The sequence below is a fragment of the Mesorhizobium sp. WSM4846 genome (assembly GCF_055811415.1).
Window position 1 is genome coordinate 1 of sequence record NZ_JBVVPZ010000008.1, and the last position, 55210, is coordinate 55210.

Genomic DNA, 55210 nt, shown 5'->3' on the forward strand with positions numbered 1-55210 from the left:
GGCGCGCCGCCCTCGTTGGTGAGGCGTATATAGTCGGCGCCCATCCAAAGTGTCAACAACGATTTCAATCTTTTTTGCGGAGAACTATTACGCTTTTGGTGTCTCAGTTCAGGGGCGCGCTAGGCCATGTCTTAGGTGCGATTTGTTACCTTATGTCTCCGCGCGGGACCCGGCGGAGGAACCGTCTCCCGTCCTTTCATCCTATATGGGAACAAAACGGGAAGCTTCAAGGGTCATGTCCGGTCTGCAAGGCGGTATTCACGGCAAATGGGACCGGAGCCCGATGGTTCCGGCAGATATCTATGGCGGCGCGGCCAAACGCCTGGAACCATTCGGCCCGGCTGTTAGTTCCATCAGCGAAGAACGAGACCGCCGAGCGAGCGTCGCAGCGCGACAGGCCTGACGCCCTCAACACGTTCTCCAGACCAATATAGCTCGACGACCACCGGCGCCGGTCCCGTTCTGCGCGAACAGGGAGATTCACCATGAAAGTCGCTGAGATAATGACCCCCAACGTTCATCTCGCCAGTCCTGACGAGTCGTTGCAGAAAATCGCGAGACGCATGGCGGTTGACGATGTCGGGTTCCTGCCCGTCGGAGAAAACGACCGACTCGTCGGGACGATCACCGACCGTGACATCGTCGTGCGTGCGGTCGCCGAAGGCAAGGACGGTAATGCGACGGTGCGCGACGCGATGACCAAGGATGTCAAATACTGCTTCGAGGACGAAGATATCGAGCACGTCGCCCAGAATATGGGTGACATCCAGGTCTGTCCTCAATCGCGACAAGCGCCTGGTGGGCGTCGTCTCGCTCGCCGACGCCGCGCTGAAGGAAGACGGAATAGCGATGTCTGGCGTCGTCGTACCCGGCGGCGCACACGCGAGGTAAGCGCTCTGCCCGGCTGCGTGGTCAAACTGAGTTCAGCGGCGCATTAGCGCTGTCGCGTCTCAAAGCGACGGCTCGACCGAGCCGTAAATCAGGCCTTCCTGTCATAATGCCGGGGACGTCGATGACGCTCCCGGCTGCTCCAGTATCTTTGCACGTTTCCCGCTTGCGCTCTTGGCCGTGGCTCAGAGCTACGTTTGGGCGATGTCAGTTCGGTGCCACCGCGGTATCGCCCGGCACCACACCCTTGGCAGCCTGTTCGATGACGTCGGCTACGGCCTGTGGCTGGGTAAGCAATACCACATGGCTGCCTTTGACCTCGGTGGTGACCGCCCCGATACGATCGGTGGTGCTCCGAAGCAGTTCGGGCGCAATAGCGCCGTCCTCAGTCGCGACAACGTACCAGCTTGGCTTGGTCTTCCACGCCGCCGTCGTCACCTTGGCCTCAAGCGCCTTCATAGCGATCGGCACTTGGGAGTCGCGCAGGAATGCGGCATCGGCATCCTTGGTATCCCCAGCAAAGCCGGCCTTAAACGTCTCAATCTTCAGGAACGCGAAGCCATCGGGCTGCACGTCAGGCTGAAAGTTCGGCGGCGGAGGAATTTCGGCATATTGGTCCAGCGTGGATTGACCGACATCTGGAGCGAAGGCAGCGACATAGACGAGGCCCGCAACATTGGCAGCGTTGCCGGCTTCTGTAATTACCGTGCCACCGTAGGAATGACCGACGAGAATGGCTGGCCCATCCTGCCGGGCGAGCACGCGACGCGTTGCGGCGACATCGTCTTCGAACGACGTGAGCGGATTCTGGACGATCGAGACTTTGTAGCCACGACTTGTTAGTTGGTCGTAGACGCCTCGCCATCCAGCTCCGTCGGCAAAGGCGCCGTGGACGAGAACGACGTTGCGGAGCGGCGCGCTTTGTGCGTCGGCAGCAGTTACCGAAAGCGTCAGCGCACCGACGGCGATCGCTAGGGATTTGATCATGGCAGTTCTCCAGTTGGTTTTGCTGTTGATAGGACAATCATGATCTACCCTGACGGACCTGACTTGATTACCGAGCGGATTCGGACATCAATGTCTCAAAATGAGAGACAATCCGAACTTGCTGGAGGACTCATATGCTGCGCGACTTCAGCGATACAGTCGCTTTCGTAAAGGTGGTGCAGGAAGGGAGCTTCACAGCGGCAGCGCACGTGCTCAAGGTGCCGAAGACACGGGTCAGCCGGAAGGTGCAGGAGCTGGAATCCAGACTGCGGACACAACTGCTGAATCGGACAACCCGCAGCCTGAAGCTGACTGAAGCGGGAGCGGTATATTTCCAGCACTGCGAACGAGTGGTGAAGAATCTGGAGGATGCGGAGAACGCAGTGGCGGAGTTGCAGCAACATCCGCGCGGATGGCTTCGGATTGCCGCCTCGTACTGGCTGGCAACTCGCGTCCTCGCTCCGCTGCTCACCGAGTTTCGCCGCTTCTATCCAGAGGTGTTCCCGCAATTGCTTCTTGGGCACGAGGTCGTCGACCTTGTCGCCAAGGACATAGACATCGCTTTCCGGCTCCAGGAAGGCACCCTGCCCGTTTCCACGCTCACGGCTCGGCGGCTCGGCGCATTGCCGATGGGTATCTATGGGGCCCCGACCTACCTGGAACGTGCGGGGACGCCACAGCATCCATCGGAGCTGACGGAACATGCCTGTCTGTTCGACAGAGTTCTATTTCAATCGTCCGGCAGTAGAATGGCCCCTACCGAGCGGCGGCGAGCGGTCCCAGTTCAAAGTACGAGCAGTGGCCGTTGCCAGCGATCCAGAGGCTCTTCACGGGTTCCTGCTGGAGGGAGTTGGTCTGTTCATGACCAACCATGTGCGCGTCAAGTCGGACGTTGCCGCTGGGAGACTGGTTCGTGTCCTACCCGAGTGGGCAGGGCCCGAACCAACCCTCTATGCGATCCGGCCTGGAGGCGGCGTTCAGCCCCCCAAAGTTAAAGCATTTTTGGACTTTCTCATTCCGCGGCTCGATTTGAAGAGGATTGACAGCAAAGCGAGTCACATCTGAAGTCGATCCTGCCTACCACGCGCTTCTTCCACCGCAACGATTGTTTCAAACTGACCACTACCCCATTGGCTCAGCCGGCTGAGCCAGTTTGACTCAAGCGTAGGCCCTATCAACGTTACACCGATTTAATGTGCAAGCGAGCGGGAGAATTGCCATAAAGCTTTGATATCGACGGGCCATCCCCTGTGTCGGAGGGTACTGTCGCGTCTACTTCAGCTTGGGAAGCGTAGACGGGATCTTGCCAACCGGAGTGCCGATGGCCGCCTGGAAACAGATCGTTTTTTCACTTGTGATCCTCGTCGCGGCCGCGGCCGCCTGGGTTCGCTTTTTTCCAGGCGCGCCGGATGTGCTGGCGCGCTGGGGCATCGAATGGGCTGATGCCACGACGCCTCCGACAGCGACGAGCGCCGTCGACAACGCCGGGCAAGCGGGCCGCCGCAGCGACGCCGGCCAACTGGCGACTATCGTCGCATTGCCGGCGGCCACGGCCGTCATCAATGATCGCCTGCGGGCAATCGGCACCGGCCGAGCCTACGCCTCGGTGACGGTCAATCCCTACAGTTCAGGCCGCCTGGTCGAATTTCTGGTCGAGTCCGGCGCCCATGTCGAAAAAGGACAGATCATTGCCACCCTCGATTCCGACACCGAGGTGATCGCACAGGACCGCGCAAAGGTTGCCTTGCAAGACGCGCAGGCCAAGCTCGACCGGGTCAAATCGTTGCGGGCTTCCAACGCTGCGACGGCGGTCTCTGTTGCCGATGCCGAGGTGGTGCTGGCCAATGCCAAGCTGGCGCTTCGCGATGCGGAACTGGCCTTGCAGCGCCGCTCGATCGTCGCGCCGATCGCCGGCGTCGTCGGCATCCTGCCGATATCAGCCGGCAACTATGTGACCAGCCAGTCGGCGGTCGCCACCCTTGACGACCGCTCCAGCATACTGGTCGAATTCTGGGTGCCGGAGCGCTTCGCCGCCCTCGTCAAAGTCGGCGCGCAATTGTCGGCGACGCCAATCGCCAACCCAAACAAAGCCTATACCGGCACGGTCTCCGCCATCGACAACCACATCGATGAAGCCAGTCGTACCCTTCTGGTCAAGGCAAAGATCGCCAATCCGGCCGATTCGCTGCGTGCCGGCATGTCCTTCCAGATCACCATGAAGTTCCCCGGCGACAGCTATCCTGCGGTCAGTCCGCTGGCGATACAATGGGGTTCGGACGGCGCCTATATCTGGACCATCGTGGACGGCAAGGCCAAGCGGGTTGCGGTGCGCATCATCCAGCGCAACACTGAGACCGTGCTGATCGATGCCCCGATCGTCAGCGGCGACATGGTGGTCACCGAGGGCACCCAGAGTGTCAGCGAAGGCGGCGAGGTCCGCATCGCCGGCGAACAACTGCGCGCCGCGGACGCCGACGGCTGATGACCGCAACCAACAACGCGGCCAGCGACACAGGATTCACCGCGCTGTTCATCCGCAGGCCGGTGATGGCCTTCGTGCTGAACACATTGATCGCGGTTGCCGGCCTTGCCGCCTTCTACGGCGTCGAGATCCGCGAACTGCCGGATGTCGACCGCCCCGTCATCACCGTTAACACGACCTTTGAAGGCGCCGCATCCGAAACCGTCGACCGCGAACTGACCGACGTGATCGAGGGCGCGGTCGGCCGCGTCTCCGGCGTAAAGTCGATCTCGTCCACCTCGTCCTTCGGCACGAGCCGCGTCACCATCGAATTCAACGACGGCGTCGACCTCGACGTCGCCGCCTCCGATGTGCGCGATGGCGTCGGCCGTGTCGCCAACCAGATGCCGGACACCGCGGATCCGCCCCGCATCGTCAAGGCCGATGCCAATTCCGAGCCCGTGATGCGGCTGGCCGTCACCTCCGACACCATGTCGGTGCAGGACATGACGGTGGTGGTCCAGGACCAGATCGAGGACGAGCTTGCCGCCGTCCCCGGTGTTGCCGACGTCCAGGTCTCCGGCGACCGCGACAAGATCTTCCGCATCGACGTCAACCAGCACAAGCTGGCCAGCCAGGGCTTCACCGTTGCCGACCTGAGGACAGCGCTGGCTTCGGTCGCTTTCGATTCGCCGGCCGGTTCGATCACCACGACCAACCAGGACCTGATCGTGCGTCCGACGGCGGACGTGACCACGCCGGAGGAGTTCGAAAACATCATCATCGGCGGCACGACCCGCATCCGCGACGTCGCCACCGTCACGCTCGGCCCCGACATCGGCCAGACCACATTGCGTTCGAACGGCAAGACCGGCATCGGTCTCGGCATCATCCGCCAGGCGGAATCGAACACGCTGGATATTTCGACCGGCGTCAGGGCCGCGGTCGCCGCGCTGCAGGCGGATCTACCTCAGGGCATGTCGATCAAGGTCACCAGCGACGATGCGGTCTTCGTCAACGGCGCGGTGCATGAGGTCGAGATCGCACTCGGCCTGTCCGTCTCAATCGTGCTGATCGTCATCTACGTGTTTCTCCTCGACTGGCGCGCGACGCTCATTCCGGGGCTTGCGATGCCGGTCGCCATGATCGGGACGATCGCCGCCATCTATCTCGCCGGCTTCTCGGTCAACATATTGACGCTGCTCGCCCTGGTGCTGGCGACGGGCCTGGTTGTCGATGACGCCATCGTCGTTCTGGAAAACATCGTGCGACGACGCAACGAAGGCATGGGGCCACGCGCCGCGGCCGTGCTTGGCGCCCAGGAAGTGTTCTTCGCCGTCATCGCCACGACGCTGACGCTGGTCGCCGTGTTCGTGCCGATCTCCTTCCTGCCCGGCCAGACCGGCGGCCTGTTTCGCGAATTCGGCTTCGTTCTCGCAATATCGGTGCTTCTGTCCGCCGTCGTGGCGCTGACCCTTTGTCCGATGCTTGCCTCGCGCATGCTGTCGGTCGCGCCGCTTCATCACGAAGGCGGCAGCGGCATCGGCGCCCGCATCGGCGGCGCGCTGAACAGGCTCTACCGGCGCTGCCTGCGCACCTGCCTCGATGCGCCGTGGATCGTGCTCCTGGTCGCGCTGCTGTTTGCAGCCACCGCCTTCACGCTGTTCGGCACGATTCGCCAGGAACTGACGCCGACCGAGGATCGTGCCGTCGTGCTCATGCGCGTCGACGCGCCGCAAGGCGTCAGCCTCGACTACACGACGCAGCAGATGCAGAAGATCGAAAAACTGATCGAGCCGCTGCGCGATTCCGGCGAAATCCGCAATACGTTCGAGAGCGCCGGCCGGAACGGCGCCTACAATGCCGGCTTCATGGTGATGACGCTGGCGCCATGGGACGAGCGCGACCGCAGCCAGCAGCAGATCATGGCCGACATCAGCCGGCTCACCCGGCAGGTGCCGAGCGTGCGCGTCTTTCCGGTGCAGCCCAACAGCCTCGGCATCCGCGGCGCCGGCAACGGCCTGCAGTTCGCGCTGGTCGGCAACAACCGCGCGGCGCTCGGCAACGCTGCGGTGAAGATCATCGCGGAAATGCAGAAGGACCCCGGCTTCCAGTCGCCGCGGCTCTCCGTCGACCCGACGCAGCCCCAGCTTTCCGTCGCCATCGACCGCGAGCGCGCCTCCGACCTCGGCATCGACATCACCAGGCTGGCCGATTCCTTCCAGGCCATGCTCGACGGCAATGATGTCGTCGACGTCTATATCGCCGATCGCAGCTACGGCGTGAAGCTCGTCTCGACGACCAGCCCGATCAACGATCCGACCGATTTGGAGAACATCTTCCTGAAGACGGCCGACGGCCGCTTCGTGCCGATGTCGACCATCGCCACTTTGACCGAGCGCGCCGTACCGCCCTCGCTGACCCGCGAGCAGCAGCAGCCGTCGGTGGCGATCACCTCCAACCTCAGCGGGGATTTTGCGCTCGGCCAGGCACTCACCCGCGCCGAGGCAATCGCCACGCCGCTTCTGCCGCCGGGCAGCCGCATCGTGCCGTTGGCGGAGGCGGCGACGCTGGGCGAAACAAACAGCGCCATGATCACCATCTTCGGTTTCTCGCTGGTCATCATCCTTTTGGTGCTCGCCGCCCAGTTCGAGAGCTTCGTCAGCGCGGTCATCATCATGGCGACGGTGCCGCTCGGCCTCGCCTGCGCGATCTTTGCCCTTTTGCTCAGCGGCACCAGCCTCAACGCCTACAGCCAGATCGGCCTGGTGCTCCTGGTAGGCGTGATGGCCAAGAACGGCATCCTGATCGTCGAGTTCGCCAACCAGTTGCGCGACCGCGGGCTCGGCGTGCGCGAGGCGATCGAGCAGGCCTCCACCATCCGGCTGCGGCCGGTGATGATGACGATGATCTGCACCGTGCTCGGCGGCGTGCCGCTGGTGCTGGCGAGCGGCGCCGGCGCCGAGGCGCGCATCGCGCTTGGCTGGGTGATCGTCGGCGGTCTGGGCCTGGCCACCGTCTCGACGCTGTTCCTGACACCGGTCGCCTATCTCCTGCTCGGCCGCTTCGTCACGCCGAAGGTGGAAGAGGCATCGCGGCTGAAACGCGAGCTCGAACAAGCCGCCTACACCAATGTCGAGCCGGCCGAGTAGGCAGGACAATCGCTTCAGCTTTTAGTCCACCGCTCATTCCGAGCGTTTGCGCTGCCCCTCACCTGCCTGCCGGCATCCTCTCCCCGTATAGGGATGGGGAGAGGGACGCTCTCGTCACCGGTTTCGCCAATCACCGGCGTCGCAAGAAGGGCGCCGGCGTTGCGGTCAACTCCTTCTCCCCGTCACTATACGGGGAGGAGTGCCCGGCGGGGCGACGAGGCAGCGCCGACTTCAACAAGTTGATCTCCAATACAAATTGGGCACTATCATTTGCCTGAAGAGATTTGCGGCCCTGACCATGGCAGCCTTTTGCTGGGCGAGGCACGGGCGCGCGGAGGAATTGCAATGAGCTATCTGGACGAGCTGTTTTCGGTGGCCGGCAAGACCGCGCTGGTGACCGGGGCTGCGACCGGCATCGGCCGCATGGCGGCGACCGCTTTGGTCAGAGCCGGCGCCACCGTGATGATCGCCTCGCGCAAGGGCGAGGACTGCGTCAGGGTCGCCGGCGAATTGAACGGCCTCGGCGGCGCCGGCCGGGCCGAAGGCTTTGCCGGCGATGTCTCCAGCGAGGCTGGCATCGCGGCGCTGGTCGACGAGGTCAAGGCGCGGACCGAGCGGCTGAACATCCTGGTCAACAATGCCGGCGTCTCCTGGGGCGCGCCGCTGGAAAGTTTTCCCTACCATGCCTGGGCCAGGGTGCTCGGCGTCAACGTCACTGCGGTCTTCCACCTGACGCGCGAGCTTCTGCCGCTGCTCGACGCGGCCGCCAGCGATGCCGATCCGGCCCGGGTGATCAATCTGGGTTCGGTGATGGGCACGCAGCCGCTGGCCGACGACGCCTACTCTTACACTGCCTCGAAGGCTGCTGTTCACCATCTGACGCGCACCCTGGCGATCGAGTTCGCCGCCCGCCGCATCACCGTCAACGCCTTCGCCCCCGGCCCCTTCCAGAGCCGGATGACCGCCTTCGCCACCGCGACCGAGGACCAGGCCAAGCATATCGGCGGCCATGTTCCGATCGGCCGCATCGGCGCGCCGGATGACATTGCCGGCGCAACGCTCTATTTGTGCAGCCGTGCCGGCAGCTATGTCACCGGCGCCATCCTGCCGATCGATGGCGGGCAGTCGGTGCAGCATGGGCTGACACTGTTCAAGGAATGAAGCCGCTCGCGCTCCGAACGGTTGAAATGGAGGACATCAGCGTGGAACCGATCAGTCTCGATGTGCTTCTGGCCAGCGTCGGCAAGGAGGTCGGCGTGTCGCCGTGGCGGGTGGTCTCGCAGCGCATGATCGACCAGTTCGCCGACGCCACCGACGACCACCAGTTCATCCATTGCGACCCGGAGCGCGCCAAGTGCGAGACGCCGTTCGGCGGCACCATCGCGCATGGTTTTCTGTCGCTTTCGCTTTTATCGGCGATGACCTTCGAGACCATGCCGCCGCTCGAAAACAGCAAGATGGGCGTCAACCATGGTTTTGATTCGCTGCGCTTCCTGGCGCCGGTGAAGACCGGCGCGCGCATCCGCACCCGTTTCGTGCTGGCCGACGTCAAGGTCAGGCCGTCGGGCTGGGTGCAGACCGCGCATGACGTGACGATCGAGATCGAGGGCTCGAAAAAGCCGGCGCTGACCGCGCGCTGGCTGACGCTGACATTGATCGAGCGCCAGCCAGAAGCGGCCTGAACGGCTCAACGAACCTCGCCAGAGATGATCTTCATGTGCCGGCCGACCTGCAGGGCAATGTAGACGACCAGAGAGCAACCGATCGGGAACACGATCTCGTTGAGGCCGGTTGTGATCGCCCGCGGCAATTCAAGGGCAACGCCGTTCGCCGCGGCCGTCTCAAGCGTCAGCACCGTGATTCCGCCGCCGAACACCGCGCCTATCGCGGTGCCTGCCAGCCCAAAATGGAGCGGACGGGGCCTTTCCTTCGACGCCAGCGAGGCCAGGATCCAGCCGAGCAGGCCATATTCGATCGCCCGCAGCACGCCCAGCGTGGTGAGCGAGAGGCTGGCCGGTTTTGTGGCCGCATCAAGAGCAGTTACCATGACCTTTTGCGACCCCTTGGCGATGGCCATCGCCAGTGGTGCCGAGATTGCAGCGATCAGGCCGCCGAGCGAGGCTCGTACCTTGGCGATCGCCGTGCCGAGGCTGAGACCGGCGCAGACGAAGAACGCCCACGTCACGCCTTGCGCCAATTCGATCAGGATCAGGGTGGTAGCCGGGTGGGAACCCGCTGCAAGCCTGCCAGCCAGAGTAAGCGCCTCCATGGCGAATCCGAGCGCGATCGCCAACCATGCAACCATGACCACCCGCCTGAGGGCCAGCATGGCATCGTGAGAAAGTGGATCTGCGTTTGGCGCAACGGAAGAAAGCTCGGTCATGGTCATCTCGGGCCTAGCAACAAAATCTCTTGGCCGGGCCGCAGCTAACCTCTGGTTGTAACAGTCCGATGCCGCGTCGTTTCTGCCCGGGTAACACGTGTGATCGATGTTTGGGCGAAAATGGCTGAGAAGGGCGCCGATTTTTGACCGCGCCTTGTCCGATTCCGTACAGCGTATATAATTTAGCCAGCCACAAACAGAAGGCAGGCGAAAATTGCCGCTTAGCGTCCAGACACGCCGCGAGAAACAAAAGGCCGAACTGCGCTCCGAACTTGTCGACGCCGCGCACAAGCTCGTCCAGGAAGAAGGCTATGAAGGCCTCACCATCCGGAAGCTGGCCAAGCGTGTCGGCTATGCGCCGATGTCGGTTTATTCCTATTTTGCCGACAAGCAGGACATCTTGTTCGCGTTGGCCGAGGACGCGTTCAAGACTCTGGCAAAGCGTATCGAGGATCACCCGGCCGACGATCCGATCGAGGCGCTGCAAGTGGTGATGACCGAATATGCGGCCTTCGGCCTTGGCAACCCCAACGAGTATCGCACGATATTCATGACCGAGAAGGTCAAGCCCCCGGAAGGCAGGACCTTCGCCGAGATGCAGGAGGGCAACCCGTTGATGAAAGTGCTGATCAAGAGGGTTGAAGCCTGCGTGGCCGCCGGCAAGCTGAAGGGCGATTCGCGCGCCATCGCCACCATGCTGTGGGCGGTCGGCCACGGCACGATCTCGCTGCTGATCACCTTTCCCTTCTATCCGTTCGGCGACCAGCAGGCGTTCGTGAAGCGGATGTGCGAGTTCACGCTTGCCGCGCTGGCCACGCAGGACGTGCCGCCGCTGACCGAGACGCCGGTCAACTGCTGAAGGGTTTTTGTTCAGTTTCGGATAGCTGACAGGCAAGCGAAACAGGGCGAAGGCCTGGGGAATCAGTCTATGCGTGTAGGACCCTGGTGGCTGGGATCGCCACCCGGCGGGCTAGCGCCACGCTCGCCGTCAAAAATTTCGTACATGTACAATTTCCGACTGGAACTTCATACTCGCCGGTCGTATATGTACGCTATGTCGTACATGTACAAATCCAGAATCCAGCCCGGAGACAGACAATGAAAAAGACAATCATCACCCTCGCGGCACTGCTTGCTTTCTCGGGCGCTGCCTTCGCCGACCAGAGTCAGCCCGGCAAACACGCGCCGGCCGCGGCCTGCGCCGACACCGGCATCAAGCTCGATTGCGGCGCGACCGGATCGGTCGAGAAGGCAGGCGCGGCCACCCACAAGGGCTCAACGGAAAGCAAGCACCCGCGGCTCGGCATCGACATCGACCCGTGGATCGTACCCAGCACGTTCTGACGTTCGAAAAGGGCGACAGGAAATCCTGACCGCCCCGCACTCGTAGCCGGCGACGCCGTGCTCGCGGGGCCTGATGGATGTTATTTCCTGCGCTTCTTCATTCCGGCCACGATCTTGGCCTTGCCAGGTCTTGCAGGAGCGCCGGGAATCGAAGTCCCGGTGATCGACACCGGATCGCTGGCCGGAAACGTGTCCTCGAGCCCTTCCTCGAGTTCCTCTTCAATGTTTGGTTCTTTGTGCTGCTCGTGTTCGAACGAGCGCACCGCCGGCGTCTTCTGGACCGGTGGATTCTGCGCGGATTTCGACGGCATCGACTTTCTCCCCGACTTGCTCCGGCAAACGGTCGAGCCCTGCCAACATTCCTAAGGCGCTGCGTCGCCGGCCGCCTCCGACAGGAAAGCAAAGACATAATCGGAAAAAGAGCGCCAGCATTCAACCCGGAACGCGTCGGCTGCGATGCGCAACAGCACGATCTCGGCCTTGCCCAAGATGGTGCGCGAGGCCGCTCCGACCGGAAAGACGTCCAGCGACAGATCCTGCGGACAGCCTGAATTGATCGTCGCCGCCGCCGCTGGGCCGACGACCGAGATGGCGACGTTGCGATGCGAGATGCCGACCGCTGAATGCAGCATTGTAAGCTCTGCGCAGTCGGCGAGCGGGTCTTTTCCCACCTCGTCGATGACCAGCCATTCGTCCGGCCCAAGCCACAATGCCGTGCGCCCGGCCTTTGCCGTCGAGGTTTTGGGCTTCCGCGGCAGCTCCACGCCAAGCGCCTTCGAAAGCGCCGCGACCGAGGCGTCCGGCGCGCGCAGCGAAATACGCTGCGCCGGCGGCAACACAGCAAGCGTAACGCCGGTTACGGAAAGCTCCTGACCGGCGAGAGCCGGCCGGCGTTCGACCGACGGCGCAGCGGCGGATTCCTTCGCGGCAGCCTTAGCCATTGAGGCGCTCCCCCTTGTCGTCAAAGAACACCATGCCGGTGACCTCCACCTCGATCGTCGCATTGGGCATCGGCACGTAGAGCGTCTCGCCCATCCGGTCGCGGCCGCCGGCAACCAGGGCCAGCGCAATCGAGCGGCCGCAATTTTCCGACCAGTAGCTCGAGGTGACATGGCCGATCATCGTCATCGGGATCGCCTGCTTCGGATCGCCGACGATCTGCGCGCCTTCTTCCAGCACGACTTTTGGGTCTTTGGTCTTCAGGCCGACAAGCTGCTTGCGGCCCTTGGCGACCAGGTCGGGCCGAGCCAGGCCCCTGATACCGACGAAATCGGTCTTCTTCTTGCCGACCGCCCAGTCGAGCCCGGCATCGCCAGGCGTCACCGTGCCGTCGGTGTCCTGGCCGACGATGATGTAGCCTTTTTCGGCACGCAGCACGTGCATCGCCTCGGTACCGTAGGCACAGGCGCCGTGCTTCTGGCCCTCGGCCCACAGCGCTTCCCAGACGGCCTGGCCGTAGTCGGCCGGCACGTTGACCTCGAAGCCGCGCTCGCCGGTGAACGACATGCGGAACAGCCTTGTCGGCACGCCGCAGATCCTGCCCTCGCGCACCGACATATGCGGCAGCGCCCCGTCCGACATGTCGATGCCCTCGACCAGCGGCGCGATGATCTCCCGCGACTTCGGTCCCTGCACGGCGATCACCGCCCACTGCTCGGTAGTCGAGGTCAGCCAGACGTTGAGATGCGGGAACTCGGTCTGGAGGTAATCCTCCATATGGTTCATGACGCGCGGCGCACCGCCCGTCGTCGTCGTCACATGGAAGCGGTCCGGCGCCAGTCTTCCCACCACGCCGTCGTCATAGATGAAGCCGTCCTCACGCAGCATGATGCCATAGCGGCAACGGCCGGGCTCCAGTTTCTCCCACGGATTGGTGTAGAGCAGTTCCATGAATTTGGCCGCATCCGGCCCGACCACCTCGATCTTGCCCAGCGTCGAGGCGTCGAACAGGCCGGCCGTCTTGCGCACCGTGACACACTCGCGATCGACGGCGGCGTGCATGTCCTCGCCGCCCTTCGGAAAATACCAGGCGCGCTTCCACTGGCCGACATCCTCGAACACCGCACCTTGGCGCTCGGCCCAGGGATGGATCGCCGTCTTGCGGGTCGGGTCGAAGAGCGGACCCCGCGCGTGTCCGACGATCGAACCGAAGGTCACCGGCGTGTAAGGCGCCCGGAACGTCGTCAGGCCGACTTGCGGGATCGGCTTGCCCAGCGTCTCGGCGGCGATGGCCAGGCCGTGCATGTTGGAGGTCTTGCCCTGGTCGGTCGCCATGCCATTGGTAGTGAAGCGCTTGACGTGCTCGATCGAGCGCATGCCTTCATGCACCGCCTGGCGGATGTCCTTGGCGGTGACGTCGTTCTGGAAGTCGACGAAGGCTTTTACCGTCGTGTCCGGCCCGGCGCCGGGCGCCGCACCCAGCATGCCGCGCGACCAGTTCTCGCTGGCGTCGACCTTCGGCTTGGTGCCCTTGACGGTGTTGGCGACGGCATTCTTGACGCCGGCATCCTTCGCCGCCTTGGCGCCTGCCGCATAGGCTTCGTCGATCGTCGCCGACAGCCCGTCGGTGCCGTTGCAGGCGCCGACCGAGACGCAGTCCTGGGCGTAGGTGCCGGGCACGAAACGCTTGGCCTCGTCGTTGAAGGCGACCTTGCCGCGCGATTGCGAGAACAGATGCACCGACGGCGTCCAGCCGGCCGACATCAGGATCGCGTCGACCGGGATGGTGCGCTCGCCGCCGCCATTCTTCGGCTGCACGGTCATCGACGAAACCCGCAATTTGCCGCCGGCGCGGATCACCGCGCGGCCGAAATTGACCTCGATGCCGAGCGCCCTCGCCTCGTCGATCACCGATCCGGTCGGGTTGTCGCGCAGGTCGACTATCGCCGCCACGCCGATGCCGGCCTTCTTCAGGTCGATCGCTGCCGCATAGGCGGAGTCATTGGCGGTATAGACGCCGACATTCCTGCCTACCGCGACGCCAAAATGGTTGAGGTAGGTGCGCGCCGCCGACGCCAGCATGACCCCTGGCCGGTCGTTGTCGGCAAACACCATGTGCCGCTCGATGGCACCGGTCGCCAGCACGACGCGTTTGGCGCGGACCTGCCACAGCCGCTCGCGCGGCAGTTCGCGGCCAGGGTTCTGCAGATGGTCGCTGACGCGCTCGACCAGCCCGACGAAATTCTGCGCGTAATAGCCGAAGGCGGTGGTGCGCGACAGCACGCGGACATTGTCCATGGCCCTGAGCTTGGCGACTGCACCTTGCGCCCAGGCAAAACCGTCCTGGCCGTCGATCCTGGCGCCACTCTCGAAACGCAGGCTGCCGCCGAAATCGGCCTGCTCGTCGGCTAGGATGACGCGCGCGCCGGTTTCGGCCGCGGCAACTGCCGCGGCGATGCCGGCAGCACCTCCACCCAGCACCAGCACGTCGCAATGTGCGAAACGCGCCGAATAGTGGTCGGGATCCGGCTGGTCAGGAGCGACGCCAAGCCCTGCCGCAGCCCTGATCCTGGGCTCGTAAAAGTTTTTCCAGGCGGACTTCGGCCACATGAAGGTCTTGTAGTAAAAGCCCGCGGAAAGCAGCGGCGAGGCGATGTCGCCGAGCGCGCTGACGTCGAAGGCCAGCGACGGCCAGCGGTTCTGCGACTGTGCCGTCAGCCCGTCATAGAGCTCCTGCACGGTGGCGCGAACATTTGGTGTCCTCCTGGCGGAGTCGCGCCTGATCTCAACCAGCGCGTTGGGCTCTTCCGCCCCGGCGGACAGGAAGCCGCGCGGCCGGTGATATTTGAACGAACGGCCGACCAGATGGACGCCGTTGGCGAGCAGCGCCGAGGCCAGCGTTTCGCCCTCGACGCCGGCATAGGACTGGCCGTCGAAGCTGAACCGAGCGGTCTCTGCCTGCTTGAGGCGCCCGGCGCCGGGAATGCGGAACGTCGCAATCATTCGGAGGCTCCCGGCAGCTTCGCCGGCTTGGGCTCGCCGGCCTTGTAGGTCATCAGGAACTTGTCGCTGACGGTATCGCGCACGGCATTAAAGAACCGCGCGCAGCCATGCATGTGCCGCCAGCGCTCATAGATGATGCCTTTGGGATTCGAGCGGATGAAGAAGAACTTTTCAAAATCGTCGTCGCTTGTCGCGGCCATATCCGCCGAACGCGCGATATGCGCCTCGCCGGCGTTGCGGAATTCAAGTTCCGGACGCTCTTCCTCACAATAGGGGCAGCGGATGAGAAGCATGGTTGTTCCTACAATTCGCCGTGGCCGACGCAAGCGTCGGCGGGTTGATCGCAAAGCCTCTTGTCCATGGCGACAGCCATCTCGGCCATATCAGTGCGCCACCGCTGCCGCCGCCGCCTCGTCGATCAGGCGACCGGTGCGGAAGCGCTCGATGGTGAAGGGCGCGTTGATCGGGTGCGGATCGTCCCTGGCGATGGTGTGGGCAAAGACATGGCCCGAGCCCGGCGTCGCCTTGAAGCCGCCCGTGCCCCAGCCGCAATTGACATAGAGGCCGGGCACTGGCGTCTTGGCCAGGATCGGCGAACGGTCGGGCGTCACGTCGACGATGCCGCCCCACGAGCGCAGCATCTTCATGCGCGTGAACATCGGGAACATCTCGCAGATGGCGTCGAGCGTGTGCTGCAGGATGTGCAGGCCGCCGGTCTGCGAATAGGAGATATACTGGTCGGTACCGGCGCCGATGACCAGTTCGCCCTTGTCGGACTGCGAGATATAGGCGTGCACCGTGTTCGACATCACCACGCAGGGGAAGACCGGCTTGACCGGCTCCGACACCAGCGCCTGCAGCGGATAGCTTTCCAGCGGCATCCGCACCCCGGCCATGTTCATGATGACCGACGAATGGCCGGCCGCAACGACGCCGACTTTTTTGGCGCCGATGAAGCCGCGTGTCGTCTCGACGCCCATGACCGCGCCGTTCGGCGCCCGCTTGACGCCGGTGACCTCGCAATTCTGGATGATGTGGACGCCGCGCGCCGAAGCGCCGCGCGCATAGCCCCAGGCGACGGCATCGTGACGCGCCGTGCCGCCGCGACGCTGCAGGGTAGCGCCCATCACCGGATAGCGGGCATCGCGCGAAATGTTGAGCGGCGGGCAGAATTCCTTGGCGGCTTCCGGCGTCAGCCATTCATTGTCGATGCCGTTCAGACGATTGGCATGGACGTGACGTTTCAAGACCTGGATGTCGTGCACATTGTGCGCCAGCATCATGACGCCGCGCGGCGAATACATGACGTTGTAGTTGAGCTCCTGGCTGAGCCCGTCCCACAACTTTAGCGCGTGATCATAAATGCCGGCGCTCTCGTCATACAGATAGTTGGAGCGGATGATGGTGGTGTTGCGGCCGGTATTGCCGCCGCCGAGCCACCCCTTTTCCAACACCGCGACATTGGTGATGCCGTGCACCGTGGCGAGATAGTAGGCGGTGGCCAGGCCATGGCCGCCGGCGCCGACGATGATGACGTCGTACTCCTTCTTCGGCTCTGGCGAAGACCATTGCTCCTCCCAGCCCTTGTGGCCGCGCATGGCCTCGCGGGCGATGGCGAATACCGAGTATTTCTTCAACGTTTTGGCCTCGCAGACAGCGGCCGGGCATCCAATCGAGCGCCGGCGCGCGAGGTGTATCACTAGCGAAACAGCGCTGCCAGCCTTGCGCTGTTTGCGACGGCGCTTGCCGTTTTGCGCCGCGACTAAAAAGACCTGTCGAAGCAACGAGCCGAACCACGCATCCGAACGCCTGCGCAGGTATCGGGTGGCTCGCTGTCCCTCGATCTGCGACCAAGCATCCGATTGCCGGCAAAGCTGGCGCGAGGAAAGGAGGCCAAAAATGCTCGCACTCGCCAACAAGATCGCCATCGTCACCGGTGCCAGCTCCGGCATCGGCCGCGCCACCGCAAAACTCTTTGCCGAGCAAGGCGCCAAGCTGGTCGTCGCTGCCCGCCGCCAGGCGGAGCTGGACGCGCTCGTCGCCGAAATCGAGGAGGCCGACGGCACCGCCATGGCCCTTGCCGGCGACGTTCGCGACGAAGACTACACCAAAGCTCTTGTCGAGAGGGCGGTCGAGAAATTCGGCGGGCTGGATATCGCCTTCAACAACGCCGGCTCGGTCGGCAAGATGGGTCCAATCGCGGAATTGTCGCTGGAGGGATGGCGAGAGACGCTCGACACCAACCTGACCAGCGCCTTTCTCGGCGCGAAATATCAGGTGCCGGCGATGGTCGAACGCGGCGGCGGTTCGCTGATCTTCACCTCTACCTTTGTCGGCCATACCGTCGGCATGCCCGGCATGACCAGCTATGCCGCAAGCAAGGCCGGGCTGATCGGATTGACGCAGGTGCTTGCCGCCGAATATGGCGCCAAAGGCGTGCGGGTCAACGCGCTGCTGCCGGGCGGCACCGACACGCCTTCGGCAACGTTCAAGACACCTGAATCGCGAGTCTTCGTCGAAAACCTGCATGTCTTGAAGCGCGTCGCCGCGCCTGAGGAGATCGCCCGCTCGGCGCTCTACCTCGCTTCGGATGCGTCGAGCTTCACCACCGGAACCGCGCTGTTTGCCGATGGCGGCCTCTCGATCAATCGGACGTGAGGCAATGTCGCCAAGCGGTCTTGCTTTCCAGTGCGATTTGGCGATTTTCTTCGGACACTTTGTTCGACGACGGGCCTAAAACATGCTGCTGATCAGGACCTACATCGCTGCTAGCGCAATCGAGGGCGTCGGCGTGTTCGCCGCCGAGCCGATCAGGAAGGGAGCGTCGATCTGGCGGCTCGATCCGGATTTCGACCGGCTGTTCCCTATGGAGAAATATAGGGCCGCGCCGCCGCACCTCAGGGAATTGCTCGACAGATATGCCTATCCAAGTCCGGACCGGCCCGGATTCATGGTCTATGAGGTCGACAATGGCCGCTTCATGAACCATTCCGAAACGCCGAACACGGATTTCTCGCAGTATGGCGGGGCAACCGCGATCCGCGACATAGCGGCTGGCGAGGAAATAACCTGCGACTACGGCGAGTTCTTCGAGGATTTCGAGCGGCTTCACCTGGCCACAGCATCATAGCGACCTGGTTGCGTTGTTGGATCAACGACCCGGAGCGATGATCGCCTCCGGGTCAAATTTCCAACTCCCGGATTTAGTGCCGGTGCGCGTGCGGCTCGTCGGTGTGGCGGCCGTCATACTGCAGGTCCAACTCGCGAATCGCTTCCTTGCCTTTCTTCGGGTCGACAAGGGTGAGAAGCGCGTCGATCTTAGCCTCCATACGGTCGGTACTCTCCTTCGATTGCGGCGAGCCGACGAAGAGCAGGAACGCCAGGCCGCCGACCTGCCAGAGCAGCTGCAGGAATTCCGACTGCCAGTTCTCAAGCGTGTCGCGGCTCATCTCGATCAGATAGCCGCCGAATTCGGGTGGCTGGCCGAGCGCTTGCTGCTCGTCGAGATAGGCGAACCAGCCGAAAACCCAGTGACCGACGATCGAGATGATGAAGAAGCCGAGGGTAATCCAGGCGTAGCTGTAGGCCCGCCACACCGAAGGCGGTCTCATCTTGGCCGCCGGCCTGTTGTCGTCATCGTTTGGCATAGTCGCTGTCCGACTCCGAGCGAGCCAGGAACTGCTCCGTCGTCGCGGGCAGCTTGTTTTTCAGCCACTCGGCCATTGCCTCTTCCTCACGCAGGTTCTGTTCGCAGGCCCGGGCGACTTCCGTTTCGCCGAGGGATTTTGCGGCTGCGATGAGTATCGTGTATGAGGCGATCTCCATATGCTCGAATGTGTAGCTCGCGAGTGAGCCCTTCATCACCTCGTCGCCGGCGAACACGCCGCTGAGGGACTGCGCCATGGCCAACAGCTTGCCGCCGGCGTCCTTCAGCGTCGACCTATCTTCGCCCAGTTGTTCCAGGCAGGTTCTGAGGCGCGCTGCTTGCCCCTTCGTCTCGTCGACATGCAGGCTGATGCGCTCACGGAGTTCGGGATAACTCTCCAGCCGGCTCAACTGGCCGTTCAGCATGGTTTCGGCCTGCTCCTCCATCGCATGCGCGTCCCTGAGCCACTGGACGAGCCATTCACGGGTTTCTGACATCGGTTTTCTCCTGTGCTTGCCTATGCGAAACAAACAATGGGCAACGAGCTTTGTTCCTTCGCTGATAGAGCCAGGCGGAGCGTTCTGCCGGATGGAGCCGCCAAAATTTATTTGTGGCGGGGAACGCCACTGATCGCTCACCGGTGCGGAGAGCGGCCCAGGTAAGCGAACCTACGATCGGAAGTTGTAACTTCCTTGCTTTGCGCCGGCAGTTATGCTATCGATTGACCTATGGTGTGATTTGCGCCGACGACCCGCCGCTGAGGCGGGTTTTTCGTTTCGGCAGTGGACAGAGCGGCATGATTCTGCTATCAGCCGCCACAATTCGTGGTGTAGACCGCCGCGGAGGCAAGCGACTATGGCCACTTGCCTGTTGTTAACAAAACCCGAAAGACAGGATTGCCCGTGCAGGTACTCGTCCGCGACAACAATGTTGATCAGGCGCTTCGCGCGCTCAAGAAAAAGATGCAGCGCGAAGGCATCTTCCGCGAAATGAAGATGCGCGGACATTATGAGAAGCCCTCTGAGAAGCGCGCCCGCGAAAAGGCGGAAGCCGTTCGCCGCGCCCGCAAGCTGGCCCGCAAGCGCGCTCAGCGCGAAGGCCTGCTGCCGATGACGCCGCGCCCGGTGGCGGCTGGTGCCGCTGGTGCCGGCGCTCCGCGTCCGCCGCGGTTCTGACGCCAATTTTTCGTCCTTTTCGAAGGATACCCAAGGTGGCGCGATGCGAAATCGTCGCCACCTTTTTGTTTTGAATTCGACCAGCTCGCAGAGGGCCGGTTCGGAGAGGGAACAGACCTGACGGCGCGGGCGGGCAGTGAGGACAGAGCAGACATGAATGCAATTAGCGTGGAGCGCAGAACCGCAATGCGCGGCTTCGCCCTGACGGCAGCCCTGCTTTCTGGCTTGGCGCTCGCCGGCTGCCAGACAGCCCCGACCGGCGAATTCACCAACATCGACAAGGCACAAGGGTCGGCCGAGAACATCTCCTCGCTATCGGCCGTTATCCAGCGCAGTCCCCAGGATCCGGAAGGCTACAATGTGCGTGGCTCGGCCTATGGCCGCGGCGGCCAGTATCAGGCGGCGCTCAAGGACTTCAATACCGCCATCCAGCTCAATCCGAATTTCTACCAGGCCTATTCGAACCGCGCTCTCATCCAGCGATTCCTCGGCGATCAGGCGGCCGCGCTTGCCGACTACAACCGCTCGATCCAGATCAATCCCGACTATGACGCAGCCTATATCGGCCGCGGCAATCTCTACCGCAAAGCCAACCGCATCCAGGAAGCGTTCAACGATTTCCAGAAGGCGATCCAGCTCGACACGACAGACGCACGCGCCTATCACAATCGCGGCCTGATCTATCAGAGCCAGGGCCAGCACGCTTTCGCCATCGAGGATTTCTCGACAGCCATCTCGCTGGCGCCGGACGCCGCCGAACCCTACAATGGCCGCGGCCTCTCCTATCTCGCCATGAACGACGAGGACAATGCCTTCGCCGACATCAACATGGCGATCAAGCTCGACGGCAAGAATGCCGAGGCCTGGTCCAACCAGGCGCTGATCTACGAGCGGCGCGGCGACAAGGCTAAGGCGGCTAAAGCCTACCGCGAGGCCGTGCGCCTCAGCCCCACCTACCAGCCTGCCAAGGACGGCCTGGCGCGCACCAGCACCGGCTGACCGACGGCGGCGTTTCGGCCTGACATGGCAGGCCTGCCGTTTGGCATGGCTTCGAAACCTTCAACGGATGACGCCTTGATCGCGCCAAGTTCTCGGCGGAACGCTCGGGACGCTTAGCCGTTGTTCAAGGCTATTCGCGAAAAGGACCCCCCCATGATCAAGAAACTCGCCTGTGCCGCCGCCCTCGCCGCTACGGTTCTAGCCGCCCCTGCCAGCGCAGGGAGGCTGCAGCTCGGCGTGCTCGACTGCACCATCGACGGCGGCACCGGCTATATCGTGACATCCAACAAGGGCGTTGCCTGCACCTTTCGACCTCATCATGGTGGTCCCCCGGAAGCCTATACCGGGGTCATTTCCAAGCTCGGCGTCGACGTCGGCAAGACCCACCAGGGCGAATTGATATGGGCGGTTCTGGCGGCCACCCGCGACCGTGATGCCGGCGATCTTGCCGGCAGCTACTATGGCGTCAACGCCGAGGCCAGCGTGGTAACCGGCGGCGGCGCCAACCTTCTGGTCGGCGGGCTGAACAGCGCCTTTTCGCTGCAGCCTCTCAACGTACAGGCGCAGACCGGCGTCAACCTGGCAGTCGCCGTCACCTCACTGGAACTGATCCACTCTTTCAAATGAGCGCCATAGCGTGGCTCTGCATGCGGCGCGGAACAGGATAGGATAGGACTGTTCCGCGCCGCACGACTTATTGGGAACCGCCGTGCCACGGAAGATCATCGCTGACGCCATGATCGCCAATCTTGATATCCCGCCTTCATCAGCACCCTCAGCGCACCCGCAAAATACCGCTTGAGCTCAATCGCGGTTGAGGTTTTACAACCGTCCCCGAAGCGCCGATTGCCCATTGGAGACGAAGAGCGCTCCACCATTTTTTGAATCGGCGTATACGAAATGTTCGGGAGGGCAGGTGACGGAAACCAGCACAAACAGGGTCGACTGGCGGGCGCTGTGGGCGAGCGGCGCGCTTCTGCTTCATCAGCCTCGGCATCCTGCTGCACGCCACCAACGAAACCATGGTGGCAACGGTGATGCCGGCGATGGTCGGCGAACTCGCCGGGGTTCAACTGGTCGGCTGGTCGCTGGCGATCTACGAGCTCGGCGCCATCGTCGCCGGTGCCGCCGCCGGACGGCTGGTGAGCTATGTCGCGCTGCGCACCAACATGATGGTCGCCGCCCTGCTCTACGCGGCCGGCGCACTGGTCTGCGCCATCGCGCCCTCCATGCCGCTGTTCCTGGCCGGGCGCCTGATCGAGGGTTTTGGCGGCGGCGCGCTGGTGTCGCTGGCCTTCGTCTCGGTCGAGCGGCTGTTTCCACGCGCCATTTGGCCGCAGCTTTTCGGCGTCATGTCGGCGATCTGGGGCCTCGCCGCCTTCAGCGGGCCGGTACTCGGTGCGTTGATGACCGAGTTGCTCTCCTGGCGCTGGGCTTTCGGCGTCTTCACGCTTGGCGGCACGGCCATGGCGTTGGCGAGCTTCATCGTGCTCGACACGCCTGAGGCAACCCGACCGCGGGCGATCACTGGAACCGCGCCGCCCTTCCCCTTTGCCGCGCTCGGCTGCCTTGCCGTCAGCGTCGTGCTGATCGCCACGGCCGGTGTCGACATTGCCCTGCTGCGCTCGTCCCTGCTGCTCATCCTCGGCCTGATCGGGCTCGCGCTGTTCGTCCGCATCGACGCGCTGAAGCCGGGCTCGCGGCTGTTGCCGTCGCGGCTGTTCTCATGGCGCTCGCCGGTCGGTGCTGGCATGACCATGGTCGCCGCGTTTTCGGTGGCGACCTGTTCCTTCGCCGTCTACGGGCCGCTGCTTCTGACCAGCCTGCACGGCATTCCGATCCTGACCACCGGCTATATCATCGCCGCCGAATCGATCGCCTGGTCGATCCTGTCGATCCTCGTCGCCAATGCGCCGCCGGAGCGGGAGAGACTGATCATCACCGGCGGCGCGCTGATGATCGCGCGACGGGCATCGCCGGTTTCGCCTATGCCGTGCCGGCCGGTTCGATTTCGCTAATCCTGTTTTGTGCCTTGCTGCAAGGCGGCGGCTTCGGCATTGCCTGGCCCTTCGTCACACGGGTGATCGTCGCATCGGCCAGGGACGGCGAACAAACGATCGCTTCCGCCGCCGTGCCGACCATGCAGCGCATCGGCTATGCGGTCGGTGCCGCGTTGACCGGCATCGTCGCCAACGCCAGCGGTTTCTCCGAAGGCCTGAACCGCGAGGCGGCGGCGAATGCCGCCACCTGGCTGTTCCTCGCCTTCGTGCCACTCGGGATTCTGGGCTGCCTTGCCGCGCTGAGGATCTCGGGGCCGGCAACCCGGCCGCAGGAAGCGACGGGCTAGACAGTAATCGTCTTCAGCCGTTCGGCGATCAAGGCGGCGAGCCGCGTCGCCACCTCGTCCTTGCTCATCTCGGGCCATTCGTCGACACCGGCCTTCCAGACGATCCGCACCTTGTTGCGGTCGCCGCCCATCACCCCGCTTTCGTGGGATACATCGTTGGCGACGATGAAATCGGCGCCCTTTTTCCTGAGCTTGGCCTCGGCGTTCCTGACCAGATCCTGCGTCTCGGCGGCGAAGCCGACGACCAGGCTGGGCCGCTTTCTGTGATGGCCGACACCGGCAAGGATGTCAGGGTTTTCGATCATCTGCAGCGCCGGCGGCCCCTCGCCCGCCACCTTCTTTATCTTCTCGCCGGCCGAAGTCTCGCTGCGCCAGTCGGCAACCGCCGCGACGAACACCGCCGCGTCCGCCGGCAAAAGCTGTTCGACCGCGTCCTTCATCTCGTTGGCGGTTTCGACATGCAACGTGGTGACCTCAGCCGGATCGGCAATGCCGACCGGACCGGAGACGAGGCGCACATCGGCGCCCAGCCTTGCCAGCGCCGCCGCGATGGCATGGCCCTGCTTGCCGGACGAACGGTTGGCAATATAGCGCACCGGGTCGATCGGCTCATGCGTCGGCCCTGAGGTGACGATGATCTTTCTGCCTGCCAGCGGCTTCGGACTGATGTCGAGCAGCGCCTCGATCGCAGCGACGATTTCCAGCGGCTCGGCCATGCGGCCTTCGCCCGCCTCGTTGCTCTCGGCCATTTCGCCCTTTGCCGGGCCGACGAATGCGACGCCGTCCTTGCGCAACGTCGCCCGGTTTCGCCGGGTCGCGGGATGCGACCACATTTTCGGGTTCATGGCGGGCGCCATCAGCACCGGCTTGTCGGTCGCAATGAGCACGGTCGAGGCAAGGTCGTTGGCATGGCCGTTGGCGAGCTTCGCCATCAGGTCGGCGGTAGACGGCGCCACGACGACAAGATCGGCCTCGCGCGACAAGCGGATGTGGCCGACATCGTGCTCGTCATTGCGGTCGAACAAATCCGTGAACACGTGGTCGGCCGACAGCGCCCCGACCGACAGCGTGGTGACGAATTCCTGCGCCGCGGCGGTCATCACTACGCGCACCACAACACCCCGCTCGCGCAGCCGGCGGATCAGGTCGAGTGCCTTGTAGGCGGCGATACCGCCGCCGATGATCAGCAGGATACGCTTGCCGGAGAGGGTCATGCCCAGTTCTTGTCCGATGTCATGCCGGCTTCAGCGCCGGTTCGATGTCGGTATGGATGAAATCGTCGCCCTTGAAAAGCAGCGGCAGGTTTCGCGTCTTGGCCAAGGCGTAGGCGAAGCAGTCGCCCATGTTGAGATTGGCGCGATGGCCAGTACCTCGGCCATACAGTGCATAGGCTTCAATTCCGGCTTGCGCATGTTCGGCGGAGAGCGCGACGATCGTGACTTTGAGTCTAGCAAGAAGGCCCGTCAACTCGGCCGTGCCAGCCGCGCCATAGCGGCGGACAATTACTGTGCCGCATTCCATCAGAGTTGCGGCGCTCATCAATATCCGCTGATTTCCGGCGAGGCGCTGGGCGATAGCCGGAGCATCGGGCTCCTGCTTCAGGATGGCCACGATCGCTGAGGTGTCGACCACCACGGTCATTCCTCCTCGATGAAGGACCAGAGGTCATCAGTGAATTTCTTCTGATCGAAATCCGCTTGTTGCAGTCGTCGGCCGAATTCGAGGATTTCCTCCGCCGTAACAAAATCCCCGTCACGTTCTTTGGTGACTGCCACTTCCTTCAGCAAGAGATTTCTTGCCTCCTGCTCCATTGACACGCCATGTCTAGCAGCCCGCTCGCGCAGCTTTTGCTTCAGATCGTCGTCGAGATTGCGAATGGTCAGGGTGCCCATAACTACCCTTGCCCCCGTGTGGTCGGTCTGAACTTGGCTTCGTCCTCGGCTGCAATGCCCGACGAGTCGAAACCTTTGGTGGTCGGAAGCCCTACGGATGCGGCGAGCACGTCCCGCGCCTCCTGCTCCATGGAAACGCCACGCGCGGCGCCACGCTCACGCAGTCGCCGCATGACACTCTCATCCACATTGCGAACAGTAATCCGGGCCATGATCGCGCTCCCGCGAACCAATATAGCGACACCGGAGCATGACTGCAATGACAGCACTGCTGTCATTGCTTGCAGTCAGAGCAGCTTCGAGGCGATAAAGACCAGCGTCAGCGCGATCACCCACAGCGCCAGCCTACCTGAGCGGGTGTGGCGCGCCTCGGCCTTGCCGATGGCGTGCGCCGTCCTTTCATCGAAACGCAGCCCGTGTTCGGCCATCAGATCGATCTCGCGCGACAGCCGCTCGGTGCGGGCGGCGAGGTCCGGCGCCTGGCGGGCCAGCGCCAGCAACGCGCTGGCGCCGTCGCGTGCGTCGGCCAGCAGGGCACGCGGGCCGAGATTGCCTGATATCCAGCCTCCGACCACCGGTTCTGACGTCTGCCACATGTTGAAGGCCGGGTCGAGGGTGCGGGCAACGCCCTCGACCACCACCATGGTCTTTTGCAGCAGCACCAGTTCGGACCGCGTCGCCATGTCGAAGAGGTCGGTGACCTCGAACAGAAGCGCCAAGAGCTTGGCCATCGAGATGGTTTCGGCCGGCTGGCCGTGGATCGGCTCACCGATGGCGCGGATCGCCTGGGCGAATGCCGCGACATTATGCAGGCGCGGCACGTAGCCGGCCTCGAAATGCACTTCGGCGACGCGCAGATAGTCACGGGTGATGAAGCCGTAGAGAATTTCGGCGAGGAACCGGCGCTCCTTCTTGCCGAGCCGGCCGGCAATGCCGAGATCGACAGCGACGATGGTGCCATCGGGCTCGACGAACAGGTTTCCCGGATGCATGTCGGCGTGGAAGAAACCGTCGCGCAGCGTATGGCGCAGGAACGACTGGACCAGATTGGCGGCGATCGCCTTCAGATCGTGGCCGGCGGCAGCGAGGCCGGCAATGTCGTTCATCTTGATGCCGTCGACCCATTCCATGGTCAGCACGTCGCGGCCGGTGCGTTCCCAATCGACCGTCGGCACGCGAAAGCCGGGATCGTCCCTGGTGTTTTCGCCGAGCTCCGAAAGCGCTGCCGCCTCAAGCCTCAGATCCATCTCGATCTTGGTGGTCTGCGCCAGCGTCTGGGTCACCTCGACCGGCCGCAGCCGGCGCGACGACGGGATGTATTTTTCCTGGAGACGGGCGGCGAGGAAATAGCTTTCGAGATCGCGAAAGAAACGGCGCCGCACGCCCGGCCGGATCACCTTCACCGCCACCCGCGAACCGACGCCGTTCTGCAAAGTTTCGGCGGTATGGACCTGAGCGATCGAGGCCGCGGCGACCGCCTCGCCGAAACTGGCGTAGAGCTCGCCGACCTTGCGCCCGAGCGAGGCCTCTATCGCCGCAATGGCCTCGGTCTGCGGAAATGTCTGCATCTTGTCCTGCAGCATGGCGAGATCGAGCGCTATGTCGTTGCCGACGACATCGGGCCGTGTCGCCAGGAACTGGCCGAGCTTGACATAGGATGGGCCGAGCCGGACGACCGCCTTGGCCAGCCGGTCGCCACGCTCGTAGGCAAGCGCGCGGCGGCGGGTGAACAGCCGTGCCACCCGCCAGCCGAATTTCGGTAGGCCGAACAGCTCATCGCCCGGCAACGCCGCGACGACGCCTTCGCGGACCAGCACCCAGCCGGCCCGCACGAGCCTGAAACCAGCGCCGACACTGCTCATGACTGCGTTTGTCCTGCCGGTTTTCTAGACCGGCGAAGGGCAGGTCGCGTATAAAAAATACGGGCCAGCCTCAAAGCTTCCAGCCCGAATGAAGCGCGGCTATGCCGCCGGCATAATTGCGAAAAGACACGCGGTCAAAACCGGCGCGGGAAATCATCGCGGCAAAATTCTGCTGATTGGGAAATTTGCGGATCGATTCGACCAGATAGGAATAGGGTTCGTTTTCGCCGGTCACCGCCTTGCCGATCCTGGGGATGGCGTTGAACGACCACGCCTCGTAGACCCTGTCGAGCAGCGGCATGTCGACCTCGGAAAATTCGAGGCAGAGAAAGCGCCCACCGGGTTTCAGCACGCGATAGGCTTCGGCAAGCGCCACATCGATGCGCGGCACGTTGCGAATACCGAACGCGATCGTGTAGGCGTCGAAACTGGCCTCAGCGAAAGGCAGCTCCTCGGCATTGGCCTCGACGAAATCGGTGTTATCAGTCAGGCCCTTTTTCTCGGCCCGGTCGCGGCCGACGGCGAGCATCGAGCCGTTGATGTCGAGAACCGTCGCATGAGCGTTCCTGCCGCTCGCCTCGACGATGCGGAAGGCGATGTCGCCAGTGCCGCCGGCAACGTCGAGAACGCTCCAGCCCGGTCGTTTCGGTGGATTGAGCCATGTGACCATGGCGTCCTTCCACAGCCGATGCAGGCCGCCCGACATCAGGTCGTTCATCAGATCGTAGCGGTTCGCCACCTTGTGGAAAACGTCGTTGACCAGGGACTGCTTCTCGCCTGCCCCTACGCGCTTGAAACCATAGGAGGTTTCCATGCCGCCAACGGCCGTGGTTCTCTCAACCGACATTATTTTTGATCCGCCATAAAACCGGCGGGACCATAGCCGATCGATGATGCCGACGCTATTGTTTAAGGCGCGGTGTTCGGCCGCGCTTCCCGGTCGTGGGATCACGCTTATGGCTCCATGTCCTGGACTGACCTGACGGGATGATTGCATGCCTTTGAAAGCAGAACTGCACTGCCATATCGAAGGGGCAGCGGCGCCCGAACTCGTCATCCGCCAGGCGCAGAAATACGGCAAGGACACCTCGCCCTACATTCAGGACGGCTCTTTCGTCTGGCACGATTTCACCTCCTTCCTCGCCGCCTATGACTTCTCCTCCGACCTGTTCCGCACCGAAGAGGATTATGCGCGGCTGGCCGATCATTACCTGACCAGCCTCGCCCGCGACGGCGCAATCTATTCCGAGATCTTCACCTCGCCGGACCACGCCGGGAAGGCCGGCCTGTCGCCCAAGGCCTATACGGACGCGCTCGGCGAAGGCATGGCGCGCGCCAAGGCCAAGACCGGCATCGAGGGCCGCATGATCGTCACCGGCGTGCGCAATGCCGGCGTCGAATCGATCGAGCAGGCGGCGCGCTTCGCCGCCCGCTGCGGGCATCCGCTGGTCACCGGCTTCGGCGTCGCCGGCGACGAGCGAATGGGCGATCTGGAGGACTATGTCAGGGCCTTCGAAATCGCCCGCGAGGCCGGCCTTGGCATCACCGTCCATGCCGGCGAACTGATGGGCTGGGAGAGCGTCAAGGCCGCGCTCGATCACATCCGCCCCGCTCGCATCGGCCATGGAGTGCGCGCCATCGAAAGCCCCGACGTTGTCCGTCGCATCGCCGATGAAGGCGTCGTGCTCGAATGCTGTCCGAGCTCCAACATCGCGCTAAAGGTGTTCGACAGTTTCGCCGATCACCCTTTTCCGGCCCTGTTGGCGGCGGGCTGCAAGGTGACGCTTAACTCCGACGATCCGCCCTATTTCCGGACGTCGCTGAAGCGCGAATACGACATTGCCGCCGAGCATTTTTCGATGAACGACAAGGCGCTCGCCGCCGTCACCAGAACCGCCATCGACGCCGCCTTCGTCGACAGGAAGACCAGGGCAATGCTGCTGGGCCGGCTCGACGTCAAGGGCAGGTGAATGGTGAATGGTGAATGGTGCACCCGGCGCTTCGGTCCGTCAACCGCGAGTTCTCCGCTGAACCAAGGACTCGCAAACCTGTTCACTATTCACTATTCACCATTCACTACTCACTTTTCACCTGCGCAGCTAGGAGACCACCATGCAGGGCGTCACCGTCGTCGACCATCCGCTTGTCCAGCACAAGCTGACCATCATGCGCAAGAAGGAAACCTCGACGGCCGGCTTCCGGCGGCTGCTGCGCGAGATCTCGCTGCTGCTCGGCTACGAGGTCACCCGCAAGCTCGAACTGACGACGACGACGATCGAAACGCCGATCGAGACGATGGAAGCGCCGACGCTGGAGGGCAAGAAGCTGGTTTTCGCCTCAGTACTGCGCGCCGGCAACGGCCTGCTCGAGGGCCTGCTCGACCTGGTGCCGGCGGCGCGCGTCGCCCATATCGGTCTCTACCGCGACCACGAAACGCTGGAAGCGGTCGAATATTTCTTCAAGGCGCCGAGCGATCTCGCCGACCGGCTGGTGATCGTCGTCGATCCAATGCTGGCGACCGCCAATTCGGCGATCGCGGCGATCGACAAGTTGAAAGGGCGCGGCGCCACCAACATCCGCTTCCTCTGCCTGCTGGCGGCGCCAGAAGGCCTCGATCGCTTCATCAAGGCGCATCCCGATGTCCCGGTCTTCACCGCTTCCATCGACCGCCAGCTCAACGAGAAGGGCTACATCATGCCCGGCCTCGGCGATGCCGGCGACCGCATGTACGGGACCAAATGACCGTGGCGCCGCTCGTTTACCGATCGTTTACGCAAACGACCGCTTTCTGCATCTGTTAAAGCGCCAAACACCATGCCGCGATAAGCATGGGTCTTCACGAAGGCCGGTCCATGCTGCGCAATCTTCTCATCCTTGGCGTGCTCGCCGTAGCATCGGCGTCGTTCCCGATGCTCTACCAGTCGAATCCGCAGATGTTCGAAGGCCTGCTGAAATCGGCGGTCGGGGCCAGCCCGGCGGTCGAAACGGGCCTGAACCTGGCCACGGTTCCCGACAGGCCGGCGCAGCCGCTCGGCCGCAAGGTCGTGATCCCGGCTGACGCGCGCGGGCATTTCACGTCGGCGTTCAAGCTCAACGGTCGAACGGTCGACGGCATGATCGACACCGGCGCAACGCTGGTCGCCATCAACAGTTCGACGGCGCGCAGGATCGGCGTTTCGCTGAACGCGTCGGATTTCAAGCACCAGGTCAACACCGCCAACGGCGCGATCAAGGCTGCGCTGGTGACCGTCGATCGGCTGCAGATCGGCAAGATCACGCTCGACGGCGTCCAGGCGGTCGTGCTCGACGACAAGGCGCTGCGCACCAATTTGATCGGTCTGAGCTTTCTCCAGAGGTTGGAAAAATACCAGGTCGAGAACGGGGCGCTGCTGCTCGTCCAGTGAACCATGATCCCGAAAAGTGGAAACCGGTTTTCGGAAAGATCATGGTCCAATAAAAAACTTCAACCGCGCGGCAGGATGCGCCGGATGACGGTTTTTTCCGCGGGCGGCTTCGAAGCGCCGATCGTATAGGCCGAAAGCACGACGGCGGCGGCCGCCTCGGCATCCCCGGCATTGCGGGCATGGACCAGCGCCAGCGCCTCGCCGGCCCGCACCTCCGCGCCGACAGGCAGCAGCCGGGTGATGCCGACCGCATGGTCGATCCTGTCGTCCGGCCGGATGCGCCCGCCGCCAAGCCCGACTACGGCAAGCCCGATGTCGCGGGTGGAGATGCCGGTGACGAAGCCGTTTTCGGCGGCCTTGACCGCAAATTCCGTCGCCGCCCTCGGCAGGTATTTTTCCGGGTTCTCGACGAAGTCGCCTGGACCGCCGAGCGCCGTCACCATCCGCGCGAAGACGGCGGCGGCACCGCCGCCGGCAAGCGTCTCGGCGGCGCGCCGCATGCCGTCCTGGTTGGACGAGGCCAGCCCGGCCGACTGCAGCATGTCTGCGGCCAGTGCCAGCGTCACATCCTCCAGGCGCCGGTCTCGGAAGCGGCCGGTGAGGAAATCGACGGCATTGCGCACCTCGACCGCGTTGCCGGCTGCCGACGCCAGCGGCTCGTTCATGCCGGTGACCAGCGCCGAGGTCTTCAGGCCGGCGCCGTTGGCGACTTCGACCAGGCTGTTCGCCAGTGTCGTTGCGTCGCGCGACTTTTCCATGAAGGCGCCGTTGCCGACCTTTACGTCGAGCACCAGCGACTGCAGGCCGGCGGCCAGTTTCTTCGACAGGATCGAGGCGGTGATCAGCGGCACCGATTCGACGGTTCCCGTCACGTCGCGGATCGCATAGAGCCGGCGGTCGGCGGGCGCGAGATCGGCGGTCTGGCCGATGATGGCGCAGCCGGCTTCGAGCACTGCCTTGCGGAATCCCGCGACATCCGGCTGGCTGGTATAGCCCGGGATGGCGTCCATCTTGTCCAGAGTGCCGCCGGTATGGCCGAGGCCGCGGCCGGAAATCATCGGCACATAAGCGCCGCAGGCAGCGACGATCGGCGCCACCAACAGCGAGACATTGTCGCCGACGCCGCCTGTCGAATGCTTGTCGGTGACCGGGCCCGGCAGGTCCGACCAGTCGAGCACGCCGCCGGAATCGCGCATCGCCAGGGTCAGCGCCACCGCCTCGTCGCGGCTCATGCCGTTGAAGAACACCGCCATGGCGAAGGCCCCGACCTGCCCGTCCGAGACGGTGCCGGCGGTGACGCCTTCGATGAAGCTGGCGATCTCCTGCGTCGACAGCTTGTGGCCGTCGCGCTTGCTGCGGATGATTTCCTGGGGAAGCATCAGGCCGGGACCTTACGCTCCGGCAACCCATCCTGGAACACACGCTGGAGGATCGTCGCCAGCCGCGCGCCGCCAATCGGCGCCATGTCCTTGGTCTCCTGGTGCGAAAGCTCCGCCCCTGTCATCCCTGCGGCGAGATTGGTGATGACCGAGCAGGCGGCGACGCGCAGGCCGAGGAAACGGGCGAGAATGACCTCCGGCACGGTCGACATGCCGACGGCATTGGCGCCCATGACGCGCGCCATGCGGATCTCGGCGGGCGTCTCGAAGCACGGCCCGGAAAACCACATATAGACGCCCTTGTGCAGCGCGGTGTTCGTCGCCTTCGCGGCCGTCTCGATCGCTGAGCGAAGACCGGCATCATAGGCTTCGGTCAGGCCGACGAAGCGGCGGTCGCTCGGCTCGCCGATCAGCGGATTGGAACCCGAGAAATTGATGTGGTCGGTGATCAGCATCACCGAGCCCGGCCCCATGCCCGGATCGACCGAGCCGGCGGCATTGGTGAGGATCAGTTGCGAGATGCCGAGGCCGGCAAGCACTTCAAGCGCCGGCCGCATCGCCGCCGCGTTGCCGTGCTCGTAGTAGTGAGCGCGGCCGGACAGCATCAGCACAGGCGTGCCGGCAAAACGTCCCGCCACCACCTCGCCGGCATGGCCGGTGACGCCGCTTCTGGGAAAGCCCGGCAATTCGCCATAGGAAATGCGGACAGCATCCTCGACCTGGTCGACAAGCCCGCCAAGGCCCGAACCCAGCACCAGCGCGGTGGCGGGCGCCAGCCCGTCCAGCCTTTCGACCAGACGATCAAGCGCTTCCTTCATGTCAACCAGCTCTTCACTTCAACCAAGCTCTTCATTTCAGCATATCGCCCTGAAAGCCGTAGGGCAGCATCTCGCCCATGGTCACGGTTTCGACCACGCCGTCATTGTCGCAAAGATAGAGTTTGGTGTCCGGCCGGCAGAATTCGGCCAGCCGCTGCCGGCAGCCGCCGCAGGGCGAGCATTTCGCCATGCGCTCTGCGATGACAGCGATTTCCGTTATCCTGCCGCCGCCGGCCATGATGAAGTGGCCGAGCGCGGTGGTTTCGGCGCACCAACCTTCCGGATAGGACGCGACCTCGACGTTGGCGCCGGTAAAGACGCGGCCGTCCTCGGTGCGCAGTGCCGCCCCGACCGGGAATTTCGAATAGGGCGCATAGGCCTTGGCCATGGCGGCCTTGGCCTCTTCGAACAGATCATGCGACATTGTTTTTCCATTGCATGATCTTGTCCGAAAGCCGGCTTCCACGTTTCGCTGACGCGGACCTGCGGTTCGAAATCATGCTCATATTTTTCCATTGCATGATCCTGTCCGGAAACCGGCTTCCGCTTTTCGCTGACCTGCGGTTCGAAATCACGCTTAGCGTTCCTTGACATAGGGCACGCCGCCGGCGCGCGGCGGAATTGCCTTGCCGATAAAGCCGGCGAGCAGGATGACGGTGAGGATATAGGGCAGCGCCTGCATGAGCTGCACCGGCACCTTGCCGATCAGCGGCAGCGGCGTGCCCTGCAGGCGGATCGACAGCGCGTCGAGGAAGCCGAACAACAGGCAGGCGAACATGGCGTTGACCGGCTTCCACTTGGCGAAGATCAGCGCGGCAAGCGCGATGTAGCCCTTGCCGGCAGTCATGTCCTTGACGAAGCCGCCATTCTGCACCATCGACAGATAGGCGCCGGCAATACCGGTGAGCACGCCGGTGCAGATCAGCGCCCGGTAGCGCAGCCAGGCGACCGAGATGCCGGCGGTGTCGACCGCGGCCGGGTTCTCGCCGACCGCGCGCATGCGCAAGCCGAAACGGGTGCGGAACAGCACCCACCAGGTGAACGGCACGGCGAGGAACGCGACATAGACCAGCACGGAATGACCGGAGATCAGTTCCGAATATATCGGTCCGAGGATCGGCACGCCCCTGAGCGCTTCCGCGCCGGGCCAGACGATCGCCCCGAACCGCTCGTCCGAGGCCAGAGCCGGCGTACGTCCACCTTGCTGGAACCAGGCCTGGCCGAGCATGATCGTCGATCCGGCGGCGATGAAATTGATCGCCACGCCGGAGACGATCTGGTTGCCGCGATGGGTGATCGAGGCAAAGCCGTGGACCAGCGCAAAAGCGACCGAGATGAGGATGGCCATGCCGAGGCCGATATAGGCGGAATGGAAGACGGAGGCGGAGGCAGCACCGGCGAAGGCGCCGACCAGCATCTTGCCCTCGAGCCCGATGTCGAAAATGCCGGCCCGCTCCGAATAGAGGCCGGCGAGGCAGGCGAGCAGCAACGGCACCGACAGGCGGATGGTCGAGTCCAGAACCTGGATGATGGCGTTGAACAGATCCATCTCAGGCGCCCTTCCCCTTGATCGCTTCGATGCCGACAGATCTCGGGCTGAGCGAGGCGAACAGCGCCTGGACATAGGGCCGGAACATATGCTCGAGCGCGCCGGCGAACAGGATGACCAGGCCCTGGATGATGACGATCATGTCGCGGCTGATCGCCGGCATCTCGAAGGCGAGCTCGGCGCCGCCCTGGTAGAGCATGCCGAACAATATTGCGGCGAGCACGATGCCGACCGGGTGCAGGCGTCCCATCAGCGCTACTGCGATGCCGACGAAACCGGCGCCCGAAACGAATTCGAGCGCGACATTGTGCTGGTCGCCCATCGTCGGGTTGAGCGCCATCATTCCGGCCAGCGCGCCCGAAATCATCATGGCGACGATGATGATGCGGGTCTCCGAAATGCCGGCATAGCGCGCCGCTTTCGCGCTGTGGCCGTAGGTGCGCATCTCGTAACCGAGCCTGGTGCGCCAGATCAGCATCCAGACCAGAAACGCCATGGCCAGCGCCAGCAGGAAGCTGATGTTGAACGGCGCCGAGCGGATCTTGGCGCCGAACAATTCGATGACCCAGTTGAGCTTCGGCAGTTGCGCGCCGTCGAGGAAGGTGCGTGTCTGCGGCGCCATCGAATTGGCCGGCTTCAAGAATCCGACCAGCGCGTAGACCATGACGCTGGCGGCGATGAAATTGAACATGATGGTGGTGATGACGATGTGCGAGCCGCGCCTGGCCTGCAGATAGGCCGGGATCAGCGCCCACAGCGCCCCCATCGCCGCAGCGGCAATGATCGCCAGCGGAAAGGTGAGCCACCATGGCAGCACGCTGTCGAAGGCCAAGCAGACGATGCCGATGCCGAGACCGGCGATATAGCCCTGGCCCTCGCCACCGATGTTGAACAGGCCGCAATGCGCGGCAACCGCCACCGACAGCCCGCTGAAAATGAAGGTGGTGGCGTAGAACAGCGTGAACGCAATGCCTTGCCCACGGCCGAAGGCGCCCTCGATCAGGACGGCGGCAGCGCGGAACGGATTTTCGCCCACCAGAAGCACGACGAGGCCGGCGACGACGAAGGCAACGGCGAGATTGATCACCGGGATCAGCCCGTAATCCGCCCAGGCCGGCAGCTTGGCGTAAGGCGTGCTCATTCCGCCGCCTCCCGGTGCTCGACGCCGGCCATCAGCAGTCCAAGCTCGCCTTCGCTCGCCTCGGGGCCGCGCTCGCCGACGATGCGGCCAGCAAACATTACCAGGATGCGGTCGGAGAGCGAACGGATCTCGTCGAGCTCGACGGACACCACCAGCACCGCCTTGCCCTGGTCGCGCATGGCGATGAGCCGCTTGTGGATGAATTCGATGGCGCCAACATCCACGCCGCGCGTCGGCTGGCCGACGATAAGCACGCCCGGGTCCTGTTCCATTTCCCGCGCCAGCACGATCTTCTGCTGGTTGCCGCCGGAGAAATTCGCGGTCTTGAGACGGCAGTCCGCCGGGCGGATGTCGTATTTGGCGATCTTGTCCCTGGCGTCGTCGCGGATCGCGTCGATGTCGAGGAACGGTCCCTTCAGGTATCGCGGATCGTCGTGATAGCCGAGTATCGAATTCTCGTTCTCCTCGAAGGCCAGCACCAGCCCGACATGATGACGGTCTTCCGGGACATGGGCGAGGCCGCGGTCGCGCAGTTCGCCGGGATCGGCGGCCCCGGTCAGATCAATCGGCCTGCCGTCGAGCATGACGGAGCCCGAGACGGCGCGCCTGATGCCGGAAATCGCCTCGAGCATTTCGGATTGCCCGTTGCCGGCGACGCCGGCGATGCCAACGATCTCGCCGGCGCGCACATCGAAGGAGACGTCGTCGACCATGGTGACGCCACGCGAATCCTTCACCGTCAGGTTCTTCACCGCGAGCTTGACCCCGCCGGCTTCCGCCTCGCCCTTCTCGACCCTGAGCAGCACGCGGCGCCCGACCATCAGCTCGGCCAGTTCCCCGACCGTGGTCTTCGTGGTTTCCCGTGTCGCCACCATCGTGCCCTGGCGCATGACCGAGACCGTGTCGGTGATCGCCATGATCTCGCGCAGCTTATGGGTGATCAGCACGATCGTTTTACCCTGCTCCTTCAACTGCCTGAGGATGCGGAACAGATGGTCGGCTTCTGCGGGCGTCAGCACGCCCGTCGGCTCGTCGAGAATCAGGATCTCGGCGCCGCGATACAGCGCCTTGAGGATTTCGACACGCTGCTGCAGTCCGACCGGCAACTCCTCGATGATCGCATCGGGATCGACCTCCAGCCCATATTCGCGCTCGAGCCGTTCCAGCTCGGACCGCGCCTTGGCGATGCTCTTCTTCAGCAGCGCATCGCTTTCAGCGCCGAGAATGACGTTTTCCAGCACCGTGAAATTGTCGACCAGCATGAAATGCTGATGCACCATGCCGATGCCGAGCGCGATGGCGTCGTTGGGCGATTTGATCGACGCCGGCTGGCCGCCGACGCGGATCTCGCCGCTGTCGGCCTGGTAGAAACCATAAAGGATCGACATCAGCGTCGACTTGCCAGCGCCGTTCTCGCCGACAATGCCGTGGATGGTGCCGCGCGCGATCTCCAGATTGATGTCGCGATTGGCGCGCACGGCGCCAAAACTCTTGTTGATGCCGATCAGCTCGATTGCGGCTTGCGCCATGCAGCCTTTCCCATCGTATTTTTATCGCTTGGTCAAACGCCTAGCATGACGCCCCGCCTGTGCCAATTGCCGGAGCAGCGTTCACTCTCGACAAATCCCCGCGCGCTTGTCAATTTCGAACGTGGCCGCAGCCTGCACAATCGCCTGGATCGAGGATTTCAAATGACCATGCCCGACGACCGGCTGACGACGCTGGAAATCCGCGCCGCCGAGCAGGAGAAGACCATCGAGGAACTGTCCGGCCAGATCGCCGAGCAGTGGAAGGTGATCGAGCGCACGCAGCGCAAGCTCGATGCGCTGGCCGACCGCTTCCTGGCGCTGGAGGAACAGGCCGCACCCGACGTGCCGGTGACCAAGCCGCCGCACTGGTGAGCTTGCGGATAAAAAGCCGCCGGGTTTTCACCCGGCGGCGTCGATCAGATCGGCAATCTCGCGATCAATAGGGGCAGGAATTGTCCGACATGTAATCGTGCACCTTGATGGTACCGGCGATGATATCGGCCTTGGCCTTTTCGACCGCCGCCTTCATCGCGTCGTCGACAAGCGCCTTGTTGTTGTCATCCATGGCGTAGTCGACGCCGCCCTCCTTGAGGCCGAGATCGTTGATGCCGCCGGTGAACTTGTCGTTCTTGGCGTCCATGAACGTGTTGTAGACGGCAACATCGACGCGCTTGACCATCGAGGTCAGCACCTTGCCGGGCTGCAGTCCATTCTGGTTGGAATCGACGCCGATGCCGAGCTTGCCGCCGTCGGCCGCTGCCTGCAGCACGCCGACACCGGTGCCGCCTGCCGCTGCGTAGATCACGTCGGCGCCCTGGTCGATCTGGGTCTTGGCGATCTCGCCGCCCTTGGCCGGATCGTTCCAGGCTGCCGGCGTGTCGCCGGTCATGTTCTGGATGACATCGGTCGCGCCGGCCGCCTTGGCGCCGCCGACATAACCGCAGCCGAATCGGCGGATCAGCGGAATGTCCATGCCGCCGATGAAGCCGACCTTTTTGGTCTTCGAGGCCATCGCCGCCATCACGCCGACGAGATAGGAGCCTTCCTGCTCCTTGTAGACGACGGAGCGGACGTTGGGCTTGTCGACGACCATGTCGATGATGGCGAATTTGGTCTCGGGAAACTCGACGGCGATCTTCTCCAGCGCATCCGCCCAGGAGAAGCCCGCCATGGCGATCGGATTGCGGCCATCCTCGGCGAAACGGCGCAGCGCCTGCTCGCGCTGGGTCGCGTTCGAGACCTCGAATTCCACATAGGCGATGCCGGTTTCGGCCTTGAACTTTTCGGCGCCGTTGTAGGACGCTTCGTTGAACGACTTGTCGAACTTGCCGCCGAGATCGTAGAGAAGTGCTGGCTGAATGTCCGCGGCGAAGGCCGGAAGAACCATCGCGGTTGCGGCCAGGAGGCCGAGAACGATACGTTTCATGTGATCCACACCCTGTCGGTTATTTTTCCGTTATGCACCGCCTGCCTGCGCGGTTCTCCGGCAGGCATGCGACATCAGACAGGAGTGTCTTCCTCCCGCTTCGGGCCAATCTGGCACGGCCCGAAGCAAAATTCACGCGGAATTTTGACCTGTTGGAAAAGCCGGGATCATCGTCCCGCCAAGGCCTCAGGCGGAGCCGCCAGCCGGGATGGCGCAGGCGACGCCGGTGCCCTGCAGATTGCAATAGCCGTAGGGATTCTTCGCCAGATATTGCTGGTGGTCTTCCTCGGCGAAGTAGAATTCCGGTGCCGGCGCGATCTCGGTGGTGATCTTGCTGCGCCCGGCGCCGCGCAACGAGGCCTCGTAGGCGTCGCGCGAGGCGATCGCCGCCTGGTATTGCGCATCACCGAACGTGTAGATCGTCGAGCGGTAGGTGGTGCCGACGTCGTTGCCCTGGCGCATGCCCTGCGTCGGATCATGGCTTTCCCAAAACAGCTTCAGAAGCTGTGCATAGGACACGATCTTCGGGTCGTAGACGACCAGCACGACTTCGGCATGACCGGTCAAACCGGTGCAGGTTTCCTGGTAGGTCGGATTGTGGGTTACGCCACCGGCATAGCCGACGGCCGTGACCCAGACGCCCTCGACCTGCCAGAACAGGCGTTCCGCGCCCCAGAAGCAGCCCAGCCCGAACATCGCCTTCTCCAGCCCGCCTGGATAGGGACCCTTCAGCGGCCGCTTCGAGACAAAGTGATTGGATGCCGTCGGGATAGGATTGGCGCGGCCCGGCAGCGCCTCGGCAGGTTTCGGCAGGTTGAGCTTCTTGTTCAGCATGTCGCTGAGAAACATGTGCAGTCTCCCTTTCTCTTTGGTTGGGGACGCCTTGGTTGGGGACGCCAGAAGATCCTTAACAACAAACTATCAAGTCTAGGCGAACCGCCCGGTCGCCCGCTCCCGCCGGTAGCCGATCATGTAGAGAACGAAGGCAAGCACCGCGAACACCGCGAAACCCGGCTGGTTGAGCACCCAGGCGATGGCACCGTCCCACAGCAGCGGACCAAGCTTGTCGCGGACGAAGCTTTCGAAGGCGCTTCGCGTATCCGGCGAGGCGGCGAGCCAACTCGTGTTGAGCGGGGTCATGACCAGGGCGGAGGCCGCCACCGAGCGCGTCGCGTCGACCACCGCCATGATGACCGAAACCGAAAGCGCAACCACTGCGGCAAGACGGAAGACGAAGCGGAACATCCAGACCCTACCTCCCCGCAAGCTTTTCAGAAATATCTGTATCGGCCTGATAAATAGGACCTGCGCGCTTTATCCGCAATTGCGACACTTGAAGTTGAACCTGCACCGCCGGTTTTCGCCGCTGAGCGTCGGTCGGCTGAGACGACCCCGCCGATCGCGGCGATCGGCTTGCCAAGCAGCGCTGGCGGCATGAACAGAGCATCCCTATCCGACCAAGCGAATAGAGTGCTGTTATGTCTTGGCATTCGGCACCGGATCGACTAGATGAGCCCCGCGCCTGTTGCTTTGACGGCTCAGGTGTTGGGAAAAGGTGTCCGCTGGTTGACGGGCCGACGGTGCGGAGTTCCGGACCGGGAATCCCCCAAGGAGACGGCATCTCCCCAACCCGCGCGGCGAAACCGGCCGTAGCGAAAATGCCAGGACGGAGAGGTGGCCGAGTGGTTGAAGGCGCACGCCTGGAAAGTGTGTTTACGGGAGACCGTAACGCGGGTTCGAATCCCGCTCTCTCCGCCAGATTTCTACTTAAGCGCCTGTTATCGCTGCGCTTTGTGAGTTGCGGTCTTTTCGTTCCTAACTTCGTTCCTAACGTCTGCAAACGATGAAGCTCGGCCATCGTGCCGCCAGCCCCTTTTGTTGACTTTGCTTGGGAATCGGAGCGTCCGGAAAAAGAAACCGCAGGGCAGGCCCCAGGATTCGCGTCTTCAGATGTCAAAGGAGACTGAGCAGCGCGTTATCCGCGAGTTTCAGTCGCCGTTCCCCGAACGTCCGAGCGGCGATCTGAGAGCCTGCTTGTCAAGAATGCCCTGCTGGTAAGCATGAAGAAGTAAAGCCCGCCACCATGAGGCAGCGGGCTAAAAACACGAGGCGCCGCTGAAACCCACCATCGTGTAGACGCGCCGCCGTTCATCGACGGTTCAGGCTCCTTGGCGTAAACTGGATAGCCAGCAACTGCGTCTTCCTATTCAGAGGAGTCCGCGATGAAAAGGCTCTTATCAGCACTAGCGGCCACAATCTTGGCCGCATCTTTCGCCTTGCCGGTCAACGCCGCGCCGATGTTCATGCAGAAACCGGAGCAAGCCCAGGCCAACGTGGTCGAACCCGTCAAAAAATGGAAAAAGGGGCACGGTAATCGTCACTGGCGGAATGGCCGCCACTGGAACAACCGGTACGCATGGCGAAATGGCCGCCACTGGAACAACCGGTACGCATGGCGAAATTGCGGCTACTATGGTTCTTGTTATCCACGCCGCTACTACGGCTACCGTAACTACTATCCGCGCTACTATCGGCCGTACTATCCGGGCTACTACCCAGGCTACTACCCTGGCTACTATCCTGGCTACTACCCTGGCTCGGGAGTGAGCATTTATCTGTCGTTCTAGCCAGTTGGATGCCCTGCTGAAATCGTCAAGCACGCCCCTTGCGGGGGCGAAGCTTGCGCTTGTGCAGCCCTTGCGCGATGGTAGCCGGGCTTGGGGGGCCATGCATGAAACCGGGTTCATCCGGGGAATGTCGGTCTCCATAAGTTTCTGAACGGGCCTCGCTTTCGGTCGGCGGCCAGGCACCAGGATGACATCCGTGCTAAGTGCCCCCAATTCGGAGGGAAAGATGCGACTATTTTTGGTGTTGATTTTGATGGCGCTGAGCGGCTGCGTATCCAATGTTTCCCCGGATAGTGATGGTATACCACGCCGCGCGTCCTTTGCTGGAAACCATTAGCCCGCCTAATTTGGCTGATTGCCAACGCCTATTTGCCGGTGCCTCAGCACTTGACGAGGAAAGCGAGACAAGCGGCAGCGCATAGAACGCGGAAAGCTAGCTTTCATCCCAGAAGTCCTGAAGCGAAGCGTGGCGAAGGTCGTCCTCGCCCCTGAGATGCTTGATGCGGACCTTGATCCCGGCTTGACCCACTGCGTTGCCGGCCGCTTTGGCATGTCCTTTGGCGGTGGCCCGGCATGTTCCTGGACCCGCTTCCCTAAAACCGAAAAAAACGCAGCGTGATGGGCCCCCACAATCCGCACCTCCGCCTTCGGACAAACCGCCCCGCCGGCACAGACAAGGATGCCTGCTTCGCACACCCATCAGCAGCGGTGTGGCTTCTAGCCGCAAGCAATTGCTTGAAGCAGTTGCCGATACCACATGGTGTTCCATAGCCAGCCAAGCGAGATGAACTCGCCCGACGCAGTCGCTGCCCTCCACGGTGGAAATCAGATTTGGATATGGCGATGACGTACGGCCAACCTTTAGGAACCAGAAAGACATCATGACTGAAAACACCAGACTGCCAACGAGCGACGTCCCCCTCATCAAGCTGGGCAGCTGTCAATGCCGCTTCCCGGTTCGCGAAGATCGGTCAGTACCCGGCGGTCACCGCTTTTGTGCTGGGCCAACTTCGCCTGACCGCGTGTACTGCGATCACCACCACAGCATCGTGACCGCCGTCGAGCCTCGTCGAGCCCGTTCGGGTTTCCACCTCGCTCAACGACGCGCCGCGTAAGTAGATACCGGGCGGCTGCACCTCGAACCGGTCTCAAGGGCTCGATGTGATGCTCTCCCGCGTGTTCGGGCACCCACATCGTCGGGCCGAGCAGTCCAAGAGAGCCGCAGAACCATCCGCTTTCCATTGAACTCGCTGGAGCCATCGAATTGCGGTGGCTGCCGGTGACAATGGTATCAGCCCCGCATCATCGAGTGCAGGATGGCCTGCATGTGCTCTTCCAGGTCGAGTTCGCCCCGTGCCTCAGTGGCTAACAGGTACTCGGCCTTGGCTCGGCGGTCGCCTCGACTGATCGCAGGATAGGAGCAGATGGCCAGCAATGCGCCCTCTTCAATCCGGTCCGCTCTCTTGCGGTCGTGGCTGCTGCTGTCCGCTCGATGAACAACCCTGTGGAGCGCGTCGTAGGCGGCCTCATGGGTTCCGATCAGCGCCTGCAATTCGGGTGAGGCACCTTCCCTTTCAGCAAACGTCGGTCCAACGAACGAGGGTACAGCGATGAACGCAAGAAGTGTACGGCGGGTGACTTCGGGCATGCCTCATATCCTTGCAGTCTGATCATGCAGAAACACCATAGCACCGAAGCAACAGTTCGGAGAGGCGCTATGGAATGGGGCAGCGATGTCTGCTGACAAAAATGTATCCGTTCCCGCAGTTGCTCGCCTCGCCTACCGCTGGCCGGTTGGGCCTCTGAAAACTGAAAACACGCAGCGTAGTGGGGACGCAGCAGGCGAGGAAAAGAAATAGTACACTGTTACTCCAATTGCCTATAGATCAGGCGAAAGCTTGCTTTTGAGGGGTCATTCCGGTTCGAAATGAAGGCCGCCGTCATGAGGCAGCGAGGCGTTACGGCGGTTAGGACTTCCTGTCGCCGTTTGGATTTGGTGCCGGAGCCTCGCGCACGTCTCGTGGCGGCGGGTCCACATGTTCAGGCTCCGGCGACGCTTCCTTGTCGGGACGACGGACAGGTGTCTTCTTCGGGGCGGGCTTCGGTGGCGGGTCTTTGATTTTGTTTGACATATCCAGTTAACCGGATCGCCAAGCTCTGGTTCCGGTGTGCCCATCAAAGGCCCCGCCACCGTGAGGCAGCGGGCGACGGGTGGAATGCGGGAACGGAAGAAGGCAATAAGGTGCACTGTCACCGGAAAAAAACTTCGGGTCCCGGCCGGCGGCAGAAAGGCAGCAAGGTCGGGTCTACTTCGAGGAAGGTTACTGGAGAAAATCCGGCAACGTTGTCGTGTGTCCATTCCGGTCGAATTCCGAAGCAAAGCTGTAAGACCTGGAGAACTCGAAGCTGACCTTGTCGTAGAGGCCGGGTTTGCTGGAATAATCCTGCAACGCTTTAAGCAGGATTTTCTGCTCGAAAGGCCAAGCCAATCCATCGGCCACGCTGCGCACCTCGCCGCAACCGACCTCGATGTCGACGACAGTCTTTCGCGATTGGACGTCCCCCAGAAAATGAAGCTGAACGTGACCGTCGGCGCATTTGGTGTGCCCGTAGCTGTTCAGCTTGAAACCTCCACAAGATACTCGACTGTTTTATCCGCAATCATTCTATTATTTCGGTAGTATATTTTGGTGTGCCTTACCCGCTGGATCAAATCCCTCTTGCACCGTGGTGCCGAGATTGAATTGTAGAACATCAGGTAGTGTACTGCTCTGTTGGCTCCAGATTCCTTCCGAAATCCTTTCGCATAGTAATCATCCAGGAATTGGTCTATCTCGATGCCAGCTTTCGCTGCGAGCGCCTTTTCCTCACGGTACACCTTGTTTTTGCTGTAGGTCTTCGGACCGTCCAAGGCTCCCGACTGCCTGGTGTCGCCTTCCATCCCTCGGCGCAATGTGACCTGCTCCAGGATGATCTCCGATGCCGATAAAGGTACCGAAAAGAGCACAATGCCCAGAGACAACAGATACTTCATACTTAACGCACCTCAGGGATAGCATGAGCCACGGCAGGTAGTTGAACCGGGGCATTGCGGCCAATTCGCGGCCTGGTTGCCGCCCAGCCGGGCATGTCCGTAGCGGCTCGATCGTCACATAATACAGATCGCGGTGGCGCTCCCATTGCCGAGTGCGCCCCGCACAGATCCGACGAGCCCGATTAGCGCATACAACTCCTGCCTCGGGTAATTGACGGCGCTGGTGCGGCCAAGGATGAAGGAGCGCGGTTTGGGCAGCCAGTCGTTGGCCAGCCGCGTGAACCACTCCCAGGTCACGACGTCGTTCTGGCAGCGGCGCCGAAGCGCCCGTCGCTCAAAGGGGGCAGACAAAGCGCACTAGCTCTCGTCACCAAAACCCAGCAGCGACGCATTGCGTATGTGGCTGTGGTCGCCGCGAAGATGCCTGATGCGCAGCTTCACCCCGGGCCTGAGCCATTGTGTGCCCGGCCGTTTCTTCATGGCCTGTGGCGGCGGCCCGGCATGCTCCCGAACCCGCTTGAACAGCCGCTCCTTCATGTCGCGGCCCAGGCTGATCAGGGCGGAACCGACAAATGTCCTGGTGCCGGGCTGTGCCAAAAGGGCGAAGGCTGCCTCGCCGGGCTGGCGCTCGACGCCCAGCAGTTCGAATACATCGACCGTGAAGCTCTTGGTCTTCAGCCAGTTCGAGGTCAGGCCGCTGCGATATTTGCTGTCGGCGCGCTTCGAAACAATTCCCTCAAGCTCGACCTCCTCGACGAGGTGGAAGAGCGACTGCGCGTCACCAGGCAGGGCCTCGCTGAACCGAATGCGGCTGTGCGGCTTGATGATACCGCTGAGAAGTTGACGGCGTGCCTTGCAGCCGATGTCGCGCAGATCATGGCCGTTCAGGTGAAGAATGTCGAATGCGCACAGGTACATGCCATAGGGATTGTTGTGGACGGCGTTCTGGAGCGCGTTGAAGTCGGGCATGCCGGCCTTGTCGGTGACGACCGCCTCGCCGTCGATGATGGCGTTCTTGACCTCAAGCTCACCCGCGGCTTCCACGATGCCCAGATATTGACGCGTCCAGTCCTTACCGGTTTCGGTATAGACGCGGATATCCTCGGGGCTGTTGATAATGATCTGGGCGCGGTAGCCATCCAGCTTGATCTCATGAATCCAGTTGTCACCCGCGGGCGGCATGGCCACCAGCTTTGGCTCCATCGGGGGAATGAACTCTAGCCGGCCGGTACCGGCATTTGCCCGCCTGCGCATGGAACCCAGTCTCGGTCATCTCCGTATATTAGCCATAGCAAATATTAGAAAGCCCTAAAGGAGTGTCTGGTATGGCAGACGACCAAAGCAAACGCGACTTTCGCGACCGCAACGCGATATCGGCGAGCGACGATTATGAAGTGAACTTTTTCGCTCTGCAGAACAACATCACGCCGGAGCAGGTGCGCGAACTGATCCGCAAGCACGGCAACGATCGGGCAACTCTGACCGCTGCCGCGAAGGCATTGCCGGCACAATGATGACCAAACTCTCAGACCTGGGGCCGCCGATCGCCGGCTGGTCTTTGGCTATTTCCGTACGATAGGCAGAAAAACCCGCGCCCCGTGGTGGGGAAGAGGACGCGGGCTGACGGAGGGACGAGCCGATCTCGCAGCATGTCTGCACAGGAAATAATGCTGCGGAAGCCAAACTTTCTACCTAAGCCTTTGTTCCAACGCAAAAAACCAGCCGCACCTTACGCCAAGCCGGTCAATGAGGCCTGGATTTCAATCCCTATTGGGCGGCACCTAAATTCCAGATGTCCCGATGCAGGCGCCATGTCCCGTCGTCGCCCTTTTTCCAGACGACGATGTACTTGCCCACAAGGGTGGAGAGGGCGCCGTCTTTGCTCGGCGCATCGAGCGTAAATGCGCCAACTTCGTAGGCGAGGTTCGCGCTCTCTTCCACTTCCAGCGCCTTCAGGGTGAGATTCTTCATCCCGCCTTTGATCGCGCCCTGCCAGAATTCTTCCACGCCCTTGCGGCCATCGACGCGCTTGCCGTCGGGCGGCAGCAAGGCAGCGTCCTCGGTATACAATTGACCCACCGCCGCCGCGTTTCCGCTATTGAAGGCGTCCGTGAATTTCGGCAGCGCCGCTTCGATGTCCTCGCGAGCCGACTGGGCGGCCGCAGACAATGCAGACGATAGAAGCAGCACAGCAGCAAATGCGAATGACTTAACCGGTCTCATCTCGTCCTCCCTTTGCGTGGTCGACATATCTACCGGATGAATAGCACGCCCAACCCGAGTGCGCCGCCGCGCCCACTCAATCGGCCAGACCTGATTTGCATTAGGCTTATCTAATCGCGCAAGCGCCAGACGCTCTCAGCCCACTACCCATCGGCCCGCCTTCTCCGCCAGAGGCGCGGGCTTGGCTCAGCAATATCCTGACACCGTTTAGTGTGGAACCGCAGGTATTCCCGAGACGGAGCGCGCCGTTTCGGCGGAGAAAACCACGAAGGCAAAGATGAGCACGCTGCCAGCGACGATCATTGAGCCGGTGGCGACGATCGGCTCAAGCGCCGGATTTCCATGCAGCATCAAGTAGAGGGCCGGCAACATCACCACCAGGCCAAGATTATAGACGCCATAATGGACCATTGCGATACTGCGGGCGGCTTTTGCCGGGTTCAGGGCGTAGTACCCACCGAATATTGCACTTGTTACCCATCCCAGGAGATTGATGTGTGCGTGAGCCGGGTAGGCGCCGTGATTGCCTGAAATTGCCATTTGCAGGCCGGCTGCAATTCCCAAAATAAGAAAGACGATCGCTGTCTTGAAAAAGAGTTCCGAGATTTTCGGCATGTCATGTCCTCCCAAGCCGTTGCTGGCGGCCCGGCAGCCTGTTGGGGGTGACCGGCTGGCCGCCGGGCCTAACCGGCTTGCGCCGGCTGATGAAAACATGCGCTCACACTAATATAATTGCAAGATCGAGATACCGGTGCGCACAGCGGAGATTGACGATCTGGACTCCGTCCCAAAGCGGGCGGCCGGAAAGCGATTTCGGTTCAATCGTCCGCGTGGAAAACGCTAGCCAGGACGCCGCAGGTGTTCGACAAGGGCGCGCAGCTTCGGCGCGACGTTGCGACGGCTCGGATAATAAAGGTAGAAGCCGGCAAAGCGCGGGCAATAGTCGACGAGAACCGGCACCAGTTCGCCCCGAGCGATCCACGGGCGAAAGCTTTCCTCCATGCCGAAAGTGATGCCGGCGCCGGCAATGGCGAGCTTTATCATCAACGCCATGTCGTTGGTCGTGATCGCCGGCGCGACCGCGACGCTGAACTCCTTGCCGTCCTCGGCGAATTCCCAGCGATAGGGCGCGACCTTCGGGGCGCGACGCCAGCCAATGCAGCGATGGCCCGCGAGTTCCTGCGGATGCGACGGCTCGCCAAACCGATCACGATAGGCCGGCGCGCAGGCGGCCAGCTGCCGCTCGTCACCGGCGACAGGCACCGCGATCATGTCCTGCTCGATCACCTCGCCGAGCCTGACGCCGGCATCGTATCCCTCGGCGACGATATCGAACTCCTCGTCCGTCACCGTGATGTCGATCCGGACCTCCGGATTGGCTTCGGCAAAGGTCGTCAGGAACGGCCCTGAAAGAAAGCGCTCGGCGATCGATGAGACGGCGAGCCGCAACTGCCCGCGCGGACGCCCGCGCAGGTCCCCGGTGCTCTCCATTGCGGCGCGCATGTCGGCGATGGCGGGCGCTATCTCGGCGTAGAGGCGTTCGCCAGCCTCGGTCAGGCTGACGCTTCGCGTCGTGCGCTGGACCAGCCCGATACCGAGCGTCTCTTCCAGCCGCTTCATCGTCTGGCTGACCGCCGAGCGGGTGACGCCCATCCGGTCCGCAGCCGCGCGAAAGCTCCGCTCCTCGGCGACGAGGGCGAAGACGGCAAGCGCATTGAGATCCGGCTGCATTGGTTAGCTGTGCTTTCAACGCTGTAAACAAATGGTCGTCTTATCGCTACAGTGAAACAGATCCATCTTCGTGGCAACCGCTGCATCGCGGTTCGCAAGATCAACCAGACGGAGACCAAACATGTCCCTCAACCCAAATATGTCTCTCAACAAAGTCGTGCTCATCACCGGGGCTTCGAGCGGCATTGGCGCCGCCATCGGCCGGCAGCTCGGTGCCGCAGGAGCAAAGGTCATGCTCGGCGCGCGCCGCACCGATCGGCTGAACGCCCTCGCAGAAGAGATCAGGGCAAAGGGCGGGGAGGCACTGACACGCCGCCTGGACGTGACCGACCGCGCCGATGTCGCCGCCTTTGCCGATGCGGCGCGCCAGGCTGGGGACGCGTCGATGTGATCGTCAACAATGCCGGCGTCATGCCGTTGTCGCTGATGGCCTCGATGAAGGTCGACGAATGGGACCGAATGGTCGACGTCAACATCAAGGGCGTGCTCTACGGCATCGCTGCGGTGCTGCCGGAGATGACGGCCCGAGGCTCCGGCCATGTCGTCAACATCGCCTCCATCGGCGCGCTTTCGGTATCGCCGACAGCCGCGGTCTATTGCGCAACCAAATACGCGGTCCGCGCCATCTCCGATGGCTTGCGGCAGGAGCACGACGACATCCGCATCACCTGCATCCACCCCGGCGTGGTCGAGAGCGAGCTCGCCGACACGATCACCGATCCGGTTGCGGTGGAAGCGATGAAGACCTATCGCGCCATTGCGCTGCAGCCCGACGCGATCGGCCGTGCCGTGCGCTTTGCCATCGAACAGCCGGACGATGTCGACGTGAACGAGATCGTCATCCGGCCGACAGCCAGAAAGTAGTCTCATGAAACAGATTTCCATACTTGCCGCTGCCGTGCTTGTTGCCGGCGCGGCCGGCTTATCCGCACAGAAAGGCCTCGCCCGGATGAATATCGCGCAAAATACCGCTGCCCGACCTTCGGCAAGCCACCCCTATGTCGGGATGTGGGTCACGGCCGATGGCCATATCCGCCACAACTTGCTTCCAAATGGTCGCTATGACGAAGCGCGCGGGAACCGTAAGAGCGCATACCAGGGGCGCTATGAGATCCGGGGAAATCACATCAACTACTGGGACGACACCGGCTTTACCGCTGACGGAACGTTCATCGACGATGTGCTGCACCACGCCGGCATGATTTTGTATCTGGAGAAGTAGATGACGTTCGTATTTCGATAAAAAGGTTTCGCATGGCGCCGCTGCACCATATGTCTCTGGTGCGCAGCCAAAAACAGGGGCTCACCTTGCCAACCGAACCACGTTCTCCACGGCTTGCAGTGCTGATCGACGCGGACAATACCTCGGCCAAGATTGCCGACGGCTTGTTCGAGGAAATCGCGAAGATCGGCGAGGCAAGCGTCCGTCGCATCTACGGCGATTTCTCCAGCACCCGCTCAAAGGCGTGGGCCGACGTGCTGTCGAAGCATGCGATCATCCCGCAGCAGCAATTCGCCTACACCACCGGCAAGAACGCATCCGACATCACGCTCGTCATCGACGCCATGGACCTTCTCCACAGCGGGCGGTTCGAAGGCTTCTGCCTGGTGTCGTCCGACAGCGATTTCACCCGCCTTGCCGCTCGCATCAGGGAGCACGGGATCGACGTTTATGGGTTTGGCGAGCAGAAGACGCCGGAGAGTTTCCGGCAGGCATGCCGCCGGTTCGTATACACCGAGAACCTGCTGCCGACTGCGCCAGCCAACGCGAACGATGCGGCGCCGACGAAGTCCTTGCAGCCGCCCAGCGCCGCGACGCCGATCATCACCAGGGTCATTTCACAGATGGGAACCGAGGACGGCTGGGTGCCGCTCGGCATTGTCGGCAATCAGCTCGCCAATCTGGCATCGGACTTCGATCCCAGAACCTTCGGCTTTCGCAAGCTGAGCGATCTCGTGCGCAAGACCAATGCCTTTGAGATCGATCATCCCGAGGGCGGAGCGATGCGTATAAGGGTCAAGCCAGCTGCGAAGGGCAGAGAGAAATCGAGGTCGGCAGCATCGCGCTGAGCCCTGCAAAAAGCTAGCTGTCCCCAGTCCAATTGGTGTCCGATCGGCATCTGGTCGGACCACAATTTCGCTGGCGAAAACCACCATTCGGCGTATTATTCTCGTGGCAGAGAGTTCATGGCGGAGGAGGCCAATGGACATCGTTTCGAGAGCGCCTGTCGTTGACTTGCCGGCCCATGAACTTGTTTCATCAGCGCTTTCAAAATTCCGCGCCGGCGACACCATATCGACCAGAGCCGCAATAGACACCATCCGCCGGGCAGGCCCAGCTTGTACGGACAGCGACGACCAACTGGTCGAGCTTATCGTCATGACCGCAATTGGCAGGACCATGGGGATCGTGTTCGACCATCGGTGCCGCTAATGCACATCACCCGGCCCGCAATTGGCTTGCGCACTGTCTAAAATGAGACTGGCGACATAAGCCACTCAGTAACCATGAATTGTGACCGGGATGGATCGCGCCATTCGCTGTCGGAACGAATAATCCGGCTTCGCCGTTGCTGTCCTTGGGGTCGAGGAGTGGCGGCAATGCGTGATGAACAGTTCGACGTTCCGGTGACGATCGAGAGCGAACGGACCGGACGCCGGCTTTCTGTGACGAGGACGGTCCAGGCGGCCTCGCTTCTGGTCGACAAATGGCCAGACGAAAAGCGCGGGCCGAAATATCGCGCGGCCTTGAAAGCCATGATGGATGCGATGGAGCAGCGGCGGGCGGTTGGCACTGCGCGGCGGGCATTCACGGCGGCCGCCAAGGAAGCCCATGTGTTTGTGCGCGAAGGCCGGCATTAAAGCGCGTCACGTCTGAAGAGCTCGATGCCACGTGCTTTTGGTTCTTGTTTTTAGGGATGTCGTTGCCCAAGACCGCTGCGCAGCTTTGGGCGACATGCATTGCTCCTGTTTATGCATGTCGTTGTCCCAAAACCGCTGCGCACGTTTGGGCGACATGCATTGCTGCTGTTTATGCTGTCGTTGTCCCAAAACCGCTGCGCACTTTTGGGCGACATGCATTAAGGAACCTCACGAAATCTCCGCCGTTATGCTCCAGGTCTAAGCGAGGAGTGAACTGCCATGCCCGACGACAAGACCAAGACCGACAACCGCGATCGCTCACAAGTAGCCGGCGATGAAGACTATGAGGTGAGGCATCTCGCCGAGGAAGCCGGCATCACTCCCGACCAGGCTCGCACGTTGATCAAGCGCCACGGCACCGACCGCAAGGTTCTGAACGAAATCGCCAAGAGCATAAAGGCATTGTGATGGCTGAAAAACGGACCGCAATGGCCGATCGGAAGAAACGCGAACCGGACGACAAGGAGGCCCTGCGCCTGGCCGAGACCACCGACGTTTCGCCCAACCAGGCGAAGGATCTGATGCGCAAGCACGGCAAGGACAGCGCCAAGGTCGAGAAGGAAGCCAAGAACTTCAAGGCCGAAGGCTGAGCAGCCAAGTGGCGGAGCGTGTCCGCTCTGGTTCCCGCATCAGCTTCGCACCCGCCAGCCATTCGCACGCTGGACGACAGCCCCATCCTCTTCTTCGATGAACTCGGATGGAAGCGGGCGTATGCGGACGACTATGCCGTGATCTATACGCGAAATCGCTGATTTTCGGCGGCTTCGCCCCGCCGCACGCCTTGTCTTTGAGCGCCGCGCTGAGAGCCGCGACGGCAAATCCTTTATAGGATTCTTATTTCTTTCCTCTTCGCCACGTCTCGAACCTTTATGGGGTTTGGATCCATATTCAGTCGGGAAGGACACATCTCGGTCGCCATTATTGGACGAGGGGCCGGGCATTCCGCGCGCCGATCTGGAGCGCGTTTTCGACACGTTCTTGGCAGCCAGGGCTATGCGATCAGCGAGGCGCCGAACGCCAAGACGGCGATCGAACTCGTGGAGACGGAAAAGCCGGACCTGATCCTGCTCGATCTCGGCCTCCCCGGCATGGGCGGTCACGAATTGCTGCGCAAATGGCGGGACGACGGCCTGGATGTTCCCGTCGTCATCCTTTCCAGCCGCGTCACGGCCTGGCGCGCACGTCGCGCATCGCGAGAACCCGCATAATTGAATGTCACACTTGCTGGTTGCATTACAATGTGAAATTTTGTGTTATCGCATCCCCACAAATTCTCTTTAACAAAATCATGGTTAACAGCTGCTTGCCGCAGGTTAGCCACAGTCGGATTTTACCAAGCGTGATTGGGAAATTCTACAGCTTGGCGGGACCGTCCAAAAACGAAACAGTGGAGCGACGATCTAATGCCGCAACATAGCGCACATGAACAATATCTACTTGAACTTATCAACGCGGAGAGGGCTAAGGCCGGAGTGCAGCCGCTGGCCTTCGATAATGATCTCAGCGAGGCGGCTGAGGGGCACAGCAGATGGATGCTTGCAACCGACACCTTTTCTCACACGGGGTCGGGAGGGTCCTCGCCCACCCAGCGTATGAAGGCTGCCGGCTACACCCTAACGGGCTCCTGGGCGACAGGAGAGAACATCGCATGGGCTACGACCAGGTCACCGACGGGCTACAATGACGAGATTCTGCTCCTGCACAACAACCTGATGAACTCCCCGGGTCATCGTGCCAACATCCTCAACGGGAACTTCCGCGAGGTAGGTCTTGGATTCGAGGTTGGCGATTACCGGGGGCGCTCCAGCGGTTTCGTGGCGGAGAATTTCGCCAAGACCGGATCAGACCTGTTCCTGACCGGTGTGGCGATCGACGACAAGGACGGGGATAGGTTCTACGATCCCGGTGAAGGTCTATCCGGTCTCACCATCACAGCGAAGAGTTCGACGGGCGCGACGTTTACGACGAAGACCATGGGCGCCGGCGGCTACGACCTCGCGCTCAAGCCCGGCACCTACACAGTAACCTTCTCGGGGGCGGGCATCGAAGCTTCGACGCGCACCGTCTCTGTCGGGAGCAAGAACGTCAAACTCGATCTCGTCGATCCGAAGCAGGGAGCCGTCGCTGCCGTTCAGGATGAACCGGCGGCAGTTTCCGATCCGGCGCCGCAGCAGGAACCAACGCCAACGGCGCAAGCTGAGCCGGCCCCGACACCAACGGCGCAAGCTGAACCGGCCCCGACAACGCCGCCGGATTCTGGGCAGCCGAATTCTGGCTCCCAGTGGCTTGCAACCTTCTTCGGCAAACAGGGCGTAAACTTCCGGTCTGACCAGACCCTGGCCGAACATGAGGAGGCTGAAGGAACGCCTGGCACGGCTAAGGAGAGTGTTGCACAGGTGGCGCTTGACGGCGATAACATCGTGTTTCCACAACTCGGGAACGCTCGGGGCCAACTCGACGACGCTATCGAGCAGGTCCGGGACAATGCGTCGACCGCGCTAGCAAATGCGGGCGATCCGAGACCGGCTTTTGATTGGGCAGAGTATGCACATACGCAAGCGGGCGATGCCGACGCGCTGGCTGCGAAACTCATCGAGCAACTGTCTGCGCATAACAACAGCGTGATCGCCGATCAGGCCGCGTAGCCAATGCCGGACGATGCGGGCCTGCAGTTATGGGCCCGCATCGCCTGCTGACGCATGCGGTTGATCGAGGGGACATCAATGTCACAATCTGGTTCAGAGAAGCTCCGCCCGCCGAGGGCGAAGTCCGAATTGGCTGCCTGCCTGGCGCATTTCCGGCGCGCCTTTTTGGCGGTGGCGGCTTTCAGCGGCCTTATCAACGTGCTGATGTTGTCCGGCTCGGTGTTTATGCTGCAGGTCTACGACAGGGTCCTGCCCAGCCGTAGCGTGCCGACGCTGGTGGCTCTGGTCCTGCTGATTTCGATTCTATATGTTTTTCAAAGTGCACTCGACGCGATCCGCGGCCGGGTGCTGGCGCGTATCGGCAGCGGACTCGACGAGCGCCTGAGTGAGCGGACCTACCGCGTGATGTCGCAATTGCCCTTGGCCAGAGGCCGTTCGGGCGAGGGCATGCAGCCGGTGCGCGATCTCGATCAAATCGGCGGTTTCCTGGCCAGCGGTGGTCCCGCCACTCTTTTCGACCTGCCGTGGATGCCGCTTTATCTCGCGCTCTGTTTTGCCTTCCATCCTTGGCTCGGCCTGGCTGCGCTGATTGGGGCGATCCTGCTTTTGGCATTGACCGTGCTCACGGAGAAAACGGTCCGCCGTCCAGCAACCGAAATGTCTGGATATGCCGGAGCGCGCAGCAATATCGCACTGGCAAGCATCCGCAATGCCGAGGTGCTCGAAGCGATGGGCATGAGATCCACTATGGCCTCGCGCTGGGCGGAAGCAAACGGCAAATACAGGCAGGCGCAGATGCGCGCCAGCGATGTCACGGGTTCATTCGGCGCGCTCTCCCGCGGCTTTAGGATGCTGCTGCAATCAGTCGTTCTCGCGATCGGAGCGTATTTGGTGATCGGCCAGGAAGCCACGCCTGGCATTATCATCGCAAGTTCTATTCTCACCGCGCGAGCGCTGGCGCCAGTCGAACTCGCAATTGCGCACTGGAAGAACTTTCTTGCCGCTAGACAAGGCTGGCATCGGCTGAGCGAACTTTTCAGGGAGTTCCCCGCCACAGAGGATCGCTTGCAGCTGCCGCCGCCGCGGACCGAACTCTCGGTTGAAGGGATCGGCGTCGTTCCGCCAGGCGAGCGCCGTTTTGTTGTACAGGACATTACGTTTTCGCTGAGCGCCGGCTCCGCGCTCGGTGTCATCGGTCCGAGTGCATCGGGCAAATCGTCACTGGCGCGGGCGCTCGTCGGCGTCTGGCCGGCAGCGCGCGGCAAAATCCGCCTGGACGGCGCCGCCATCGAACAGTGGCCGGCTGAGGCACTGGGGCGGCACATCGGGTATCTGCCGCAAGATGTCGAACTTTTCGCAGGCACCATTGCTCAAAACATTGCCCGCTTTGATCCTTCTCCGGATCCGGCAACCATTATCGCGGCGGCCAAGACCGCGGGCATGCACGAAATGATCCTGCGCTTGCCTCGCGGATATCAGACCGAGATCGGCGAGGGCGGCGCATCGCTTTCAGCAGGACAGCGGCAGCGCATCGGACTGGCCCGCGCGCTTTATGGTGATCCTTTCCTCGTTGTTTTGGATGAACCGAACTCGAATCTGGACGCTGGAGGCGAGCAGGCTTTGACCCAGGCGATCCTTGCAGTCAAACAGCGGCACGGCGCGGTTGTCGTAATCGCCCATCGTCCAAGCGCCCTGGCGGCAGTG

57 protein-coding genes, 1 tRNA gene and 5 pseudogenes (1 of these 63 cut by a window edge) are annotated in these 55210 nt (G+C 62.5%); 32 read left to right on the forward strand and 31 right to left on the reverse strand.

Features of this window, described 5'->3' with window-relative positions; all coding sequences use genetic code 11:
• The first annotated feature begins 485 nt into the window (after positions 1 to 485).
• Positions 486 to 891 (forward strand): annotated as a pseudogene (locus AC0L15_RS09525) (CBS domain-containing protein).
• Between the two features lie 204 nt (positions 892 to 1095).
• Here AC0L15_RS09525 and AC0L15_RS09530 read toward each other — a convergent pair.
• Positions 1096 to 1875: an alpha/beta fold hydrolase gene (locus AC0L15_RS09530; protein ID WP_473496280.1), complete on the reverse strand. Its 780-nt coding sequence runs from the start codon at positions 1873 to 1875 to the stop codon at positions 1096 to 1098.
• Positions 1876 to 2009: 134 nt separating this feature from the next.
• Between AC0L15_RS09530 and AC0L15_RS09535 the strand changes: the two are divergent.
• The 6 genes and pseudogenes from AC0L15_RS09535 to AC0L15_RS09560 all read left to right on the forward strand — a co-directional run.
• Positions 2010 to 2531: pseudogene (locus tag AC0L15_RS09535) on the forward strand (LysR family transcriptional regulator); the annotation flags it as partial.
• Positions 2532 to 2577: 46 nt separating this feature from the next.
• Positions 2578 to 2940: a LysR substrate-binding domain-containing protein gene (locus AC0L15_RS09540; protein ID WP_473496302.1), complete on the forward strand. Its 363-nt coding sequence runs from the start codon at positions 2578 to 2580 to the stop codon at positions 2938 to 2940.
• A 256-nt stretch (positions 2941 to 3196) separates the two neighbouring features.
• Positions 3197 to 4357: an efflux RND transporter periplasmic adaptor subunit gene (locus tag AC0L15_RS09545; protein ID WP_473496281.1), complete on the forward strand. Its 1161-nt coding sequence runs from the start codon at positions 3197 to 3199 to the stop codon at positions 4355 to 4357.
• The gene (locus AC0L15_RS09550; protein WP_287246032.1) at positions 4357 to 7488 is read left to right on the forward strand and encodes an efflux RND transporter permease subunit; all 3132 of its coding nucleotides are present in this window, start codon (positions 4357 to 4359) and stop codon (positions 7486 to 7488) included. Before AC0L15_RS09545 ends, AC0L15_RS09550 begins: the two co-directional genes overlap by 1 nt.
• Before the next feature lie 345 nt (positions 7489 to 7833).
• On the forward strand, positions 7834 to 8649 hold the full coding sequence (locus AC0L15_RS09555; protein WP_287246030.1) for an SDR family oxidoreductase: 816 nt from the start codon (positions 7834 to 7836) through the stop codon (positions 8647 to 8649).
• Between the two features lie 26 nt (positions 8650 to 8675).
• Entirely contained in the window at positions 8676 to 9170 is a 495-nt protein-coding gene (locus AC0L15_RS09560; protein WP_280944161.1) for a MaoC family dehydratase, read from the forward strand.
• 5 nt (positions 9171 to 9175) lie between these two features.
• Here the strand turns inward: AC0L15_RS09560 and AC0L15_RS09565 are convergent, their stop codons facing one another.
• A complete protein-coding gene (locus AC0L15_RS09565; RefSeq protein ID WP_473496282.1) occupies positions 9176 to 9793 on the reverse strand; it encodes a hypothetical protein in 618 nt (205 codons plus the stop codon).
• Positions 9794 to 10085: 292 nt separating this feature from the next.
• Between AC0L15_RS09565 and AC0L15_RS09570 the strand changes: the two genes are divergently transcribed.
• Positions 10086 to 10730, forward strand: coding sequence for a TetR/AcrR family transcriptional regulator (locus tag AC0L15_RS09570; protein ID WP_287064682.1), 645 nt, complete (start codon positions 10086 to 10088; stop codon positions 10728 to 10730).
• Between the two features lie 239 nt (positions 10731 to 10969).
• Positions 10970 to 11215, forward strand: a complete 246-nt coding sequence (locus AC0L15_RS09575) for a DUF680 domain-containing protein (protein ID WP_287246028.1) — start codon at positions 10970 to 10972, stop codon at positions 11213 to 11215.
• 80 nt (positions 11216 to 11295) lie between these two features.
• Here AC0L15_RS09575 and AC0L15_RS09580 read toward each other — a convergent pair whose 3' ends face one another.
• The 5 genes from AC0L15_RS09580 to AC0L15_RS09600 all read right to left on the reverse strand — a co-directional run bounded on the left by AC0L15_RS09580 (position 11296) and on the right by AC0L15_RS09600 (position 16794).
• Positions 11296 to 11526 carry a hypothetical protein gene (locus AC0L15_RS09580; RefSeq protein ID WP_236375687.1) on the reverse strand — a complete coding sequence of 77 codons (231 nt, stop codon included), beginning with the start codon at positions 11524 to 11526 and terminating at the stop codon, positions 11296 to 11298.
• 51 nt (positions 11527 to 11577) lie between these two features.
• On the reverse strand, positions 11578 to 12156 hold the full coding sequence (locus tag AC0L15_RS09585) for a sarcosine oxidase subunit gamma (RefSeq protein ID WP_287246027.1): 579 nt from the start codon (positions 12154 to 12156) through the stop codon (positions 11578 to 11580).
• Complete coding sequence (locus AC0L15_RS09590) at positions 12149 to 15157, reverse strand: sarcosine oxidase subunit alpha (RefSeq protein WP_287246026.1); 3009 nt, start codon at positions 15155 to 15157, stop codon at positions 12149 to 12151. The genes AC0L15_RS09585 and AC0L15_RS09590 overlap by 8 nt, the downstream gene beginning before the upstream one ends.
• The gene (locus tag AC0L15_RS09595) at positions 15154 to 15450 is read right to left on the reverse strand and encodes a sarcosine oxidase subunit delta (RefSeq protein WP_287246024.1); all 297 of its coding nucleotides are present in this window, start codon (positions 15448 to 15450) and stop codon (positions 15154 to 15156) included. Before AC0L15_RS09595 ends, AC0L15_RS09590 begins: the two co-directional genes overlap by 4 nt.
• 90 nt (positions 15451 to 15540) lie before the next feature.
• Positions 15541 to 16794 carry a sarcosine oxidase subunit beta gene (locus AC0L15_RS09600; protein WP_287246021.1) on the reverse strand — a complete coding sequence of 418 codons (1254 nt, stop codon included), beginning with the start codon at positions 16792 to 16794 and terminating at the stop codon, positions 15541 to 15543.
• A gap of 262 nt (positions 16795 to 17056) precedes the next feature.
• Between AC0L15_RS09600 and AC0L15_RS09605 the strand changes: the two genes are divergently transcribed.
• Together AC0L15_RS09605 and AC0L15_RS09610 are read left to right on the forward strand one after the other, a co-directional pair.
• Positions 17057 to 17815, forward strand: coding sequence for an SDR family oxidoreductase (locus AC0L15_RS09605; RefSeq protein WP_287246019.1), 759 nt, complete (start codon positions 17057 to 17059; stop codon positions 17813 to 17815).
• 82 nt (positions 17816 to 17897) lie between these two features.
• Positions 17898 to 18287, forward strand: a complete 390-nt coding sequence (locus AC0L15_RS09610) for an SET domain-containing protein (protein ID WP_287064688.1) — start codon at positions 17898 to 17900, stop codon at positions 18285 to 18287.
• Between the two features lie 73 nt (positions 18288 to 18360).
• Here AC0L15_RS09610 and AC0L15_RS09615 read toward each other — a convergent pair whose 3' ends face one another.
• Positions 18361 to 18804, reverse strand: a complete 444-nt coding sequence (locus AC0L15_RS09615; protein ID WP_287064689.1) for a DUF6766 family protein — start codon at positions 18802 to 18804, stop codon at positions 18361 to 18363.
• Positions 18791 to 19300, reverse strand: a complete 510-nt coding sequence (locus tag AC0L15_RS09620) for a ferritin-like domain-containing protein (RefSeq protein ID WP_287059709.1) — start codon at positions 19298 to 19300, stop codon at positions 18791 to 18793. The genes AC0L15_RS09615 and AC0L15_RS09620 overlap by 14 nt, the downstream gene beginning before the upstream one ends.
• A 405-nt stretch (positions 19301 to 19705) precedes the next feature.
• Between AC0L15_RS09620 and rpsU the strand changes: the two genes are divergently transcribed.
• The 4 genes and pseudogenes from rpsU to AC0L15_RS09640 all read left to right on the forward strand — a co-directional run bounded on the left by rpsU (position 19706) and on the right by AC0L15_RS09640 (position 23324).
• Entirely contained in the window at positions 19706 to 19978 is a 273-nt protein-coding gene (gene rpsU / locus AC0L15_RS09625) for a 30S ribosomal protein S21 (protein WP_023675331.1), read from the forward strand.
• Between the two features lie 153 nt (positions 19979 to 20131).
• A complete protein-coding gene (locus AC0L15_RS09630; RefSeq protein WP_287059701.1) occupies positions 20132 to 20977 on the forward strand; it encodes a tetratricopeptide repeat protein in 846 nt (281 codons plus the stop codon).
• A gap of 153 nt (positions 20978 to 21130) precedes the next feature.
• Positions 21131 to 21604 (forward strand): DUF992 domain-containing protein, encoded by a 474-nt coding sequence (locus AC0L15_RS09635; protein WP_287246017.1) that lies wholly within the window; start codon positions 21131 to 21133, stop codon positions 21602 to 21604.
• A 289-nt stretch (positions 21605 to 21893) separates the two neighbouring features.
• Positions 21894 to 23324 (forward strand): annotated as a pseudogene (locus tag AC0L15_RS09640) (MFS transporter).
• On the opposite strand, the gene coaBC reads toward AC0L15_RS09640, so the two are convergent.
• From coaBC to ubiE, 6 genes are all read right to left on the reverse strand, one after another.
• Positions 23321 to 24538: a bifunctional phosphopantothenoylcysteine decarboxylase/phosphopantothenate--cysteine ligase CoaBC gene (gene coaBC / locus AC0L15_RS09645; protein WP_473496283.1), complete on the reverse strand. Its 1218-nt coding sequence runs from the start codon at positions 24536 to 24538 to the stop codon at positions 23321 to 23323. The pseudogene AC0L15_RS09640 and the gene coaBC sit on opposite strands and share 4 nt — an antisense overlap.
• A gap of 19 nt (positions 24539 to 24557) precedes the next feature.
• Entirely contained in the window at positions 24558 to 24965 is a 408-nt protein-coding gene (locus tag AC0L15_RS09650; RefSeq protein WP_031254220.1) for a type II toxin-antitoxin system VapC family toxin, read from the reverse strand.
• Complete coding sequence (locus AC0L15_RS09655) at positions 24962 to 25216, reverse strand: FitA-like ribbon-helix-helix domain-containing protein (protein ID WP_128247411.1); 255 nt, start codon at positions 25214 to 25216, stop codon at positions 24962 to 24964. The genes AC0L15_RS09650 and AC0L15_RS09655 overlap by 4 nt, the downstream gene beginning before the upstream one ends.
• Before the next feature lie 2 nt (positions 25217 to 25218).
• Entirely contained in the window at positions 25219 to 25494 is a 276-nt protein-coding gene (locus AC0L15_RS09660; RefSeq protein ID WP_473496284.1) for a FitA-like ribbon-helix-helix domain-containing protein, read from the reverse strand.
• 9 nt (positions 25495 to 25503) lie between these two features.
• Positions 25504 to 27078 (reverse strand): 2-polyprenylphenol 6-hydroxylase, encoded by a 1575-nt coding sequence (gene ubiB, locus AC0L15_RS09665; RefSeq protein WP_287246016.1) that lies wholly within the window; start codon positions 27076 to 27078, stop codon positions 25504 to 25506.
• Positions 27079 to 27148: 70 nt separating this feature from the next.
• Positions 27149 to 27925 carry a bifunctional demethylmenaquinone methyltransferase/2-methoxy-6-polyprenyl-1,4-benzoquinol methylase UbiE gene (ubiE, locus tag AC0L15_RS09670; protein ID WP_128247409.1) on the reverse strand — a complete coding sequence of 259 codons (777 nt, stop codon included), beginning with the start codon at positions 27923 to 27925 and terminating at the stop codon, positions 27149 to 27151.
• A gap of 148 nt (positions 27926 to 28073) precedes the next feature.
• On the opposite strand from ubiE, the gene AC0L15_RS09675 reads away from it, so the two are divergent.
• The 3 genes from AC0L15_RS09675 (at position 28074) to AC0L15_RS09685 (ending at position 30482) form a co-directional block, all read left to right on the forward strand.
• Complete coding sequence (locus tag AC0L15_RS09675; protein WP_287246013.1) at positions 28074 to 29048, forward strand: adenosine deaminase; 975 nt, start codon at positions 28074 to 28076, stop codon at positions 29046 to 29048.
• Positions 29049 to 29190: 142 nt separating this feature from the next.
• Complete coding sequence (gene upp / locus AC0L15_RS09680) at positions 29191 to 29820, forward strand: uracil phosphoribosyltransferase (RefSeq protein ID WP_287246011.1); 630 nt, start codon at positions 29191 to 29193, stop codon at positions 29818 to 29820.
• Positions 29821 to 29930: 110 nt separating this feature from the next.
• Positions 29931 to 30482 (forward strand): TIGR02281 family clan AA aspartic protease, encoded by a 552-nt coding sequence (locus AC0L15_RS09685; RefSeq protein ID WP_287074492.1) that lies wholly within the window; start codon positions 29931 to 29933, stop codon positions 30480 to 30482.
• A gap of 59 nt (positions 30483 to 30541) precedes the next feature.
• On the opposite strand, the gene deoA is transcribed toward AC0L15_RS09685, so the two are convergent.
• The 6 genes from deoA to AC0L15_RS09715 all read right to left on the reverse strand — a co-directional run bounded on the left by deoA (position 30542) and on the right by AC0L15_RS09715 (position 36898).
• On the reverse strand, positions 30542 to 31861 hold the full coding sequence (deoA, locus tag AC0L15_RS09690) for a thymidine phosphorylase (RefSeq protein ID WP_473496285.1): 1320 nt from the start codon (positions 31859 to 31861) through the stop codon (positions 30542 to 30544).
• On the reverse strand, positions 31861 to 32679 hold the full coding sequence (locus tag AC0L15_RS09695; RefSeq protein WP_287064695.1) for a purine-nucleoside phosphorylase: 819 nt from the start codon (positions 32677 to 32679) through the stop codon (positions 31861 to 31863). Before AC0L15_RS09695 ends, deoA begins: the two co-directional genes overlap by 1 nt.
• A 31-nt stretch (positions 32680 to 32710) precedes the next feature.
• On the reverse strand, positions 32711 to 33103 hold the full coding sequence (cdd, locus tag AC0L15_RS09700; RefSeq protein ID WP_287064696.1) for a cytidine deaminase: 393 nt from the start codon (positions 33101 to 33103) through the stop codon (positions 32711 to 32713).
• A gap of 153 nt (positions 33104 to 33256) precedes the next feature.
• Entirely contained in the window at positions 33257 to 34228 is a 972-nt protein-coding gene (locus tag AC0L15_RS09705) for an ABC transporter permease (protein WP_287246007.1), read from the reverse strand.
• A 1-nt stretch (position 34229) separates the two neighbouring features.
• Positions 34230 to 35369, reverse strand: coding sequence for an ABC transporter permease (locus AC0L15_RS09710; RefSeq protein WP_287064698.1), 1140 nt, complete (start codon positions 35367 to 35369; stop codon positions 34230 to 34232).
• Positions 35366 to 36898: an ABC transporter ATP-binding protein gene (locus tag AC0L15_RS09715; RefSeq protein WP_027153024.1), complete on the reverse strand. Its 1533-nt coding sequence runs from the start codon at positions 36896 to 36898 to the stop codon at positions 35366 to 35368. The genes AC0L15_RS09710 and AC0L15_RS09715 overlap by 4 nt, the downstream gene beginning before the upstream one ends.
• A 162-nt stretch (positions 36899 to 37060) precedes the next feature.
• Between AC0L15_RS09715 and AC0L15_RS09720 the strand changes: the two genes are divergently transcribed.
• Positions 37061 to 37270 (forward strand): SlyX family protein, encoded by a 210-nt coding sequence (locus AC0L15_RS09720; RefSeq protein WP_287246005.1) that lies wholly within the window; start codon positions 37061 to 37063, stop codon positions 37268 to 37270.
• A gap of 64 nt (positions 37271 to 37334) precedes the next feature.
• On the opposite strand, the gene AC0L15_RS09725 is transcribed toward AC0L15_RS09720, so the two are convergent.
• From AC0L15_RS09725 to AC0L15_RS09735, 3 genes are all read right to left on the reverse strand, one after another.
• The gene (locus tag AC0L15_RS09725; protein WP_023797496.1) at positions 37335 to 38324 is read right to left on the reverse strand and encodes a BMP family lipoprotein; all 990 of its coding nucleotides are present in this window, start codon (positions 38322 to 38324) and stop codon (positions 37335 to 37337) included.
• A 186-nt stretch (positions 38325 to 38510) separates the two neighbouring features.
• Entirely contained in the window at positions 38511 to 39173 is a 663-nt protein-coding gene (gene msrA, locus AC0L15_RS09730) for a peptide-methionine (S)-S-oxide reductase MsrA (protein ID WP_287246003.1), read from the reverse strand.
• Between the two features lie 78 nt (positions 39174 to 39251).
• On the reverse strand, positions 39252 to 39569 hold the full coding sequence (locus AC0L15_RS09735; RefSeq protein WP_287064701.1) for a hypothetical protein: 318 nt from the start codon (positions 39567 to 39569) through the stop codon (positions 39252 to 39254).
• 423 nt (positions 39570 to 39992) lie between these two features.
• Between AC0L15_RS09735 and AC0L15_RS09740 the strand changes: the two genes are divergently transcribed.
• Together AC0L15_RS09740 and AC0L15_RS09745 are read left to right on the forward strand one after the other, a co-directional pair.
• Positions 39993 to 40082, forward strand: a tRNA-Ser gene (locus AC0L15_RS09740).
• Between the two features lie 464 nt (positions 40083 to 40546).
• On the forward strand, positions 40547 to 40951 hold the full coding sequence (locus AC0L15_RS09745; protein WP_287245979.1) for a hypothetical protein: 405 nt from the start codon (positions 40547 to 40549) through the stop codon (positions 40949 to 40951).
• Between the two features lie 1291 nt (positions 40952 to 42242).
• Here AC0L15_RS09745 and AC0L15_RS09750 read toward each other — a convergent pair.
• The 4 genes from AC0L15_RS09750 to AC0L15_RS09765 form a co-directional block, all read right to left on the reverse strand.
• Positions 42243 to 42599: a hypothetical protein gene (locus AC0L15_RS09750; RefSeq protein ID WP_287064703.1), complete on the reverse strand. Its 357-nt coding sequence runs from the start codon at positions 42597 to 42599 to the stop codon at positions 42243 to 42245.
• Positions 42600 to 43272: 673 nt separating this feature from the next.
• Positions 43273 to 43452 (reverse strand): hypothetical protein, encoded by a 180-nt coding sequence (locus AC0L15_RS09755; protein ID WP_287245978.1) that lies wholly within the window; start codon positions 43450 to 43452, stop codon positions 43273 to 43275.
• Between the two features lie 116 nt (positions 43453 to 43568).
• Positions 43569 to 43985: a hypothetical protein gene (locus AC0L15_RS09760; protein ID WP_473496286.1), complete on the reverse strand. Its 417-nt coding sequence runs from the start codon at positions 43983 to 43985 to the stop codon at positions 43569 to 43571.
• Between the two features lie 357 nt (positions 43986 to 44342).
• Complete coding sequence (locus AC0L15_RS09765) at positions 44343 to 45167, reverse strand: ATP-dependent DNA ligase (RefSeq protein WP_287246589.1); 825 nt, start codon at positions 45165 to 45167, stop codon at positions 44343 to 44345.
• 143 nt (positions 45168 to 45310) lie between these two features.
• Between AC0L15_RS09765 and AC0L15_RS09770 the strand changes: the two genes are divergently transcribed.
• Positions 45311 to 45499 (forward strand): DUF3606 domain-containing protein, encoded by a 189-nt coding sequence (locus AC0L15_RS09770; protein WP_287245976.1) that lies wholly within the window; start codon positions 45311 to 45313, stop codon positions 45497 to 45499.
• A gap of 253 nt (positions 45500 to 45752) precedes the next feature.
• Here AC0L15_RS09770 and AC0L15_RS09775 read toward each other — a convergent pair whose 3' ends face one another.
• From AC0L15_RS09775 to AC0L15_RS09785, 3 genes are all read right to left on the reverse strand, one after another.
• Positions 45753 to 46208, reverse strand: coding sequence for a YybH family protein (locus AC0L15_RS09775; RefSeq protein ID WP_236392813.1), 456 nt, complete (start codon positions 46206 to 46208; stop codon positions 45753 to 45755).
• A gap of 207 nt (positions 46209 to 46415) precedes the next feature.
• Positions 46416 to 46823, reverse strand: coding sequence for a hypothetical protein (locus AC0L15_RS09780; RefSeq protein ID WP_287245975.1), 408 nt, complete (start codon positions 46821 to 46823; stop codon positions 46416 to 46418).
• A gap of 225 nt (positions 46824 to 47048) precedes the next feature.
• Positions 47049 to 47939, reverse strand: a complete 891-nt coding sequence (locus tag AC0L15_RS09785; RefSeq protein ID WP_287245974.1) for a LysR family transcriptional regulator — start codon at positions 47937 to 47939, stop codon at positions 47049 to 47051.
• A gap of 139 nt (positions 47940 to 48078) precedes the next feature.
• On the opposite strand from AC0L15_RS09785, the pseudogene AC0L15_RS09790 reads away from it, so the two are divergent.
• The 10 genes and pseudogenes from AC0L15_RS09790 to AC0L15_RS09835 all read left to right on the forward strand — a co-directional run.
• Positions 48079 to 48803, forward strand: a pseudogene (locus tag AC0L15_RS09790) (SDR family oxidoreductase).
• Positions 48804 to 48888: 85 nt separating this feature from the next.
• Positions 48889 to 49161, forward strand: coding sequence for an Atu4866 domain-containing protein (locus tag AC0L15_RS09795; protein ID WP_287064764.1), 273 nt, complete (start codon positions 48889 to 48891; stop codon positions 49159 to 49161).
• 86 nt (positions 49162 to 49247) lie between these two features.
• Positions 49248 to 50009 (forward strand): NYN domain-containing protein, encoded by a 762-nt coding sequence (locus tag AC0L15_RS09800; RefSeq protein ID WP_091595693.1) that lies wholly within the window; start codon positions 49248 to 49250, stop codon positions 50007 to 50009.
• 133 nt (positions 50010 to 50142) lie between these two features.
• On the forward strand, positions 50143 to 50373 hold the full coding sequence (locus AC0L15_RS09805) for a hypothetical protein (RefSeq protein ID WP_027153036.1): 231 nt from the start codon (positions 50143 to 50145) through the stop codon (positions 50371 to 50373).
• 167 nt (positions 50374 to 50540) lie between these two features.
• The gene (locus AC0L15_RS09810; protein WP_167366476.1) at positions 50541 to 50801 is read left to right on the forward strand and encodes a DUF982 domain-containing protein; all 261 of its coding nucleotides are present in this window, start codon (positions 50541 to 50543) and stop codon (positions 50799 to 50801) included.
• A gap of 279 nt (positions 50802 to 51080) precedes the next feature.
• Positions 51081 to 51269, forward strand: coding sequence for a DUF3606 domain-containing protein (locus AC0L15_RS09815; protein WP_023797481.1), 189 nt, complete (start codon positions 51081 to 51083; stop codon positions 51267 to 51269).
• The gene (locus tag AC0L15_RS09820; protein ID WP_236392819.1) at positions 51269 to 51451 is read left to right on the forward strand and encodes a hypothetical protein; all 183 of its coding nucleotides are present in this window, start codon (positions 51269 to 51271) and stop codon (positions 51449 to 51451) included. Before AC0L15_RS09815 ends, AC0L15_RS09820 begins: the two co-directional genes overlap by 1 nt.
• Positions 51452 to 51838: 387 nt before the next feature.
• A pseudogene (locus AC0L15_RS09825) lies at positions 51839 to 52024 on the forward strand (response regulator transcription factor); the annotation flags it as partial.
• A gap of 240 nt (positions 52025 to 52264) precedes the next feature.
• Positions 52265 to 53506 (forward strand): CAP domain-containing protein, encoded by a 1242-nt coding sequence (locus AC0L15_RS09830; protein WP_287245973.1) that lies wholly within the window; start codon positions 52265 to 52267, stop codon positions 53504 to 53506.
• 78 nt (positions 53507 to 53584) lie between these two features.
• Positions 53585 to 55210, forward strand: the 5' portion of a protein-coding gene (locus AC0L15_RS09835; protein WP_473496287.1) for a type I secretion system permease/ATPase. The gene runs 135 nt beyond the window's last position; the window shows 1626 of its 1761 coding nt (coding positions 1-1626); it begins with the start codon at positions 53585 to 53587; the stop codon falls past the right edge of the window.

Coding starts and splice junctions, on each gene's coding strand:
- AC0L15_RS09530 (WP_473496280.1), bottom strand. CDS start 1,875: ATGATCAAATCCCTAGCGATCGCCGTCGGTGCGCTGACGCTTTCGGTA.
- AC0L15_RS09540 (WP_473496302.1), top strand. CDS start 2,578: ATGCCTGTCTGTTCGACAGAGTTCTATTTCAATCGTCCGGCAGTAGAA.
- AC0L15_RS09545 (WP_473496281.1), top strand. CDS start 3,197: ATGGCCGCCTGGAAACAGATCGTTTTTTCACTTGTGATCCTCGTCGCG.
- AC0L15_RS09550 (WP_287246032.1), top strand. CDS start 4,357: ATGACCGCAACCAACAACGCGGCCAGCGACACAGGATTCACCGCGCTG.
- AC0L15_RS09555 (WP_287246030.1), top strand. CDS start 7,834: ATGAGCTATCTGGACGAGCTGTTTTCGGTGGCCGGCAAGACCGCGCTG.
- AC0L15_RS09560 (WP_280944161.1), top strand. CDS start 8,676: ATGGAGGACATCAGCGTGGAACCGATCAGTCTCGATGTGCTTCTGGCC.
- AC0L15_RS09565 (WP_473496282.1), bottom strand. CDS start 9,793: ATGGTTGCATGGTTGGCGATCGCGCTCGGATTCGCCATGGAGGCGCTT.
- AC0L15_RS09575 (WP_287246028.1), top strand. CDS start 10,970: ATGAAAAAGACAATCATCACCCTCGCGGCACTGCTTGCTTTCTCGGGC.
- AC0L15_RS09580 (WP_236375687.1), bottom strand. CDS start 11,526: ATGCCGTCGAAATCCGCGCAGAATCCACCGGTCCAGAAGACGCCGGCG.
- AC0L15_RS09585 (WP_287246027.1), bottom strand. CDS start 12,156: ATGGCTAAGGCTGCCGCGAAGGAATCCGCCGCTGCGCCGTCGGTCGAA.
- AC0L15_RS09590 (WP_287246026.1), bottom strand. CDS start 15,157: ATGATTGCGACGTTCCGCATTCCCGGCGCCGGGCGCCTCAAGCAGGCA.
- AC0L15_RS09595 (WP_287246024.1), bottom strand. CDS start 15,450: ATGCTTCTCATCCGCTGCCCCTATTGTGAGGAAGAGCGTCCGGAACTT.
- AC0L15_RS09605 (WP_287246019.1), top strand. CDS start 17,057: ATGCTCGCACTCGCCAACAAGATCGCCATCGTCACCGGTGCCAGCTCC.
- AC0L15_RS09610 (WP_287064688.1), top strand. CDS start 17,898: ATGCTGCTGATCAGGACCTACATCGCTGCTAGCGCAATCGAGGGCGTC.
- AC0L15_RS09615 (WP_287064689.1), bottom strand. CDS start 18,804: ATGCCAAACGATGACGACAACAGGCCGGCGGCCAAGATGAGACCGCCT.
- AC0L15_RS09620 (WP_287059709.1), bottom strand. CDS start 19,300: ATGTCAGAAACCCGTGAATGGCTCGTCCAGTGGCTCAGGGACGCGCAT.
- AC0L15_RS09630 (WP_287059701.1), top strand. CDS start 20,132: ATGAATGCAATTAGCGTGGAGCGCAGAACCGCAATGCGCGGCTTCGCC.
- AC0L15_RS09635 (WP_287246017.1), top strand. CDS start 21,131: ATGATCAAGAAACTCGCCTGTGCCGCCGCCCTCGCCGCTACGGTTCTA.
- coaBC (WP_473496283.1), bottom strand. CDS start 24,538: ATGACCCTCTCCGGCAAGCGTATCCTGCTGATCATCGGCGGCGGTATC.
- AC0L15_RS09650 (WP_031254220.1), bottom strand. CDS start 24,965: ATGACCGTGGTGGTCGACACCTCAGCGATCGTGGCCATCCTGAAGCAG.
- AC0L15_RS09655 (WP_128247411.1), bottom strand. CDS start 25,216: ATGGGCACCCTGACCATTCGCAATCTCGACGACGATCTGAAGCAAAAG.
- AC0L15_RS09660 (WP_473496284.1), bottom strand. CDS start 25,494: ATGACAGCAGTGCTGTCATTGCAGTCATGCTCCGGTGTCGCTATATTG.
- ubiB (WP_287246016.1), bottom strand. CDS start 27,078: ATGAGCAGTGTCGGCGCTGGTTTCAGGCTCGTGCGGGCCGGCTGGGTG.
- ubiE (WP_128247409.1), bottom strand. CDS start 27,925: ATGTCGGTTGAGAGAACCACGGCCGTTGGCGGCATGGAAACCTCCTAT.
- AC0L15_RS09675 (WP_287246013.1), top strand. CDS start 28,074: ATGCCTTTGAAAGCAGAACTGCACTGCCATATCGAAGGGGCAGCGGCG.
- upp (WP_287246011.1), top strand. CDS start 29,191: ATGCAGGGCGTCACCGTCGTCGACCATCCGCTTGTCCAGCACAAGCTG.
- AC0L15_RS09685 (WP_287074492.1), top strand. CDS start 29,931: ATGCTGCGCAATCTTCTCATCCTTGGCGTGCTCGCCGTAGCATCGGCG.
- deoA (WP_473496285.1), bottom strand. CDS start 31,861: ATGCTTCCCCAGGAAATCATCCGCAGCAAGCGCGACGGCCACAAGCTG.
- AC0L15_RS09695 (WP_287064695.1), bottom strand. CDS start 32,679: ATGAAGGAAGCGCTTGATCGTCTGGTCGAAAGGCTGGACGGGCTGGCG.
- cdd (WP_287064696.1), bottom strand. CDS start 33,103: ATGTCGCATGATCTGTTCGAAGAGGCCAAGGCCGCCATGGCCAAGGCC.
- AC0L15_RS09705 (WP_287246007.1), bottom strand. CDS start 34,228: ATGGATCTGTTCAACGCCATCATCCAGGTTCTGGACTCGACCATCCGC.
- AC0L15_RS09710 (WP_287064698.1), bottom strand. CDS start 35,369: ATGAGCACGCCTTACGCCAAGCTGCCGGCCTGGGCGGATTACGGGCTG.
- AC0L15_RS09715 (WP_027153024.1), bottom strand. CDS start 36,898: ATGGCGCAAGCCGCAATCGAGCTGATCGGCATCAACAAGAGTTTTGGC.
- AC0L15_RS09720 (WP_287246005.1), top strand. CDS start 37,061: ATGACCATGCCCGACGACCGGCTGACGACGCTGGAAATCCGCGCCGCC.
- AC0L15_RS09725 (WP_023797496.1), bottom strand. CDS start 38,324: ATGAAACGTATCGTTCTCGGCCTCCTGGCCGCAACCGCGATGGTTCTT.
- msrA (WP_287246003.1), bottom strand. CDS start 39,173: ATGTTTCTCAGCGACATGCTGAACAAGAAGCTCAACCTGCCGAAACCT.
- AC0L15_RS09735 (WP_287064701.1), bottom strand. CDS start 39,569: ATGTTCCGCTTCGTCTTCCGTCTTGCCGCAGTGGTTGCGCTTTCGGTT.
- AC0L15_RS09745 (WP_287245979.1), top strand. CDS start 40,547: ATGAAAAGGCTCTTATCAGCACTAGCGGCCACAATCTTGGCCGCATCT.
- AC0L15_RS09750 (WP_287064703.1), bottom strand. CDS start 42,599: ATGCCCGAAGTCACCCGCCGTACACTTCTTGCGTTCATCGCTGTACCC.
- AC0L15_RS09760 (WP_473496286.1), bottom strand. CDS start 43,985: ATGAAGTATCTGTTGTCTCTGGGCATTGTGCTCTTTTCGGTACCTTTA.
- AC0L15_RS09765 (WP_287246589.1), bottom strand. CDS start 45,167: ATGCCGCCCGCGGGTGACAACTGGATTCATGAGATCAAGCTGGATGGC.
- AC0L15_RS09770 (WP_287245976.1), top strand. CDS start 45,311: ATGGCAGACGACCAAAGCAAACGCGACTTTCGCGACCGCAACGCGATA.
- AC0L15_RS09775 (WP_236392813.1), bottom strand. CDS start 46,208: ATGAGACCGGTTAAGTCATTCGCATTTGCTGCTGTGCTGCTTCTATCG.
- AC0L15_RS09780 (WP_287245975.1), bottom strand. CDS start 46,823: ATGCCGAAAATCTCGGAACTCTTTTTCAAGACAGCGATCGTCTTTCTT.
- AC0L15_RS09785 (WP_287245974.1), bottom strand. CDS start 47,939: ATGCAGCCGGATCTCAATGCGCTTGCCGTCTTCGCCCTCGTCGCCGAG.
- AC0L15_RS09795 (WP_287064764.1), top strand. CDS start 48,889: ATGAATATCGCGCAAAATACCGCTGCCCGACCTTCGGCAAGCCACCCC.
- AC0L15_RS09805 (WP_027153036.1), top strand. CDS start 50,143: ATGGACATCGTTTCGAGAGCGCCTGTCGTTGACTTGCCGGCCCATGAA.
- AC0L15_RS09810 (WP_167366476.1), top strand. CDS start 50,541: ATGCGTGATGAACAGTTCGACGTTCCGGTGACGATCGAGAGCGAACGG.
- AC0L15_RS09815 (WP_023797481.1), top strand. CDS start 51,081: ATGCCCGACGACAAGACCAAGACCGACAACCGCGATCGCTCACAAGTA.
- AC0L15_RS09820 (WP_236392819.1), top strand. CDS start 51,269: ATGGCTGAAAAACGGACCGCAATGGCCGATCGGAAGAAACGCGAACCG.
- AC0L15_RS09830 (WP_287245973.1), top strand. CDS start 52,265: ATGCCGCAACATAGCGCACATGAACAATATCTACTTGAACTTATCAAC.